A 57,671-nucleotide genomic window follows, 5' to 3' on the forward strand; every position below is an offset into this window, starting at 1 on the left:
CTCATCCGCATAGCGCATACCAACGGCATAGCGCGCAGATGACCGTCAGTCAGCTACACGAACAGGCCAATCACCCCGAAGCGCCGAAGTCAGTAGTGGTCGCCTCCGGAAGTCCTTCGGGGGTTGACTCCGGAGGCGGCGTCGGGTGGAGCTAGTCAGATGTCGGGGGCTGCGAGGTAGAGGGAGCAGACGCAGTCCAGGGCGTGCCGCCTCGGGGGCCTGGGGTCCTCAGACGGGGCGCTTGGCCATGACGACCACGCCCGGCCCGGTCTGCTCATCCGCAGGGAGCCGGAGTTCGGCGACCGGGTGTAGTCCGGCCTGCTCGATCAGGTCCACGAGCTGTTCCGGCCGCCACTTGTGCGTGGTCCAACGAACGGGCACTCCTCCGTAGGCCTCGGTGCGCACCACATCCTCGTCACCGACGTGTGTGGCGGCGATGAAGTGCCCGCCCGGCTTCAGGGCGTGCGCGAAATGGGCGAGGACCTGTGGAAGGACATCGCGGGGGAGGTTGAACAGTGACCACCACCCGAGCACGCCGCCGAGGGAGGCTTCACCGAGGTCGAGCTCGGTGGCGGAGGCGACGCTGAAGCGGCATTGCGGATGAAGACGGCGCGCGTTCTCGATCATGCGGGGAGAGAGGTCCACCCCGGATACGTCGAGCCCGCGTTCGGCGAGGTAACCGGTCACCGTGCCGGGGCCGCAACCGACGTCGAGGACGGGCCCGAGCTCGCCCACGCTGTCGGCGAAGGCGTCGATCGACGCCTTGAGCCAGGGATGGCGACGGATGTCACCCATGCCCGTCGTCACCACCATGTGGGCGTAGTTGTCGGCCACCTGGTCATAGGACTCACGGACGACGTCGAGATCGGCTGGGCGGTCAATATGGTGTGCGCGCATCAGTCAACAATAGGACGGTGGCCTTGTGGCATCCGGGGGCGTGGGTATGACGGTCATCCTGTCCGACGAGTCCCGGCACGGGCACGGCAGACTGCGGTCCCGGTGATCCACTTCTCCCGATCGGCCTGCTTGCCATGCCTGTTGCCCTCGCCCGTCCGATCGTCCTGACCAACGCTGAACGTGAGCGGTTGAAGAAGGCGGCCTACGGCCACAAGACCGCGTACCAGGTCCGGCAGCGGGCCGCGATCGTGCTGCACACAGCCCGCGGGCGCCCCAATGCGCACATCGCCCGCGAGACGGGCCTGCATCTGGACACCGTACGGACTTGGCGCAACCGCTTCGCCGACGGCCGGCTGCCAGCCCTGGCCGACCGCAGGCGCTCGGGGCGCCCGGCACGTTTCACCCCCGTGCAGGTCGCCGAGGCCAAGGCCCTGGCCTGCCAGCTCCCGGCCGAGACCGGGGTCCCGTTGTCGCGCTGGTCTTGCCCTGAGCTGGCCGCAGAGCTGACCGCGCACCAGATCACCGACAGCATCTCCGCGTCCACGGTGCGCCGCTGGTTGCGCCAGGACGCGCTCAAGCCCTGGCAGTACCGGTCCTGGATCTTCATCCGCGACCCGGACTTCGGCTCCGACCACGGCCGACTCACCCCGACACAAACAGTCACGCTCATCCGCGAAGCCATCCCACCCCTCAGCTCCTGGTACTGACCCCCGTCCACGGCGCTGTTTCGGCAGATGGACGGCGATCTACAAGGAGCACGGGACTGCCTGGAGGAGGCCGTCCGGCTGGAAGAGTAGCTGTGACCCACCGCCGCGCGCCACTGGCCTGCTGACACAGTGTGACGTCGTCAGGTGGCAGGCTGGGGGCATGTGCTTCCCTATCAAGTCAGCATGTTGGGCCGAGCTTGTCCCGAGCGGCTGGCCCAAACCGTGATCAGCAGGCATCTATGGAGCGGAGCCGCCCTCTGAACCTGCGGAGATGGTGCCCCAGTGTCGCCTTGCGACCGACCCGTACCTACTCGTCGGGCAGTTCGCCGGCGATAAGGGCTTGGCCCGACCATGCATGCGGGTGCCCTGGCCGACCCGGCCAGGGCACCCGGTTTCAGGGACCCGGGGCTCTGTCCTCGAACCCCTGAGCATCGGCCGTCAGCCGGCGTAAACGTCCTCGACGTACTTGCCCTGCCGGACCAGTTCTTGAAGCCACTTCCCAGCGGCAGCCTCGTCCGTGGCAGGCGTGTGGTCCAGGTAGAGTGCCTGGAAGGCACCGCGCACGCCGGGTGCCATCCGTGCGCCGTCCCCGCAGACGTACACCTCGGCCCCGGCCTGCAGCAGCTGCCACAGCTCCGCGCCCTCGGCCGCGATCCGGTGCTGCACGAAGCGCAGCCCGTTCACCGGGACCTCGCTGAACACCGGGCGCATCGAGACCGCCCCCGTCAGCTCGGCGGCGCGCAGCTCGTCCGCGTGCAGGTAGTCGGCGTCCGGGCGGTCGCAGCCGAAGTAGCACAGGGCGGGGGCCAGTTCCGCGCCGGAGGCGAGCAGTGCGCGGCGGTCCGCGATGGCGCCCCGGAACGGGGCCAGACCGGTGCCGGCGGCAATCATGATCACCGGGGTGCGGTGGTCGATCCGGGACGCCTCGCGGCACGGCTGGATCCGGGCGAAGACGGTGTCGCCGGGCCGGATCCGCCCGAGGTGGCCGGAGCCGGTACCCCGGTACGTGCCCCGGCCCGAGCGGGCGGGAGCCTCGAGCAGCGAGACCATCAGGTCGATCCGGCGCGGGGCGGTGGCCGGCGAGGATGACACCGAGTAGTGGCGCGGCCGGATCGGGGGCAGCAGTTCCAGAAGCACGGGCCAGGTCAGCGTCTCGCGCAGGGCGGGGTGGTCCTCGATGAGGTCGAGCAGTGTCCGGGGATCGTCGGCGGGGACGGCCCGCAGCGCGGCCCGCTCGGGCGGACAGGGGTTGAGCTCGGCCAGGGCGGCCAGCTGGTCGGCGGTCGGGCGGTCCTGCAGCTCGACGTGGTGGGTGAGCAACTCCCGTACGGTGAGCGGCCGGTCGACGGCCAGGCCGGTACTGCGGGGCGCGACGATGTTGAGCACGGTGCCCGGGTCGACGCCCAGCACCCGGGCGGCGCGTGCGACCAGAACGGGGTCGTTGGCGGGGAGCACGGTGAGGTGGTCGGCGGTGCGGTAGGTCTGGCCGTCCGGCAGCGCCAGCCGGACCAGGCGCTTGACCCTCGGGTAGGCCGGGTCGGTCAGGCTGTCGACCGAGCTGACGGTCATCGCGGTCATGCCGTGCCGGGCCGCCAGCGCGTCCAGCGGGCCGCCGGTGATCTCGGTGACCCGGTACCCTTCGGCCTCGGGTACGGCGGCGGTGCTGCCCGGCTCGCCGTGGCGCTCCAGCAGGACGGTGCGCAGCGCGGCGGTGAACGCCTTCACCGTGCCCGCCAGGTCGCCGGAGGCGTCCGCCTCGGCCCGCTCCAGCAGCCGGGTGCCGCCGAGGGCGGCCAACCGCTCGTCGATCAGGGTGGGGATGCGCTGGTAGGTGGCGGCCCAGTTGCGGTCGCCGACGCCGAGCACCGCGTAGCTCACCCCGTCCGTGGCGCCCTCGCTCGCGGTCTCCAGCCACCGGACGAAGTCCGCCGCGTCGTCGGTGGGCTGGCCGTTGTACGAGGCCGCGGTGATCACCACGGTCCGGTCGGTGGGCAGCGTGCCCGTGTGCGCGTCGAGCGGGGCGACGGCGGTGTCGCAGCCGAGTTCGGTGGCCGCGTCGGCGAGTTGCCGGGTGAACTCTCGGCAGGTGCCGTAGTTGGAGCCGTGCAGGAGCAGCAGTCCGGTGCCCTGGCGGACCCGGGCGGGCAGCGCGCCGTCGGTCGGTCCGGCCTGGGCGCTTGTGAGAGGGCGTACCACGGGCGTGCGTCGGGCCAGGGTGAGGGTGAAGTCGTCGGGCTTGATGGTGAGGGTCTGCTTGATGCTGAGCTGGTAGTCGGTGTGGTCGATCAGCCGGTAGCGGTGGGCCAGCATGGCGAGCAGCATGGTGGCCTCGTGCAGGGCGAACTGCCGTCCGATGCAGGCGCGTTCGCCGGTGCCGAAGGGCTTGAAGGCATGCAGGGAGCGGGCCGCTTCGACCTCCGGGTCGAACCGGGCGGGGTCGAACAGTTCCGGGTTGTCGCCCCAGACCGGGTCGCGGTGCAGCATCGGGGTCACCACCATCACGGGCTGTCCGGCGCGCAGCGGGATCCGGCCGCCGAGCAGGGTGTCTTCGTGGGCCCCCCGGTTGAACCCCGGAGCGGTCGGCCACAGGCGCAGCGACTCGAGGAGCACCTGGCGGGTGTAGCGCAGGCGGCCGATGTCCTCGTACGACGGTTCCGGATCGGCCTGGTCGCCCCACAGCCCGTCCACCTCCTGCTGGAGCAGCCGGAGCGCGGCCGGGTGCTTGGCCAGGTGGTACAGGGCGAAGGCGAGCATGCCGGAGGTGGTCTCATGGCCGGCGATCAGGAAGGTGATCACCTGCTTGCGGATGTTCTCCGCGTCCAGCGTGGTGTCGTCCACCGGGTGGGTGGCTTCGAGCATCAGACCAAGCAGGTCCTCGGCCCGGCCCCGCCCCTCCCCCTCGGCCCGGCCCCGCCCCTCCCCCTTGGTCCGGGCGGCGATCACCTCGTCGACCACCGAGGCGAGATAGTCGGCGTCGGCCCGGAACGCCTCGTCCCGCTCGGAGTAGTCGACGCCGGGGATCCGGACCATCCGGGTCATCGCCCATTCCAGGCAGCGCACCATGGCCTCGACGAACGGGTGCGGCTCGGCGCGCTCGAAGGAGCCGAAGTCGAAGCCGAACCCGGCCAGTCCGATGGTGTCCAGGGTCATTCGGGTCATGTCGCCGGACACGTCCACGGCCTCACCGGCGGCTGCCTGGCGGTCCCAGGACTCGATCAGGCGGCGGGCGACCCGCAGCATCACCGGGTGGTAGGTGCGCATCGAGCCGAGGGCGAAGGCCGGCATCAGGATGTCGTGGGCCTTGCGCCAGTTGGGCTCGTGGTTGTAGGCGGTGAACAGGCCGTCCCCGGTGAACTCCCGAACGTTCTGCTGGCCCAGCCCCACCGCCTTGGCGAACCGCTCCTCATCCGCCAGCTCGGTGACCAGGTCCAGGCTGCTGACCATCAGGACGTCGATCCCGTGCACGCGCAGGACGAAGGCCGGCCCGTACTGCCGGGCCAGCTCCATGGCGCGCAGCGTCGACATGGCGGCCGGGCCGGCCTCGGAGAGGTCCACCACGGGGATTGGGCCGTCGGTGCTGACGGCATGCGGGGGTAGCAGTGTCTCGGTCATGACGCGGGTTGCCTTCCGCAGTAGTGAATCGCCGGTGCCGCACGGACGGGTGGATCCGTCGGCGGCCGCTCTCCACTCTGGGCCTCCCAGGGCGGCTCTCCGACCCGCCGAACTATAAGATTGTCTAGTATCGGCAGCGGCTGCGATCTTGCCTTCACGACGTCAGATGTGGCATGCGCCACGGAGCGGAGTGCGTTGTGGATCACGATCTGACACCCAGGGCGGCGCTCCCGGACGACCCGCGCGAGCTCGCGATCCTCTGGCGCAACCGGTTCCTGCAGTTGTTCGACCACCTGCCGCTGCCGATCGCGGTGTGCGAGGCGGCCGGACACATCATGGTCGTCAATCGGGCAATGGGCACCGAACTGGGCGTACTGCCCGGGCAATTGAGCGGACGCAAGATCCTGGATCTGCTCCGGCCGCAGGGCAACAGGCCACTGCGCCCGGTGGTGGAGGCCGTCCGGCTGCACCGCCGCTCCCAGTACCCGATCGAGGTGCTGTGGACCGCCGCCGACGGCGCCGAACGCCAGGGCGAGCTGACCATCGAGCCGGTCAGCGACCTGCCGGACGAGGGACCGAAACTGCTGCTCTGGCTGCGCGTCCTGGAACGATCGACCGCCGCGCCGACCGCCCGTCCACCCGAGCGGGTCAGCCCGATCGAAGCACGCATCCTCGCCGCGGCGGCCCGGGGTGCCACCACGGCCCAGATCGCCGGGGAGGTCGGCCTGACCGCCGCCGGCGTCAACTACCACCTGACCAGCCTGACCCGCCGCTGGCACGTCCCCAACCGCACCGCCCTGGTGGCCTGCGCGTACATCACAGGTGTGCTCGCCCCGGACGTCTGGCCACCCAGCCCAAGTTCGGCCGACCTACCATCAGGATGACCGCGGACCCAAGGAACCCGGGCCGCACACGGCTGAGGTTCCGCTCCACCGGCAGCAGTGGCGCCTCGACTCGCCCGCACTGGTAGCTGTCGCCACGGCGGTAGCTGCGGAAGCGGAGCGGTGGCTTCGTCCACGGGATGCGACGGAACTTGAGCACGTCTTCGGGGCGCCTGAGAGGGCGTTAAGTCCGTTTCTGGTAGCGGCCTCGGCTGGGCTGGGTGAGGAAGCCTTGGCGGGTGAGGCGTCCCAGGCGGCTGCGGGTGACGTTCAGGGCCGGGGCGTCGGTGGGGGGCCAGGCCGTCGAAGCCTACGTCGAGCGCGCCGCCACCCACGCCGAACGCTGGAGCGACCACGCGCCCGTCACTGCGGCGTACGACCACGAGTCCTGACAGGACCTCCACTCGCGGAGCCCCCGGCGCACGCCGGGGGCCCTGCTCTCGGCGTCTCGGTGTCCATCCGCTTCCCGGGCTGCACTCGAAGCTCGGCAGCAATCGAACAGTTCATGGCGTCGGGCAGGGCGGGCCCCTGCCGAGTGGCAGGGGCCCGCGGTGTGAAGGGCTGCGGAGGGCCGGGACCTGTCCTCGACGGGCAGCATCCTGGCCGGCATCACCTACCGTCTGCTGACGGCCTGACGGCCCGGCCTCACTTCAGGTGCCGGTCGTAGAAGCGGCCCCCGTCCTCCAGCTCGAACCACGGGGTGCCGACGTGCCCGCCCATGTTGGCGTGCAGCGTCTTCTCCTTGCTGCCGAAGGCGTCGAACAGGTCCAGGGCTCGCTGCCGGGGGTTCCCTTCGTCGTCCCACTGCAGCAGGAACAGCAGCGGAATGGTGACCTGCCGGGCCTCCTCGCGCTGGGCACGGGGCACGTAACCCCCGGCGAAGAAGCCGGCGGCCGCGATGCGCGGCTCGACCACGGCCAGCCGAACGCCGACGGCGGTCCACCCCGAGTACCCCACCGGGCCGCCGATCTCGGGCAGCGAAAGGAGGGCGTCCAGGGTGGTCCGCCATTCCGGGACCGCCTTCTCGACCAGCGGGCCGATGAAGGACTCGAAGATCTCGTCGACCGGCTCGCCGGCCTGCATCGCCCGGCGGAGGTCCGCACGGGCCTGCTCGGCGGCGGCGGAACGGGGCCGGTCACCGCCCCCGGGGGCGTCGATGGCGGCCACCGCGTAGCCGTTCGCCGCGCAGTGCCGGGCCCGGGCGACCAGCCGGGGTTCCCCCTTGGGCAGGCCGTTGTTGTGGGCCATCAGGATCAGCGGAGCCGGTGCGGATCCAGGCGTCCACAGGGTGCCCGGGATCTCGCCGAGGGTGAATTCGCGTTCGAGAACGCCGTCATCGAGGCGCTGCTCGGAAGTGAACTGCATGGTCGTGCCTTTCGGGAGGGCTCTGGAACGGCGCTCCCGGACGACCTATCGCCCGACCGTGACCCCGGAGGGGAGCACCCATGTCGATACTGCGTTCACGGGTACCACCTCCTCGTTCTCTCGCACGGCCTCCGGAAACGTAGCAGTGGTCGCCGTGGTCCGCCAAACGGATTCCTGCGCGGGCTCCGTGGCCGGACGCCCCGGAGCCGGGAGCCGGAACACCACGCAGAGCCGCTCGGGGCAACCGACCGAACCACGCCGCCGGCGGTGCTGGATCCCGTACGGGCCGGGCACCGCTCGCCGAGACGGTCACGTTCGTCGAGGGTTGGCACTACAAGAGGGATAGCGCTGCAAGGCACATATTGGACACCAGTCGTCGAAAGAAGGTGCATGCCATGAAGGTCGCAGTCATCGGCGGAACCGGGCTGATCGGGTCACGGGTCGTGAAGAACCTGAACGCTGCCGGGCACCAGGCCGTACCGCACTCCCTGTCCACGGGCGTGGACATCATCACGGGCCGGGGGCTGGAGGCGGCCGTGGCGGGCGCCGACGTCGTCGTCAACCTGACGAATTCCCCGACCTTCGACGACGCCTCGCCCGCCTTCTTCCGGACCTCGATGGACAACCTGCTCGCCGCGAGCCGGAAGGGCGGGGTCGGGCACTTCGTCATCCTCTCGATCGTCGGCGTGGACCAGGTGCCCGATCTGGACTACTACCGGGCGAAGGTGCTTCAGGAGGAGATCCTCAAGGCCGGACCGATCCCGTACTCCATCGTCCGCGCCACGCAGTTCATGGAGTTCATGGACGCGACCCTGTCCATGACCGCCGACGGCGACACCATCCGCCTGCCGCGCACGCCGATCCAGCCGATCGCCGCCTCGGATGTGGCCGGCGCGGTCGCCGAAGTCGCCGCAGGCAGCCCGCTGAACGGCGTCGTCAACATCGCGGGTCCCGACGTCTACCCCCTCGACGAACTCGGCCGGCTCACCCTGACCGCCAAGGGCGACGGACGCCGGGTCGTCACCGATGACACCGCCGGCATGTTCGCCACCGCCCACGGCGACGTCCTCACCGCCCCGACCGATGCCCGCATCGCCCCCACCCACTACACCGACTGGCTCTCCTGAACCAGCCCCCTCCACCGCAGCCGCCGAGTCGGGGGTGGACCGGACGGACCAGGACCGACACCGCCGGGACGCCGTCAGAACTACGCCAACCAGGCAACGGCCGAACACGTGAACCTGCAACCCCGCCAACCCCATCCGGCCGGCCCCGGCGGCGCGCCGACGCTTCCCGCCCCGCCGCCGGTGCAAGGCCGACTCGCACCGGGCCTGCCACGGATCGGCCGACTCCTCCGTCAGAACGCCGAGATGTGCACGCGAGGCGCCCGTGAAGGCGGGACAGGGCCAGGCCGCACGGGCCCACTCCTCGGTCACACCCGAGGAACCCGTGCGGCCGCTGTTGCGTCACGCGATCACAGCGACAGTTTGAATCCGTCGTGGCTCGCGGTGAAGCCGAGCGAGCCGTAGAAACGGCGGGCCCGAGGGCCGGCCCCCGCCCCGGACCGCCGGACCCGATCAGGGGGAGGCCGACCAGCGGCGGACGGTGGCGATCAGCCGACGAGCGCGGCCGGCCCGGCCGGGCCGGCCGCTGGCGGGATGTCAGGGCTTGAAGGAGAGCGCGAAGAGGTGGATCGCCGGTGCGTTGGGCAGCGTGACGCTCTGCACGCTCTTGCCCGGGGTCAGCGGGACGGTGTTGGAGAACACCTTGTAGCTGATGCCGTAGTTGGCCGGTCCGCCCGGGGTGTTGCGGTGGTCGGTGGTGATCGCGGTCTGCGCGCCGTACGCGTTGTCGGGGGTGCAGCACCAGTTGGGGAAACCCAGGGTGTCCGTGGAGGTGGTTCCGTCGGTGTAGGTCACGGTGACGGGCCCGGAGGTCGCGCCGGTCTCCGCGCCGAGGAAGGCCAGTGCGCTGCCCTGGCCGGTGAGGGTGACGGCCTGACCCGAGGCGCTCACGTTGTCGGGGGTGCCGGGCGCCGAGGCGGGCCAGGTGAAGCTCAGGCCGTTGGCGGTGACGGTGGATCCGGGGCTCACCCCGACCTTGGCCAGCGCGTCGGCGGAGTAACTGTCACCGGTGGAGTCGAAGTCGCCCGGGGCGGGGTCGCTCTCCTTCGTCACGCCGACGTTGTTGAAGGCTGCCGCGAGGCCGGGGTAGGGGACGGTGGTGGTGAGCGTCAGCGGGCCGCTGACCGATCCGGCGCCGGCCGCGCCCGCGCGGTAGGTGGCGGTGGCGGTGATCGTGGAGACGGTGGTGCCGGGCGCGGCCTTGGGCGCGGTCACGGTGACGGTGGCCGAGGCACTGGCGCCGGGACGCACCCGCTTCAGGTCCGCGCTCGCGGGAGAGACCCGCCAGCCCTGGGGCGCCGTCACGGACAGCCGGGTGTCGGACAGGCCGGTGGAACCGAGGTCGGTGAGGCTGACCTGGTAGGTGCCGGGTGCAGCGGGAGTGCTGACGTCCTTCCAGGTGATCGCGGTGGCGGGCTGCACCTGGTCGGTGCCTCCGGCGCGGACCCGGTACAGCACCGTGGCGTGCGGCGGGACGTCGGCGGAGATGGTGCCGGTGCTCTGGGTGACGTTCTTGGTCACCAGGTCCTGGAGCCGGTACGAGGAGGCGTGGGCCAGGCCCGCGGCGGCGGCCGTGGTGGTGATCGTCTGCGCGGAGTCGGAGGAGTTGAACAGCGCCACGGCCCGGTCGCCGTTGGCCAGCGGCCGGGACAGGACGTGGTAGCCGCTGCCCTGCTGGACGATGCGGCCCTGGACGCCCAGCGCATCCTGGTCCACGGCGATCACGTCCGCGTTGCCGAGCACCGCCAGCGCGTCGGCGGACAGGTGGCTCAGGTCGGTGCTGGAGATCAGCGGCGCCGCCATCACCGACCACAGCGACATCTGGCTCTGGATCTCGTCACGGGTCAGGCCCGCGTCACCGGCGAGCAGGAAGTCGGGGTCGTTCCAGCGCCCGGGGCTCTGCAGGTCGGCCAGGCCGACGTTGTAGCCGTAGTTGTAGGTGATCGCGTTCCACTTCGCCGCGCCGCTCTCCTGGCCGAGCGCGGTGTCCGCGCCCTCGCGCCACAGGTTGCCGACCTGCGCCGACCAGCCGATGACGGTGCGCCAGTCGGCCCCGCCCTCGAAGTAGGCCGGGGCGGACACCGAGTAGACCATCGGGCGGCCGGTGTTCAGCATCGCCCGGCTCATCGCCGCGTAGGCGTCGTGGTAGGTCTGCTCGCTGGTCTGTCCCGCGATGTCGGGCACGTTGCAGCCGTCGAGTTTCACGTAGTCCACGCCCCAGGCGGCGAAGAGGTCGGCGTCCTGCTGCCAGTGGTTCAGGGAGCCGGGGTAGCCGCCGCAGGTGGCGGTGCCGGCGTCCTCGTAGATCCCGAACTTCAGCCCGAGCGCGTGGATCTGGGCGCCGACGTAGTCCATGCCGTGCGGGAACTTGACGGGGTCGGAGACCAGTGTGCCGGAGGCGTCGCGGCTGTGGGCCATCCAGCAGTCGTCGGTGGTGACGGTGTCGTAGCCCTTGGCGGCCAGACCGCTGCTGACCAGCGCGCGGGCGTTGTCGAGGATCACCTTCTCGTCGATGCCGCACTGGTAGTAGGACCAGTCGTTCCAGCCCATGGGCGGCGTCGGGGCGTAGTTCGGGTACTGGGCCGCCGCGCCGGCCGAGCCCGCGCTGGAGGCGACGGCTGGGGCAGGGGCGGCGGTGGCGGTGGGGGCCGTCACTAGCAGTCCTGCGGACGCGGTGGCGAGCGCGCAGGTGCCGGCGAGAGCAGCACGCAGTCGCCGGGCGATGGGGGGAGCCATGGGCAACCTCATAGTGTCGGTTGAGCCTCGGATGGAGCGGCCGGTCCGGACAGCCGAGAGCGTTTCTACGCTCTGCTGCTCACAGTTGACAATAGGTCAGTCAAAATAAGCAGAAATGAACATCCATGGACGGGCAAACACGCAGCCGAGCGCCGCGCGGTGACGCGGCTCGGGCTCAGCGACGGGCTCAGCGACGGGCGAGGGAGAGGGCGATGGCGCGGGCGATCGGCTGGCCCGTGCAGGACTCGAAGTAGCTGAAGGCCGGGCTGGGGTTGACCTCGAAGCAGTAGACCTCGCCGTCGTCGGCCAGCAACAGGTCGATGCCGGCGAGGGCCAGCCCGAGCCGTTCGGCCAGGAGCAGGCAGCGCTCGGCCAGGTCGTCGGGCAGCTGCCACGGGGAGAGGTCGGCCCGGCCGCCGTCGCGGTGGGCGTAGCGGTAGTCGACGCGGTCGGTCTCGATCCGGGTGGCGAACACCTCGCCGGGGACGGTGTGCACCCGGATGTCGGCGCCCTTGACGTACCGCTGGAACTGCACCGGGCAGGCGCGGATGAGCGGCAGCCGGTCGATCGCGGCGGCGTCGAGGGGCTGGACGATGGAGCGCAGGCAGCTGATCGACTCGTAGACCAGTTCGCCGTGGCGCGCCCGGAACTCGTGGACGAGCTCGGGGTCGTTGGTGACCAGGGTCTCCGGCACCCGGAATCCGGCCTCCCGGATGAGCTGCGCCTGATAGGGCTTGGACAGGTTCGACGCCATCGCCTCCGCCCGGTTCATCACGCACCCCGGGGCGAGGTCGATCCACATGCTCAGGGCCGCGTGCCAGGACCGGCAGTGCCGCTCGACGTCCCCGCCCGCGTCGCGCAGTTCGGGCAGGCGGCGCCAGTCCATCAGCCGGGAGTAGATGCCGGTCACCTCGGCGCAGTCGACGGATCGGCCGTTCAGGCCCAGCCGACCCCGGATCCCGGTGCCGCTGACCTCGATCTCGAACGGCAGGTCCGCGAAGCGTCGTTGGTGGAGGACGGTGTAGGGCAGTGCGAGGCCGTCGAGTTCGGCGGTGACCCGGGCGATCGGCGACTCGCTCGCGATGCCGCAGACGGTGATCACCGGAAGGCCGCCGGCAGCGCGGTGAGGCGGTCGAGCAGGCGGTCCAGGAACGCGTCACCGCCGAGGCGGAGGTCGGGCATCGGGTCCGCTCCCCCGAAGACCGTCCGGTGGCCGCCGTCGCGACGCAGGTCGATCCCCAGCAGGTCGGTCCCGGCGAGCCGCGCGAGCCGGACGCACGCCTGCGCGTACTCGTCCGGAACCCGCGCACCGAAGACCTGCTCGCCGAGCACCAGCACGCGGCCTTCGTCGGGCCCCGGCGGTGGCGGCTCCCGTTCCGAGCGGTTCGACAGTCGCACCGGCGCCGCCGGCAGCCCCGCCCGAGCCGCGAGCACGGTCCACTCCGCGGGCGGCCGCCACGCGCCCGAAAGTCCGGTCGCACAGGGGCGGTTGACCGCGACCGGGGCGAGGCACCCGAGCAGGCTGAGCAGGAGCGCGCCCAACTCCTCCCGCGCGTAGCCGGCGTCGGCCTCGGTGGCGAACGCGAGCGCCCCGACCCGGGCGTAGCCCGCCCGGTTGAGCACGCCGTCGACGTCGCGGCTGGCCAGGACGCGCCCGTCCGGCAGGTCGACCTCGAAGCTCGCGCCGGACTCGTCGACGCGGTGCACCGACCGTGCCGAGAAGAGCAGGTCCCCGGGGGAGAGCAGTTCCAGCGGGGCCAGTCCGCGCCGCCGCAGCCCCGCGTACGCCCACATCCCCGCGAGGTCGCCGGGGTCACAGAGCACGAGCCACATGGGGCGCCTACTCCCCGCTCGTCCGCTCGTCGGGGTCCTCGTCGCGCAGGGCGCTGTCCGACGGATCCCGGGTCCAGGACGCGCTCGCGACCTGCTGCCCGTTCTCGTCCGCGATGGCCGCCGTGGCCGGGCTCTGCGGGACGAGGGTGATCGGCCCCGTGCCCGCCCGGAGTTCGGCGGCCGGCGGGGCTACTTGCCGGCGGCCGCCATGGAGGCGACCGCTTCCGCCACGCTGGCCCGGTAGATGCCCATCTGGGGGTTCAGGACCCGCGCGTCGCCGTTGAGCGGGAAGTTCCGGGTGTTCGCGAGGGGCATGTTGGTGCCCTCGTCGTCGACCAGCACGTTGAGCTCGTTGATGCCGGGGGCGGTGCCGGTGGTGGCGCCGCTCGGGTCGAGGTCGATCACGGCGTAGGCGCTCTGGCCCGCCGGGACGGGGAACCGCAAGGTGCCGCTGGCGAGTATCGGCTTGATGTTGTTGCTCTGGTCGCGGGCGGTGGAGTTGCCCAGGTCGACCCCCGGGGTGGAGCTCAGACTGCAGGCGGTCGCACCGGTGTTGTGCACCTCGATCACCCGCTGGCTGGGTGCCCCGGCGCGTGCCGTCACGTGGATCGAGAGGTTGCCGATGTCGCACGGGTGGGCGCCGGCCGCGGCACTCCCGCCGTCGGGCCGGGCGCTGCTCGACGGGCTCGCGCCGGACGGCGTACGCGCCGCGTGCGGAGCGGTGGGCGATGCCGCTCCCGTGGCCGGCGCGCCCGCTGCGGAAGCACCGGCGGTCGGGCTGCCCGCCCGCGACGGCGCGGCGGCCACCGTGGCGGGCGAGGCGGCCGTCGTGCCGCCGGCCGAGTCGGCGTTGTCGGGCCCGCAGGCGGTCAATGCGAGCCCCGCCCCGGCCACGAGGACGGCGGAGACGAGCAGCGGGCGACGACGGCGGACGGACATGGTGGCTCCTCGGTGGCGGTGTGTGCTGACTGCGTGGACACACCAGAGGACGGTCGGCCGACGGCTTTCGGTGGCAGGCGTGGCGTCACAATCGTCAGGACAACATGAGGATCGGACTGTGACATTCAGTCAGGTGCTGCGGGGTTGACACGGCGCACTCCGGGCTCGCCACCCTGCCCACGCCCTAGGGGCCGTCCCGGACGGGCAGTTGCGCTCGACCGGGCTCTGCGGCGGGAGGGTTTCTGCGGGGAAGACGGGCGCCCCGTGGCGGCTCGGGCGAACCCGGAGCCGCCACGGGGCGGGCCCTGCCGATCGTCACCGGACCGGCGCGGTCCCCGGCCGGTGCGACCGGAGAGCGGTGCTCAGTTGAGGACCAGGACGTCGGTGCGCATCCGCAGCGGGCTGCTCCAGCCGATGTTGATCTTGAACGTCACCACGCCGTTGCCGGGGGCGATGCTCGACACCTGGAAGGGCGCCGCGCCGACGAACCGGTTCCCGTTGCCGTCGATCTCGGAGGCCGTGATGACGACCGTCGAGTCGATCCCGATGGCGTTCCAGGCGATCTGGAGGTTGAACGTCCCGTTCCCCGGGGTCCACGTCCACCAACCCCGCCACACGGCGCCGACGTTGCCGCCGATCGCCGCGAGGCTCTGGTCCCGTTCGGCGGCCTGCGAACTGTTCGCGATCCGCGGCACCTCGGTGCTGGAAGATTCGGCTGCAGTCATGACGACTCCCCTCGCCCCGGGAGAGCTCCCACGAACTCCCCGAATACGTTGAGTGTCCGACAATGTGCGCAGAGTAACAATCACTCGTTCGAGTGAACTCCGGCGCGTCGCCACGCCATCCACGCGACCACCGACCACGGTGCCCGAGCCGGCCATCGCCGCTGAAGGACCGGGCCGGTACCGCGTGGTCCCGCACCCCCTGCTTCGGCCCCTGTTGACGGCGCATCGGCTCCCACTGCCGGCACGCCCCGCGCGACCGCGCCCCGGTTTCCCCGTCAAGTGGCCTGCGCCACCGTACGGTTTATCGTCATGCGCAAAGAGGTAGCGTTCGTCCGTCTGGCAACGGTCGGCACGCGAAACGGGGGAGCGGTGCGCGGGACGGAGGAACGGTGAGCGGGATTCTCGTCCACCTGCCGGAGGGGAACGGCGAGGACGCGGTGACCTTGCGGCTCGGCCCGGGAGAGCGGGCGCGCTTCGGCCGCGGCTCCGCCGGCACGCCGGTGGAGCTCCGACTCGGCGACGAGACGGTCTCCCGGCTCGCCGGCGAGATCCACGCGACCGACGACCACTGGCAGTTGAGCAACCTCAGCAGCACCCACGCCTACCTGGTGGAGAACCCGGAGGGTGCCGGCGAGTACCTGCGGGTGCCGCCGCGGCGGATCGGCGCACCGATCCCGTTCGAGTTCTCCCGGGTGGTGCTGCCCTCGCGGCGTGAAACGCCGCTGTCCTTCCAGGTGTTCGCACCCGACCACGTCTACCTGGACCCGCACGCCCGCGGCGCCGGCTCCTGGGAGAGCCGCACCATGACGGCGTACTCGCTGGACGAGACCGCCACCTACTTCCTGGTCCTGGTCGCGCTCTGTGAACCGTGGCTGCGCGACCGCTCCCCCGCCGCCGTGCCCACCACCCCCCAGGTGGTCGCGCGGCTGCGTGGCCACCCCGCCTGCGCCCGGCTCACCGCCCGCGCGGTCAGCTCGCACCTCGACTACCTCGCCGACGAGAAACTCCGTATCGACATGCCCGGCGACGCGGGCCGCGCGGACCGCCGCAACGGCAAACGCGAGGCCGTCGTCGGAATCGCCCTGAAGTTCGGCATCGTCCGCGAGGAGCACCTCGCGCTCCTGCCGCGCCCCGAAGCCGCCGAGCCCGGACGATAGGGAGAGGCTCCGATGGTGCACGATCTGGCCTTCTGTGGGGACGGCGAGGAGCTGCTGCCGCCCGGCCACCGGGTCGGCGAGTGGACCGTCACCGGGCCCATCGGCGAGGGCGGTTGGGCGACCGTCTACGCCGCCCGCCGGGCCGAGGGCACTGCTGGTTCGGACGGCGCCGACGGGGTGGACGACACGATCGCCCTCAAGGTGCTGCCGACCGCCGGACTCGCCCCCCGCCAGGCCCGCCAGGTCGCCGAAGCCGCCCACCGTGAAGCCGAGTTGGCCCGCACCGCCCCGCACCCCCGGCTGGTCCGCCTGCTCGACACCCTCACCCTGGCCGCCCCCGACCGCCCCGCGCTCGACGGCTCGATCGTCCTGGTCATGGAGCGCGCCCGGTGCACCCTGCGCGACCTGCTCGCCACCGGCGTCGACGAGGCCCGGGGCGCCCGGATCATCGCCGGCATCTGCGAGGGCCTGGCCCACCTGCACCGCTCCGGCTGGGTCCACACCGACCTCAAACCCGAGAACGTCCTCATCGGCCGGGACGGCGAGGTCCGCCTCTCCGACTTCGGCCTCGCCATCGAACTCACCGGCACCCACGGCCACTGCGCGCCCATGGGCACCCCCGACTACCTCCCGCCGGAGCGCTGGAAGGCACCGCTCGGCGAACACGGCGTCAAGATCCGCACCACCGCCGACATCTGGGCGCTCGGCATCGTGATCCACGAGGTGTTCGCCGCCGGCGTCCCGCCCTTCCCCGGCGCCACCCCCACCGCCCGCAACGCCGCCGCCCAGCAGTACGCCGAAGGCCGCGCCGCCCTGCGCCTGGCCCCCGCCGTCCCCCCGTTCTGGCGCGCCCTCGCCGCCGACTGCCTCGCCCCCACCCACGCCGCCCGCGCCCCGCACACCGCCGAAAGCCTGCTCGCCCGGATCCGCGCCCACCAGTCCGGCCGCCGCCCACGCCGGCCACGGCCGCGCACCGCCCTGCTCGCCCTCGCCGCCTGCGCCACGGCCGCCGTCACCGCCACCGCCCTCTGGCCGCGCCCCGACCCGGCCGCACACCCCGCCCGCATCCGGGTCTTCAACGCCGAACGCGGCTGCCAGGACCGCACCGACCGCGATCCCCGGTGCAGCCTCGGTCTCGCCGTCGACCCCCTGCGTCCCTACACCGCCGAGAACGTCATCCCCACGCGCGTCTGGAACAACGACACCCTCGACGCCGACTGCCAACTCCCCACCGGCCTGCCCGTCATCAACGAGGAAGACCTCACCTCCACCGTCTGGTACCGCATCCACCTCCCCGGCCCCACCACCGCCTGGCTCCCCGCCGTCCGCACCAAGGACCGCCCCACCCTCCTCCGCTGCCCCTGACCGGCACGGGGAACTCCCGGGTGGACCGGAGTCAGTGGACCGTCCGGGGGCGAGGATCACAGCGTCGTACCGGGTGTTGCTCACAGGCGCGCGCCGGTCCATCGGGGACCGTCGCGCGTGCTACTCCGGATCGTTCCGGATTCCCTGCCCGGCGCTCCCCTCACTACCTTGTCGACGGCGTCCGCCAGACCGGCCGGCCCAGAGCACAGGGAGCAGCGATGCCGACGACCGCCACCACCAGCCGGCCGAGCGTCGCCGTGCTCGGGCATCAAGAGCGCAAGGTGCTCCACGCGGTCGGCTGCGGCCTGCGGGACGACGAGATCGCCGCCGCCCTTGCCGTCTCCGAGGACGCCGTGGCCGGACACCTCGCGCGAATCCTCGTGAAACTCGGGCTGCGCGACCGGGCCGCCGCCATCGTCCACGCCTTCGACTGCGGACTGGTCGCCCCCGGCTGCGGCCCCCGTACGCAGGTGGCGAGCCCGGTGCCGCGCAGCGCCGCCGACCGAGCGGCCGGACCGAAGGTGCAGATCTCCGTGCTCGGACCGCTGCGGGCATGGCAGGACGGGCGGTCCCTGGACCTGGGGCATCTGCGCCAGCAGGCCGTACTGGCGGTGCTGGCGCTGCGCGGGGGGCGCACCGTCAGCCAGCAGGAACTGCTCGACGGGGCATGGGGGTTGGAGCAGCCGGTCACGAACGTGGTGCCGGTCCACATCTACCGGCTGCGCAAGATCCTGCGCATCGGGGACAGCCCGGACTCGGTGATCGAGCACGACCGGTGTGGCTACCGGCTGGTCTCCGGCGCGGCCGAAGTGGACCTGGCGCGCATGGAGAACCTGGTCGCCGACGCCGGGACGGCCCATCGGGCGGGCGACCCGACCGAGGCGGTCCGCCTCTGTTCCCAGGCGCTGGACCTGTTTCGCGGGGAGCTCCTGGCCGGCCTGCCCGGCCCGCTCGCCGAGCTGGAGCGGCTGCGGCTCGCCGAGCGCAGGATCGCCGTCGCACAACGGAAGGTGGAATGGCAGCTGCGGCTGGGCCAGTACTCCGAGGCGATCGCCGAGTTGTTCGCCCTGTCCGCGGAGCACCCCCTGAACGAGCTGGTGGCCGCGCTGCTGATGCGTGCGCTGTACCGCAGCGGCCGACAGGCGGACGCCTTGGCCGTGTTCGACCGCGCCCGCCGCCGTCTGGCCGACGACCTGGGGGTTCCTCCGAGTCGGATGCTGCGGCGGACGCACCAGATGATTCTGCGCGGGGACGAAGCCGGCCTCGGCCTCACCGGAGCCACCCGGTGACCGGGCCGACAGCCGTCGGGGCACGCCGGAGACCATGGTCGGAGTTCCGGCGTGCCCGCACGTTGAACGCGGTCACATGAGGGAGGGCCGACGACACCCCGATGAAGAGACCGCGATCACACGTCATCCCGAGCGGCGCAAACAGATCACCACCTGTCGGTGGCCGGATGGTCCCGGCCACTGACAGGTGGTGAAGGGGTTCGGCCACGGACTCGGCCGACCGGCGTTCCGTGGTTACCAGGGGTACCAGGCGCCGTTGTACCACTGCTCGTTGGCACTGTCGTTGTGGTGATCCATGTTGAAGTCTTCGGGGTAGTTCTTGACGTGGTTGTTCGGGTAGGTCCAGATACCGGCGGACTCGTCGCAGACGTAGTCCCAGTGGCAGATCGTCTTGACGGGCACGTTGCCGAAGAACCTGTCGGCACCGGCGAGCGGAGCGCCGATGATGCCGCCGAACGGCACCGCTCCGCCATTGGCACCGGGAGGGCCCTGGCGCTTGGGGTCCGCGACGAGGATGGCGTTGACGTTGTCGAAGGTCTGCCAGTTCTCGGTGACCCAGACGTGCACCACCCCGGCCCCCAGGGAGTACCCGGCCATCTTGACGTGCTGGCCGGGGCACGCGGCGCGCTGGTCGCGGACCAGCCGGTTCAGCTCGTTGACGCCTGCCCGCGTGCTCGCACCGTTGGGAATCTGGGTGGGATAGCCGACGTGCTGCTGGATGTTGCCGTAGAAGCCGTCGTTGTTCCACGAGCTGCCGGTGCCCCCGACAACGATCGTGTAGGTGCCCTCGCACGGAGCAGCCACGCGTGTGGTGGCCCCCTGTGCCGTGGCCCCCTGTGCCGCTGTCAGCCCGACCGTCAGCAGAAGTCCGGCTGACGCGGCCGCGATCCTTCGTGCTCGCATTCGATCCTCCCCACGCAGTTGGCCCACGCGTCCGCGCTCCGATGCGGTACGCGGTCGGCCAAGGTCACAGGACGACAGTGACAGCGACCGATGACAACCCGATGAAGTCCACCGTCCAGGCCGGCCGGCTGCACGACGCCGTCGCCTGGCGCGGCGACGGCATCATCCCGGGGATGTAAACCCCTGGGCCAATGCGCGCGACCGGGAGATCAATCGGTGGGCCGATGTGTCCGACTGACGGTGCGTGACACCGTTCCGGGCATGGACACCACCACGTTCACCACCCCGTCCGCCGGACTGAGCCGTCGTCACATGCTGGGCTCCGCACTGGCCTTGGGCGTCGCCACCCCGCTCGGCCTGGCCACCACCGCCCGGGCGGCGGCGCCGACCGCACCCTCCGCCGGGGACGGAGGCACCGCTCCCGCCCCCGGGCGGCTCACCCTGCCCGAACCCACCGGTCCGCACCCGGTCGGCACCGTCGCCCTGCACCTGCGCGACACCTCCCGCCCGGACCCGATCGCCGGCGCCGGCCACTACCGCGAGCTGATGGCGAGCGTCTGGTACCCCGCCCGGAACGCCGATGACCGCCCGCTCGCCCCCTGGATGGCCGACGGCGCCCTGCGCGCCTTCCTGGACGACGCCGGCTTCCCGCTCCCGCTCTCCCTCGCCCCGCTCACCTCGGGCCACCTGAGCGCGCCCGTCCACCGCTTCGGCCACCGCCTGCCCGTCGTCGTCTACTCGCACGGTGCGGGCAGCCACCGGGGCGACCACACGATCGTCGTCCAGGAACTCGCCAGCCGCGGCTACGTCGTGGTCACCGTCGACCACACCTACGACGGCGTCACCCAGTTCCCCGACGGCCGCGTCGTCACCCGGGCCGACGTGGACCGCGACCACATCCTCTCCCCGCACGACTACGCCGCCGACCTGCTCTTCATACTCGACCGCGTCCAGGACCTCGCTGCCGGGCGCAACCCCGACGTCGACGGCCAGGCCCTCCCCGACGGCCTGCTCGGCGCCCTGGACCCGCTCGACATCGGCATGTTCGGCTGGTCGAAGGGCGGCACCGCCACCGCCCTCGCCATGGTCGCCGACCCCCGGGTCCGCGCCGGACTGAGCCTCGACGGCCCGATGCAGTGCCGGCCGGCCATCACCACCGACCTGGACCGGCCGTTCCTGATGATGACCGCCGCCTTCACCCGGGCCCAGGACCCGGCGGCCGCCGAGTTCTGGACCCACCTGCGCGGCTGGCGGCGCACCATCCAGGCCGACGGCGCCGTTCACTCCTCGTACGGCGACAACATGACGCTGATCCCGCAGGCGGCGAAGCTGCTCGGGATCAGCGACCAGCAGGTCCAGCAGATGGTCGGCACCCTCGACCCGGCCCGCGGCGTGCTCATCCAGCAGGCCTACCCGGCAGCCTTCTTCGACCTCCACCTGCGCCACCGCCGCGGGAACCTCCTCGACGGGCCGTCACCCCGGTTCCCCGAGGTCGCGTTCCTGCCGTGAGCCCGCCGGGCGGCCGCCACGGGGGTGCGGCCGCCCACCCGGCGCTCAGAGCTGCGGCGTGCGGTGAAGGGAGATCAGCAGCCGCCAGACCTGGTGGGCGATCCGCTCCGGGCCCGCCTCGATCCGGCCGTGCAGTCAGTCCCCGAGCCCGCCGGTGAAGGCGCCGGCCACGGCGGCGGCCACCAGATCCGGTTCCGGGGCCCCCGCGAGAGCCCGCTCGGTACGGCTGCGCTCGCGCAGGTCGCGGGTGAGCACCAGGCCCAGCGGGCCTCCGCCGCCCGGGGCCAGCAGGGCACGGTAGAGCGGGGCGTGCGGGGCCAGTTCGGCGAAGAACCCGGTGAACACGGGCGGCGGGACGGCCGGGTCGGGCACGCCGCGCCAGGCGTGCAGGGCGTCCACGGCCGCGCGGACGACGTCGGCGCAGGCGTCCACCGCGAGCGCCTCCGGGTCTGCGTAGTGCACGTAGAAGGTGGCCCGGGTGCGTTCGGCCCTCGGGTCCTGGGCAGCCCTGGGCTCCCGGGCGGCGCTCATCCGGCGAGCAGGACGGCGCCGAGCGCGAGCGCCCCGGGCAGCGCCTGGGCCACCAGGATGCGGCAGTTCGCGGTCGCGCCGCCGTACAGGCCGGCCACGACCACGCAGACCAGGAAGAAGAGCTGCGCCTGGTGGCCGGTCGAGCCGCCGGCGACCGGTAAGGTGCACGCCCGGGGGCCGAGAACGGATCAGACCACAGGAGCGCCGTGCGGATTCTGCTGCTGGGACCGTTGGAGCTGCGGACCCCCGGGGGCACCACCGTCCACATCGGAGGCGCCCGGCGCCGCGCCGTTCTGACGGCGCTCGCCCTGGACGCCAACCGCGTCGTCCCGGTCGAGCGGCTGCTCGACCTGGCCTGGGACCACGCCCCACCGCCCACCGCGCGCGCCGCGCTGCAGGGCCACATCGCCAAGCTGCGCACCCTGCTCGACGACGGCCTGCTCCTGGAGACCCGTGCCCCGGGCTACGTGCTGCGCGCCGATCCGGACCTGATCGACGCCCACCGGCTGAGCCGCCTGCTCGACCGCGCCCGCACCGAGCCCGTCGACGGGACGGCCGTACCGCTGCTGCGCGAGGCCGTCGCGCTCCGACGGGGCCCCGCACTCGACGACTGCGGGTCCACCGCGCTGCGCGACGGCGCCGCGGCCCGGCTGGAGACCCTGCGGGTCGAGGCCCTGGAGCAGCTCGCCGAACGGCTGCTGCGCACCGGGCAGGGCGGAACGGTGACCGCCGCCCTCACCGAGGCGGTGGCCGAGCATCCGCTGCGCGAGTCGCTGGTCCGGCTCGCCATGCTCTGCCTGCACCAGGAGGGCCGGCCCGCCGAGGCCGTCGCCGTGTTCGAGGCGACCCGCCGGAGGCTGGCCGAGGAGACCGGGATCGACCCCGGCACCGGCCTCCGGGAGGCGCTCGACCGGATCCGGTCCGACGCCGCGGCCCGGCCCCCGGCCGCCCCGGCCCGGCTGCCGCGCGAGCCCGGCCGATTCGTCGGACGGGAGGTCGAACTCGCCTGGCTGGGCGAGCAGAGCGGCACGCGGGGCAACCTGGGCGCCGCTGCCGGCGGCGATCGGCGGCTGCTCCTGGTGACCGGCCCGGCCGGGGTCGGCAAGACGGCGCTCGTGCTGCGCTGGGCGCACCGGAACGCCGCTGCGTTCCCGGACGGACGGATCGGCGTCAACCTCCGGGGCTTCGACGAGACCGAGCCGCTGAGTCCGGAGCAGGCGCTCGCCGAACTGCTGCGGGCGCTCGGCACCGAGGACGCCGCCCTCCCGGCCCGCTGGGAGGAGCTGACCGAGGCGTACCGGACGCTGTTGGCCGGCCGCCGGGTGCTGCTCGTGCTGGAGAACGCGCGGGACACCGAACAGGTGCTCCCGCTGCTGCCGACCGAGCCGGGCTGCGTCGTCGTGGTGACCAGCCGACACCGGCTCACCGGGTTGCTGGAGGTCGGGGGTGCACGGGCGCTGTCCCTGGAGTCGCTCGACGCGCAGGAGGCCTTCGGTGTGCTGGCCGGGGTCACCGGCCGACCGCGCCTGGAGGCCGAACGGGAGGCGGCGGAGCGGGTGGTCGAGCTGTGCGAGGGGCTGCCGCTCGCGCTGCGGATCGCCGGCTCGCGACTGGCGACCCGGCCGCACTGGCGGGTCGCCACCCTGGCCGGCGAGCTCTCCGACGAGCGCTCCCGACTGGCTGCGCTGGCCACCCAGGGCGCACTGAGCGTCGCGGCGGCCCTGGAACTGACGGTCCGCACGCTGCCGGAGCCGGCCGTCGAGCTGTTCCGGTTGCTCGGCGTCCACCCGGGCCAACAGGTCGACACCGCCGCGGCGGCCTCGCTGGCCGGGACCGACCGACGGGCGGCCGCCGCCTGGCTGGAGCTGCTGCACCTGGCGCACCTGATCGAGGAGAGCGCACCGGGCCGCTTCGAACGCCATAACCTGATCCGGCTGCACGCCCGGCACGCCGCCGAGGAACTCCCGGCCGCCACCCGGGCGGCAGCCCTGACCAGGCTCGTCGACCACTACCTCGCCGCGACCGCCGCCGGGCTCGTCCTCGCCCGGCCGGAGGCCCGCCACCACCGGCCCGCCCACCGGCCGACCGGGGGCGCGCCCGGGTTCGGGACCTCCGCGGACGCGCTGGCCTGGTTCCGGACCGAGGAGCCGACCGTCCGCGCCCTGATCTCGCTGGCCCACCGGTGGGGAGCCCACGAACACGGCTGCCGAATGGTCGAGAACGCCGGCTACCTCTACCTCGACGCCGGCCTGTTCCACGCCTGGGAGGAGGCGGCGCGGCAGGCGCTCACCGCCGCCGAGGCCGCCGGCACCGCCTCGAACTGGCCGCACCTGTACTCCAACCACAGCCTGTCGCTGGGCTGGCTGGGCCGACGGTCGGAGGCCCTGGAACAGTCCGAGCGCGCCGTCGCCGCCGCCGACCCGGAGAGCCTCCCGGTCCTGAGACACCGCTACCTCAGCATGCGGACGAGCTTCGCGGACGACTACGACGAGCCCGGGAGGGCCCTGGAGGGAGTCACCGAGGCGGTGGCCCACGCTCGGGCCCACGGCGACCCCCGGCTGCTGTCCCAGGCACTCAACAACCTGGCGCACACCCTGTTCAGGGCGGACCGGGCCGCAGAGGCGCTGGATCCGATCGAGGAGTCGCTGGCCCTGCTGGCCGGGCGCGAGTCGGATCCGTACCTGGTGATCTCGACCAAGACCCACGCCCAGGTCCTGCGCGCGCTGGGGCGGTCGGACGAGGCCGTGGCGCAGATCCACCGGGTGCTGGAACTCGGCCGGGCCCAGGGCAACCAGGCCCACGCGGAGTTCGACTTCGCCGACTTCATCGGGCAGGTGATGTACGACCGGGGGCTCCGGGCCGAGGCACGCCGGCACTGGGAGCGGGCCCTGGAACTGGCCGCCGAGCAGGGCCGGATGACCCGCCAGGTGGAACGGGTGCAGACCCGGCTGGCGCGCTGCTTCCCCTAGCGGCTCCACGAGGTGGTCGCACGGCTCGCGCCTCCCGTGCCGGTGACCCGGCCGCCCGGGGCGGCGGGCCGCAGGAAGTCGGACTCGGAGCCCGAGGTGCTCGTCCGCACGCCCGGGGTCGTGGCACCGCTCGCCGGTCCGGCCGTCGTACGCGGCGCGGCCGGGCCGGCCGACCTCGCCGGCGTCTGGTGCGCGGCGGTGGTCCGGCGCGCGGTGGGGGCGGCGGTCGAGGCCGAGGGCTTGTCACCGTCCGGCGCGACCCGCTCGATCCGCAGCTCCAGGTTGCGGCCCTGGCGGTCGCCGGCCCGGTCGCGGTTGCGGCTGTGCACGACCTGCGTCGACACGCCCCTGATCTCCTGCCACCGGCCCTGGACGGCACGGATGTTGGGGCACCACTCACCCTGGAGGTGGTGCTCCAGTTCGAGCTGCCAGCTCTGCGCGTCGACGAGGTGGACGGCGCCGACCTCGCCGGGGATCTCCACCGGAGCGGCGCCCCGGACGGTCACCACCGCCCGCTGCGGATACTGCCCCTCCACCGCCGTCACCGTGATCCGGCTCGGCCCCTGGTACCAGGCCATCGCTGTCCTCCCGCGTCCGTCCTCGTGCCGGCTGCCGACCGGCCTCAGCCAGTAGCACGGACGGCGCACGCTCCGGGGTTCGACCTGCCCCGATCCGTTCTGAACCCGTGACGCACGGCATCCGTACAACGGGGCGAATCCCGGCCCGCACACACCGTTGCGGCCGTCCGCGTCCGGCCCGAACCGGCATCAGCTCCTGGGAGAGACGATCGTGACCAGCACGGCGACACGGCGGCGGACCACCCTGCGCTGCGCCGCGGCGACCCTCGGCCTCGTCACGGCCGGGGCCCTCGCGGTGCGCGTCCCACCGCCCACGCGCGACCCGGTGCGGGCGCACCAGTCGCACCAGGCGGAGCCGGCGCGGCCGGCGGTGGCGTACGACCCCGACCTGCGGCCGTCGGACACCTCGCGCAGCGGGGTCCGGCTGTTCCTGCCCGGGGCCGGTGCCCCGGCCGACCTCACGCTCCTGGCCGACGGGCAGGGCCTCCGGTGACCGAGCGGCAGGGCGGCTCGCCCGACACTCCCCCGCCGTCCCTCCCTGGCCCGGGCCTCCAACTGCCCTGGATGAGCGCCGAACCGGTCGTGCCCTCGGGTCCGAGCGCCGCCGAGCGGCTGCGGGCCGCCCTGCGGCAGGCGCGCCGGCGCGCCGCCGTACTCGGCGCGGCCGCCGCAGGCGCGGCCTCCCGACGGGTCGCCGCCCGGCCGGCGTTCCCGCGCGGCCGCGTCCGGCTCCCGGCCCTCCGCCGGCTCGGGCCGGGCCCCCGCCGGCCCTGGGACGCCCGGCGGATCACCATGGTGGCGGCGATGGGCTGTGGCGCGGTCCTGTTGCTGCTCGCGCCGTTCCTGCGGCAGGACGCCCCCTCCGGTGGCCCAGCCGCCGCGGCGGCACCCGACGACCGTTCGCCCCTGGGGACGCACGGCCGGCACCGTCCCTCCGCCACGGACTCGCCCACCGACCAGCCGTCCCCGGCGAGCCCCACGCCGTCGGAGTCCTCCAGCGCCACGGCTGCGGCCACCGGGTCGACGACGCCCTCCCCTGCGGCCGAGCACGTCACGACCACGCCCACGGCCGCCCGTTCCACCGCCGCCGCACCGGCCGCCCCGGCCCCGGCGGCGCCTGCGACCGCGCCGCCCGCCGTACCGGCCCCGCCGCCCGTCGCACCGCCCGCCGCACCGGCGCAGCCGGCGCCCGTTCCGCCGGCCGCGCAGCCCGTCTTCCAGGCGGTGGCCGGGTTCGGTTGTTCGGGCCCGGGCGGCCACTTCCAGGAGGTCGGGGCGTTCCGCCAGGGCACGGACGGCTGGGTGACCGTCAACAGCGGCGGCCTCGCCGGCGACTCCTGCGACGGGCGCTACGAGGCGGTGCCGATGTCCGGCGACAAGAACAAGGACGACAACAGCACCTACGCCCTGTGGACCTTCGACGTCGGCGCGGGCTCGGCGAGTTGCGACGTCTCGGTGTACGTGCCGTCCTCCGGCTCGGTCCAGCAGGTCGGCGGCGCACCCGCGTACTACACGGTGGCCGGGGCGTCCGGCGCCGATCTGGGCCCGTTCACCGTCGACCAGGTGGGCCACCGCGGCGGCTGGGTCGACGCCGGCACCTTCCGCCCGACGGGCGGCTCGCTGGTCGTCCGCCTCCACAACCGCGGCCAGGACTGGACCGGCTCCGGCCAGCCCACCCACGCCCACATCGCGGCCGCCCCCATCCGCCTCACCTGCAAGCCCTGACCCTCCCTCCCCCGCCCCGGCCGGCCCGTCACCTCTCCCCACGGGCCGGCCGGGGCCCTTCTCCTTGCTCGGACGGTGCCGAGCCCACCGGCTCGGACCGCAGGGACGAACGGGGCCCGGGCCTCGGCCGGGAGGTTCGGGGCCGGAGCCCTGGGATCCTTCGCGTCATGCCCGAGGGGGCCCGGTGACCGGCCCTCGGCGCACACCGACGTACGCCGCGGCCCCGCCCTGCGACGCGCAGGACGGGGCCGCGTTCCTGGTGCCCGGACGACGGCCAGGAGTTACTGCGTCTCCTCCGTACCGCGACGGCGGCGGGTGCCGACCATCCCGAAGGCGCCACCGATCAGCAGCAGCGCGCCGGCCCCGGCGACGACCACGCTGGTGGCGCCACCGCCCCCGGTGGAGGCGAGGGGCTGGCCGTGGGCCTCGCCGGGCGGCGTGGTCGCGGGCGCGGCGGCGGCCACGGGGGCGGTCGGTGTCACGGTGGGGCTCGCCGTCGGCGCCGGGGTGGCGGACGCGGTCGCCGTGGGCGTCGTGGTGGGGGTGACCACCGGGGCCGGGGCCTGCGTGGTGGGCCCCGGGGCCGGGGGGCGGGGCGGGGTGGGCTGCTCGGTGGGGCGCGTCGTGGTCGGCCGGCCGGTCGGCTGACTGCTGGGCTGACCGGTCGGCGCCGAGGTGGCCGTGGTGCTCGGGGTCGCGGCCGGGGTGGTCGGGGTGGTGGTCGGGGTGACCACCGGGTCGGCCGTCGGGGAACAGTCCGCGGTGGGGGCCTGGGTGCCGGTGGCGGGCGCGCCGGTCGTGGTCGCCGTCGGCGAGGCCGGCGGGGTCGTGGGCTTGGGGGTCTTCTTCTTCGGCTTGGCCGGCGCCGGGCTCTCGGAGGGGTCGGCGGGCTGGGCGGTGGTGACCTTCGGGTCTGGGGTGTCGTCGCCGGAGTCATCGGAGTCGTCCGTCTGCGGCGTGCCCTTCACGCGCTTGGCCTCCGTCGCCGCCAGGCGCCGGCTCTGCGAGGCGCTGGCCTGCGGGGAGTAGGGCGTGCCCGAGATCGGCGTGCGCGTCTCGGCGTCGTGCCGCGGGGTGGCCGACGGCGAGGCGGTGTCCTCGGCGTCGTCCGTGGGCTTGGTGGTCGGGCCGGTCCGGGTGGCGGTGACCTCCGGCGACGGGCTGCCGACCGGGCCGGGGCAGTGCGCGGCGCCGTCCGACGGCTTGGAGTCGACGTGGTAGCCGGCCACGATCTTGGTGAACTCGTACGGGCTCTGCTGGATCCCGCCGCACTTCGACGCGGTGTCCTTGGAGAACGTCCCGGCGCAGGAGCGGTCCCGGTTGACGGCCCAGAAGGTGAAGCGGGCGAGGTGGTGGGCGGCGGCGAAGTCCCGCATGGCCTGGAAATCGGCCGGGGAGACCACTTCGTCCGGGGAGTCGCTGTGCCCGTTGATGGAGGACAGGCCGGCGTGGCGCCAGGCGGTGTCCTGGTCGTATCCGTAGGCCTTGACGAGGGCCTGCTGGAGCCCGGAGAGGGCGGACTTGGTGGCGTCCACCATGGAGCCGCTGTGGCGGTCGAAGTCGAACGGCATGACCACCCAGCCGTCCACCTCCAGGCCCGCCTTGGCCGCCTTGGCGATGAGGTCGGTGCCGTCGGCGTCGGGACCGTTCTCCTCGGTGCTGAAGGTGACGTAGACCCGCAGGCCGGGGTTCTTCGCCTTGACCGCCTTGAGCGCGTCGACCACCCGCTGGCGGGATTCGGCGCCGGTCAGCTCGGTGCTCTCGATGTCGATGTCGATCGCCTTCAGCTGGTAGGCGTCGATCACCTTCTGGTAGGCGGCGGCGAGTTGGGTCGCGTCGGTGCACTTCTCCCCGAGCTTGGCGCCGTCCCAGCCGCCGAAGGAGGCCACGACGTCGCCGCCGGCGGCGCGGATCGCCTTGATCTTCGCCTCCTCGTCGCTGCCGGTCAGCGCGCGCTCGCCGTCCCAGGCCGGCTCGCAGCCCTGGCCGGCGAGCAGGAAGGCCAGGGTGAACTGCCGGATGCCGGTCGCCTTCATCACCTCGACCGGGTCCTGGGCGGCACCCGACTCGCCCCAGCCCAGGTACTCGTAGACGGCGTTGAGGCCGACCGGATCGGTGGCGGCGGCCGGCGCGTCGTTCTGCGCGACGATCAGGACGCCGCCGGCCGCGAGCGCGGTGGCGGCAGCGGCGATCCGCCGACGGCGGCTGAGCCGGTGTTTGGACATGGCAGAGGATCTCCTGGGCTGGGAAGTGGACGGGGTCGCCCCTGCCGCCGCGGCGCCCGGTCGCCCTGGTGCGGGCGGACTCGGGGCACCGGCCCCGGTCCCACCGGGGCCGCGGGAACGGGGCCGGTTCGAGGTGCCACCGGGTACGGCGACGGGCTCACGGCCCTCGGGCTCACCGCCGCACGGAGGGGGTCCTCAGCGAGGGACACGGAACGACACCCGTGCCCGGTTCACCGCCGACGCGACCCGCCTGGCCGGCCGTCAACTGCCGGGTGCCCGACCGGCCCCGGCCCGGTCATCCGGTCGCCGTCGACCGCAGCCCGGACGGCGCGCCGGGCCCGGTGGGCGACGGAGCGGCGGGTGGTGGGACGACGGACAGCGGAACAGCGGGCGGCGGAACAGCGGGCGGCGGAACAGCGCGGGCGTCCGCGGCGACCCTGCGGCGGGTTCCGTCCGGCCGCCCCGGTGGCAGCTCCACGGGTGCGCCGCGCACCAGTTCGTCCAGCAGCCGGTCCAGGGGGTCCGGCGCGGCGCCGTCGATCGCCGTGTCCGCCGGGAGCGCGGGTCCGGGAGCGGGCCGCTCCCCCACCCCGTGCTCCGGCACCGCACGGTCGGAAACCTCCGTACCGTCGCCCGGGCTCGCGCCCGCGGTCTCGCCGCGGACGCCTTCGAGCGTCCGGCTCAGCCGGTCCACCAGCCGGGCCCGCCCGGAGTCCGCAGCCCGCTCCGGAACGGTCGGCTCGGGCACCTGACGGACCAGCTCGCCGACGAGCCGGCGGGCCAGCTCCAGTGCCTGCGCGGCGGTCTCCAGCGCGCGGGCGGAGACGCCGTGCGCCGGGACGGGACCCGTCACGCTCTCCAGCGCGGCGCCCGCCGCCCGCACCGCGTGGTCGAGCAGCCGCCGGGTGGCGGCCACCCGTTCCGGGCACGGCAGTTCGGCGGCCAGCTCCACGGCGTAGAGGCGGGCCAGGCGGTCGACCTGGAACAGCCCGGGCAGGGCCTCCAGCACGAGGTGCGCCGCGTCCAGCTCCGCGAGCAGTTCGCGGGCCCGGGCCGGCGAGGCGCCCGTCAGTGCCGCGGCGTCCCCGCTGTCGAGGGTCTCGCCGGGGTGCAGCCCGGACAGCGCGAACAGGCGTCGCGCCTCCTCGGGCAGCACCCGGACGCTCCGGCCGAGCGCCGTCGCCATGCCGAGTGCGCCACCGGTGGCGAGTGCGGCCAGGCCGGTGCGCTGATCGGACATCTCCTCCGCGAGGTCGCTCAGCGACCAGGCGGGCCTGGAGGCGAGTCGGGCGCCGGTCACCCGGAGGGCCAGCGGCAGCCGGTCGCACAGCTCCACCAGCCGCCGGGCCGCACCCGGCTCGGCCGCTGTCCGCTCCGGTCCTGCCACCCGGGCGAGGAGTTCGACGGCTTCCGCTTCCGGCAGGCCGGCGACGGGCAGCGGGATGGCGGCCTCGCGCACCACCAGGTCGGTCAGTCGGGAGCGGCTGGTGACGACGACCACCGGCTCGGGCGCGGCGGGCAGCAGCGGTTCGACCTGCTCGGCGCTGCGCGCGCCGTCCAGGACGAGCAGCAGCCGACGGCCTTCGGTGCGGGCGCGGAAGAGTTCGACGGCCCGGGCGAGGTCGGCGGGTACCTCACCGGCCGGGACGCCGAGCCATCCGAGCACCGCGGCGAGTGCCTCCGCGGGAGTGAGCGGTTCCTCCTCGCCGAAGCCCCGCAGGTTCAGGTGGATCCGGCCGTCGGGGAAGCGGTCGGCGTGGGCGTGCGCCCAGTGCAGGACCAGGCTGCTCTTGCCGGCCCCGGCGACCCCGGTGACCAGCACCGGCCGGCCCTCGGCGCGCAGCGTCGCGTCGTCCAACAGTTGCAGTTCGGCCGCGCGGCCGACCAGGTCCACGCCCATCCGCGGCAGCGCGCCGCGGCCGGCCGGAGCGGTCGCGGCGCTCGCCTCGGCGGGGTTCAGGGCTTCGCCGGCCTCGCACAGCAGCCGCCCCGGGGTCCGGCCGTGGGCGGCGAGCCGCGCCAGGGCCCGCTCATGGGCGAGCCTGGCGTCGGCGGTCCGCCCGGCCTGGTGGAGGCCGCGGGTCAGCAGGGCCGCCGCGGACTCCCGCAGCGGGTCCGCGGTGACGGCCGTCTGCAGGTCGCCGATGGCCTCGGCGCCGCGTCCCACCGCCAGCAGTCGCTCGGCGAGTTGTTCGGCGGCCAGGCTCCGCGCGGTGTCCAGGCTCCGGCCCGTGGTCCCGGTGAGGGTCCGTGAGCCGCAGTCCGTCAGGGCCGGTCCGTCCCACAGGTCGAGGGCCTCGCGCAGCAGGGCGACGGCGTGCTCGGTGCCGGCGGCCTCCTCGGCGGCGGCCGTCAGCCGTTCGAAGCGCTTGGCGTCGACCAGGTCCGGGTCTCCGACCAGGACGTAGCCCTCGGGGCGGGTCAGCAGGGTCAGGCCGTCGCCCAGTCCGCGCCGGACGGCGGAGACGTGGCCCTGGAGGGCCGCCCGTGCGGTCGGGGGCGGGGCCCCGTCCCAGACCGTGTCGAGCAGTCGCTCGACCGGGACGGGACGGTTCAACTCGCTTGCGAGCAGGGCGAGCACCGCCCGGCGACGGGCTCCGGCCACGACGACGGGGCGCCCTTGGTCACCGCGGACTTCGACTCGGCCCAGCAGCCGGACGCGCACACTCTCTCCTGCTTGTCTGAGGACGGGACGGGACGGGCTGAGGATATGAAGGTGTTCGATCTTCGTCCAAGCCCCCGCCGGGAATGGTAAGGAAACCCAACTGGCCGGTGTCACTTGCGGGTTGGAACCGTCAGCCGCCAATTTTCTACACTCAAGCTTCGTACGGAGTTCACCATCCGGCCATCATGGACACGACGCCTCCGCCATCCCGAAGGCAGGCGGCCACCTCGAAGTGACGCGCGTAGACTCACCGGCCGTAAGGGATGATTGAATACGTGCCCGGTACCTTCGCCGGAGCCGAACCCCTGGGGAGTACATGCGCATCCGGCTGCTCGGGCCGACCGAGCTCAGGGCCGCCGATGGCCGGAGCATTCCGGTGCCGGGGGCCAAACGCCGGGGCGTACTGGCCCTGCTGGCCCTGGAGTTCGGCCGCTGCGTGCGGGTCGATCGCTTCTACGACCTGCTGTGGGACGAGGCGCCGCCGGCCCAGGCCAAGGCCGTCCTCCAAGGTCACGTCGCCGCGCTGCGCAAGCACCTGAACGGGACCGCCCTCACCCTGGCGACCCACTCCTCGGGCTACCTCCTCAACGGCGATGCCGAGTCGGTCGACGTCCACCGCTTCGGTGCGCTCACCGCCCGCGCCGGCGAGGAGCCGGACAGCGAGGCGGCCGCCGCCCTGTTCGGCGAAGCCCTCCGCCTCTGGGAGGGCGCCCCGCTCGCCGACCTGCCCGACACCGAGCAGCGCCGCGACCTGGCGGACCGGCTGGACCGCGCCCACGAGCAGGCCGTGCACGACTGGACCGAACGGCTGCTGCACATCGGTCAGGGGGGCACGGCCCTCCCGGTGCTCGAACGGCACCTGCACACCGAATGGCTCCAGGAGCCGACCGCCGCCCTGCTGGTGCGCTGCCTGCACCAGGCCGGGCGCCCGGCCGAGGCCCTGCGGCTCTACCACCGCGCGCGCAGCGGGCTCGCCGCCGAGCTCGGCGTGCGCCCGGGCCCGGCGCTGCAGGCCGCCCTGGCGGCGGTGCTCGCCGACGATCGCGCCCCGGCCGACCCCGGTGGTGCCCCGGGCCGGCCGGAACCCGTCGACGTACGGGCCCGGCCGTCGGTCCTCCCCCACCCGGCCGTCGGCGCGGCCCGGCCCGCCACCGGCTCCCTGCCCCGCCGCACGCCCGGCTTCGTCGGCCGGGCCGCCGAGTTGGGCTGGCTCGACCAGGCCTGCGGCGCCGATCGCCCCGACCACGCGCTGGCCGTCGTGGTGGGCGCGGCCGGCGCCGGCAAGACCGCGACCGTGGTGCGCTGGGCCCACACCGCCGCCGGCGGCTTCCGCGACGGCCACCTCCACCACGACCTACGGGGCTTCGACCCGGCCCGGCCCAGCGACCCGGCGGAGGTGCTGGGACGCTTCCTGCGGGCGCTCGGGCTCGCCGAGGCCGAGATCCCCGAGGACCGCGCCCGCCTCGGCGCGCTCTACCGGACGCTCACCGCCGAGCGCGAGCTGCTGGTGCTGCTCGACAACGTGCGCAGCGCCGCCGACGTCGCCGAGTTGCTGCCCGCCGGGCCGCGCAGCGCGACCGTGGTCACCAGTCGCAACACGCTGGAGGACCTGGTCGTCTCCGAGGGGGCGGCACTGCTCCGCCTGGAGGCGCTGCCCGAGGCCGACGCGCTCGGCCTGCTCGCCCAGATCCTCGGCGGGGAACGGCTCGCCGCCGAACCGGCCGCCGCCCGCCGGCTGGCCGAGCTGTGCGACCACCTCCCGCTCGCCCTGCGGATCGCCGCGGCCCGGCTCGCCGCCCAACCGGCCTGGACCGTCGGCCACCTGGTCGCCGAGGTCGAGGACGAGCGCACCCGGCTGCCCGCCCTCGACGCCCACGGTGGCGTGAGCGTGCGCTCGGCGCTCAACCTGACGCTGCGCCGCCTGCCGTCGACCGCGGTACGGCTGGTCGCCCTGCTGGCGGTGCCCCCCGGGCCGGAGGTCGACGTGCCGACCGCGGCCGCGCTGCTCGAAGCACCACCGGGCGAGGCCCGGCGGGCACTCGGTGCGCTGACGGCCCACCACCTGCTGACCGAGACGACCCCGGGCCGCTACGGCCGCCACGACCTGATCCGGCTCTACGGCCGGGAGTTGCTCGACGCCGATCCGCCCGCGCGGCGGCACCTGGCACTGGTCCGGCTGCTCGACTACTACCTCGCCGCCGCCATGGCGGGCGCCGGCCTGCTCCAGCCGCACCTCACCGAGTTCGAGCGGCCGGTGGAGTTCCCGCCGCCCGTGCTGCCCGACCTGCCGGACGTGCGCTCCGCGCTGGAGTGGTTCCGCGCCGAGGAGCCCGCCGTCCGTGCCCTGGTGGCCGCCGGCACCGAGGCCGGCGAGCACGACCGGTCCTGGCAGCTGGCCTTCCTGGCCAACTGCCTCTACTTCGGGGCCGGGCGGCTCACCGACCGGCTCGACTGCCTCCGGTACGGCCTCTCCGCGGCCACCCGGACCGGGGATCCGGTGGCGACGGCCCTGCTGGAGGCCGCCACCGCGCGGGCGCTCAGCGGCAAGCGGCGCCCGGCGGAGGCGCTGGTCCTCGCCCGCCGGGCCGACGACCGCACGCGCGACCACGACGGCCCCGCGCAGATCTACACCATGGCCGTGCTGGCGGTGGCGCTCGCCGACCACGGCGACCTGGCCGAGGCCCGACGGCTCTCCGACGCGACCGTGCGCCGGCTGGACGAGCTCGGCCTGCACCAGGCCGGCGCGACGGTGCTGAGCAACGCGGCGACCCTGGCGAACCTGAGCGGCGACGGGCCGACGGCACTGCGCCATGCCCGCGAGGCCCGCCGGCTGCTGGCCCCGCACCCCCACGCCACCTTCCACCTCCTCGCCCTGGCCGACGAGGCCCACGCACGGCAACTCCTCGGCCAGGTCGAGGAGTCGGAGCGCACCTGGGAGGAGACGGTGGCACGCTGCCGGGCCAGCGCGGCGCGCCACCTCGAAGCGGCCGTCCAGCAGCGCTACGCCGACTTCCTGCTGGGCACCGACCGGCCGACCGCGGCCTCGGCGCGGCTGCGCACGGCGCTCCGGCTCCACGAGGAGCTCGGCGACACCGGCAGCGTCGCCGAGCTCGGAGCACGGATCGCCACGATCGACGGGGAGCTCGCGGTTCAGACCGCTCGGAGCACGCAGGGCGCTCAGACCGCGACCGGTATCCCCCGGGCCGCCAGGATCGGGCGCAGCGCCCGCACCGCATAGAAGTTGCGGGACTTCACCGTCCCCACCGGTACGCCGAGCGTCGACGCGGCCTCCGCCGTCGAGCGGCCCTTCAGGTGCAGTTCCACCAGCACGTCGCGGTGGTGCGGCTGGAGTTCCGCCATGGCCGTCGCCAGGTCGCGGGCGGTGAGCACCTCGTCGTAGGGGTCGTAGGTCCCGGCGTAGTACTCGTGCGCGTCGTCGGCGACCTCCCGGGCCCGGGAGGAGGCGGTCCGGAAGTGGTCGATGGCTATCCGGCGGGCCACCGTGAACAGCCAGGGGCGGCTCTCCTCGATGCCGCGCTCGATGGCGGCCGGGTTCTGCCAGGCCCGCAGGAAGGTCTCCTGCAGGATGTCCTCGGCCTTGCCCCGGTCACCGCTGGTGACCCGGAGCATGGCGCGCAACAGGCCCGGACCGTGCACGCGGTACAGCTCCGCCAGGGTGTCCTGGTCCAGGGTCGCGCGGCCCCGGGCGGAGTGTTCGGCGCGCTGCTGGGCGCCATCGGGTGAAGCGGCGGCTTCCTCGGCCACGGCTCTGTCCTTCGCTCTGGTACAACGGCATCGGCGGGCAGCCGCGGGGGGTCTTCGTGGTGAGCCCCGGTGCCTCGCCCTGACGGAAAGACCGTCCCAGCCGCCGCCAATGTCCGCCCAACGGTCCGGTCGGCCTCCGCGTTGGCCGCCGTTGGAGCGCGTTGGGGCCCGTTGGGGTCCGCGGGGGCGCCCCGCCGGACGGCCCCGGACCACCCGCCGGACAGGCCGGTGCGGTGCCACCGGCGGGCCGCTCAGAGCCGGGCCGGACGAGCCCTCAGCGCCGGGCCACGAGCGCGGCGGTGAGCCGCTGGACGCCGTCCTCTCCGAAGCGCCGCACGAGGAGGGCGATCCATGCGGCCAGGTCGGCGCGTTCGCGCTCGGTCCAGCTCGGGGCCGAGGGGTGCTCGTCGACCACCAGGACCCGGGCCAGCCGCAGCCGGTCGGGGCCGGGCGCCGGCCAGGCACGCCCTGCCAGCCCCTGGAGGGCCATCCTCCGGGCCGTGCTGACGACCTCCCGGGCGGCGGCCGGGGGCACGCTCCAACCGGCCGGGAGCGCCTTGGCGGGCCTCGCCGGGCCGGTGGACGGGGTGGCCGGCGGTTCGGCGTCACCGGTCAGCCAGTCGGCGATCAGCCGACGCGCCGTCGCCTCGTCTCCCGGCCCGTTCCCGTCCCGAGCGTCCGTCAAGACCGCCGGTCTGTCGCCGTCGCGGTACACCTCCGTGGTCGCCATCGGAGTCCACCTCACCCATCTGCCCAGCCCTGGACGCGGGCCGCTCGCCTGTTGTGCCTCGGCACCGTTATGTAGTTGAACGGAAAACGTGGTGGGTTGTGTTCACCGTGGCGTCGGTGCATCGGTCGTCGGTACGGCGCGGTGCGCGCGGCCTGCCCCGCGTCGGGCCGTCAGTCGGCGGCGCGTCCCGCCCGGCGGCGGCCGAGCCGTGCGGTCAGGCCGCCGAAGCCCACCAGCAGGATCACGCCGGCGCTGCCGCCCGCCACCGCGAGGGCCCGCCAGGCCTTCGAGCGGTCCGGCCCCGGGTCGACCCGGACCGGGGCGCCGGGGGCCGCCGCCGGGGCCGCGGCGGGCCAGGAGGCGGTGACGGCGGCGACCGGGTCGAGGACGCCGAACCCCACCGCGGCGTCCGGCAGCCGGGTGCCGGGGTGGTACGCGGTCGTCTCCAGGCGCCGGGTCAGCTGCTCCGGTGTCAGCTCGGGCCGCAGCGCGAGCACCAGGGCCGCCGCACCGGCCGCGTAGGCCGTCGCGCAGCCCGGTCCGGAGGCGGTGAACAGGCCGCCGCCGGGCCCGGTGCCGGTCACGCCCTCGCCGGGGGCGGCCAGGTCCACCCGTCCTTCGAGGCCGGCTCCGGCCGGACCGTTCGGCCCGGTGGAGGCCACCGCGAGCACTCCCGGATAGGAGGCGGGGAACACCGGCGAGCTGCTGCTGCGGCCGTCCGGGGCCGCCGGGGCGAGGATCAGGGCGCCGTGCGCCGCCGCGTACTTCACCGCGTCACTGAGGGCGTCGCTCGGCCCGGGGACGGGCACCACGACCGCGATCACCCGGGCGCCCCTGTCGACGGCCGCGCGGATCCCGCTGCCCAGCAGGTCGGGGGTGGTGGCCCCGGCGTCGTCGGTGACCGCGACCGCCAGGACGCGGGCCTCGGGGGCGAGGCCGGCGGGGCCGCCGTCGCCGGTGCGGCGGCCGGCCACCAGGGCGGCCGTGAAGGTGCCGTACCCGACGCAGTCCCGGCCCGCGTCGCCCGTGCCGTAGACCCGCGGCCCGAGTTGCAGCCGCCCCGCCAGGGATGGCAGCGCCGCGTCCACCCCGGAGCCGACCACCGCGACCGAGACGCCGGCGCCCCGGCTCAGCGGCCAGGCGTCCTCGGGGCGCAGCGCGGCCTGGGCCCAACCCGCCGTGTCGGCCGGGCGCTCGGAAGGCTTCAGGCAGCCGTTCTTCTGCACGTCCTGCCGGGTCTGCGCGAGCGACGGCGGGGGCTCCGCAGTGGCCGAGGCGGCCGGCGCCGACGGCACCGCTGCGGCGGCCGGGGCGGCCGGGACCACCGGAGCTGCCGGGGCGGCCGGAGCAACCGGAGCAGCGACGGCCGCTGGGGCCAGCAGCGCGCCGGCGAGCGCGACGCCCACCCAACGCCCCCCGGTCATACCGGGCTGCCCGACCGCTGCGGGGTGATGTCCTGCGGCAGCAGCAGGCTGAGCTCGGCCAGGTCGGAGACGTCGAGTCGGCTCAGGCGGCCCGCCTGACGGGTGATCATGCCCTCCAGGGTCTGCCGGGCGGTGCGGCCGTTGCCGAAGGTGCGGTCGCGGGGCATCGTGGCGAAGGCCCCGCCGAGCGCCTCGACGGTCTCCGGGGTCAGGACGTAGCCGGCCTTCTCGGCGTGCAGGCCGACGATGGTGACCAGTTCCTCGTCCGTGTAGTGCCCGAACTCGATCTGCCGGGAGAAGCGCGAGGCCAGGCCCGGGTTGGAGGCGAGGAAGCCGCGCATCTCGTCCTCGTAGCCGGCCACGATCACCACGACCTCGTCGCGGTGGTCCTCCATCAGCTTCATCAGGGTGTCGACGGCCTCCTGGCCGAAGTCGTTGCCGGCCCCGCCGCGCGGCGTGAGGGTGTAGGCCTCGTCGATGAAGAGCACCCCGCCCCGGGCCCGGTCGAAGGCCTCCTTGGTGAGCTGCGCGGTGTGGCCGACGTAGCGGCCGACCAGGTCGGCCCGGGCGGTCTCGACCAGCTGCCCGCCGGGCAGCACGCCCAGCTCGGCCAGCAGCCGCCCGTACAGCCGGGCGACGGTGGTCTTGCCGGTGCCGGGCGGACCGGCGAAGACCAGGTGGTGGCTGATGGCGGCGGTCGGCAGCCCGGCCTCCTCGCGGCGGCGCACCTGGCGGATCAGGTTGACCAGGTCCTCGACCTGCTCCTTGGCGGCCGGCAGGCCGACCATCGCGCGCAGTTCCTCCAGGATGGCGGTGCTGTCCGTGGCCTGGCGCGGCCCGGCGGCCTCCTGCCCGGTGTCCTCGGCGACCAGCACCGCGAGGTCGGCGTCGGTGATCTCCGGCAGCCGGGCCAGTCTGGTGGCCTGACGGTCCACCATCTCCTCGAAGACCTTGCGGGCGGCGCGGCCGTTGCCGAAGTCGGCACCCTTGGGCATCCGGTCGAACAGCGCGGTCAGCGCCTCCGGGGTGCCGTCGGCGAGCTCGTAGCCGTGGCCGACGGCCGCCCGCTCGACGATGGTGACCAGCTCGTCCACCGCGTAGTTGGCGAACTCCACCGTCCGGCTGAACCGCGAGGCCAGGCCGGGGTTGCTGGCCAGGAAGTCGGTCATCTCGCCGGAGTAGCCGGCCACGATCACCACGATGTCGTCGCGGTGGTCCTCCATCAGCTTGACCAGGGTGTCGATCGCCTCCCGGCCGAAGTCCGGGCCGTTGCCCCCGGAGCCGGCGGACAGGGTGTAGGCCTCGTCGATGAAGAGCACCCCGCCGAGCGCCGACTGGAACACCTCGGTGGTCTTGATGGCGGTGCCGCCGATGATCGAGGCGACCAGGTCGGCCCGGGCCACCTCGGTCAGGTGGCCGCTGCGCAGCACACCCAGCTCGGCCAGGATGCTGCCGTAGAGCCGGGCGACGGTGGTCTTGCCGGTGCCGGGCGGACCGGCGAAGATCAGGTGCCGGCTCATCGGCAGGGCGGGCATGCCGGCCAGTTCGCGGCGCCGGGCCAGCTTGTTGAGGTTGACCAGGGTGGCGACCTGCTCCTTGACGGCGGCAAGGCCGACCAGCAATTCCAGCACCTCCAGCGGCCCCTGCGCCGCGGACTCGACCGGCGCGGCGGGGTCGGCGGCCTCGCCCGGCTGCGGTGCGACGGCCCCCGCCGCCCGGGGTGCGGCGTCGGCGCTCGCCGAGCCGTGCGCGTCGGGGTTGCGATTCTCCCGGCTCTGCAGGTTCTCCACCGAGAGCCGGGTACTGGGGACGGTCTGGCGCAGGCCGGAGCCCTGGTTTCCGGTGACGGTGCACCCGGTGACCCGGACCGCCTCGGACGAGTCGACACGGATCCCGTCACCGGTGTTGTCCAGCGCCTCCAGCCGGGTCAGGGCGGCGCGTGCGCCGGCCCCGATCCGGGCCCCGTGCCGGCGGTTGCCGCGCGTCCGCACACCGGTGCAGGTCAGGTCGCCGCCGTCGTCGACGGCCAGGCCGTCCGAGGCCGAGTCGACCACCTCGCAGTCCCGCAGCACGGCCACCCCGCTCTGACCGACGTGGACGCCCGGGCCCCGGGCGTCCCGCACGGTGGTGCCCCCGACGAAGGTGTTGGCGCCGTCCGCGATCAGGACGCCGGCCAGGCCCGCGGCCAGGACCTCGGAGTTCTCCAGCCGCCCGCGGCCGTCCCGGACGGCCTCCACGCCGTTGCCCCGCGCGTCGGTGACGGTGGCCCGGCGCAGCAGCGGGTTGGCGCCCTCGCTGATCCGCACCCCGGCGCCGCCGACGTCGCGGACCTCCAGCCGGTCCAGCTCGGCGGTGGTCTCCCCGGTGAGCTCGACCCCGGTGTCACCGCAGTCGCGTACGACCAGCCTGGTCATGACCGGACCGGCGAAGTCGGCCACGTGCACGCCGACCGTCTCCGCGCCGCTGACCTCGCACTCCTCGAAGGTGCCGCGTGAGCGTGCGATGACGTGGATGCCGTGGCCGCGGGTGCGCACGGTACGGCAGCGGCGCAGCAGCGGGTCGGTGCCGCCGCCCAGCACGATGCCGTGGCCGGCGGTGGCGGTGAACGTGCAGTCCTCCAGCAGCACCCGGGAGGCGGAGCTGACGTAGACCCCGACGGGCGCGTCACGGACGGTGGTGCGCAGCACCCGGGTGGTGCTGTGTTCCTCCAGGGCGATCGCGGGCTTGTCGGTGGTGGAGATCTCACAGCCCTCGATGGTGCCCCGGGCCTCGCCGTTGGCGCACACCCCGTTGCCCCGGGCGTCGCGCATGACGCAGTTGCGGACGACGGGGTTGGCGCTCTCGCCGATCACCAGCGCGGAGGTGCCGAGGTGCTCGATGACGCAGTCCTCGATGACGCTGGCCCCGGTGGACGTCTCCACGATGCCCGCGCCCGCGGAGTTGACGACGCGGCAGCCGCGCATCGCCAGCGCCCCCTGCTGCCGGGTCAGCACGGCCGTCCAGGAGTTGCCGACCACCTCGCAGTCCTGGAGGGCGGCCTGGCCGCGGGGGACGTCCACGGCGGGCAGTTCGTCGTCCTGGCCGTGCAGGACCAGGCCGGTGAGCTGGACGGCCTCGGCGACCACCTGGACCACGCAGCCGCGCCGCGGGGTGATCTGTACGGTGCCACGGGCGTCCTCGGCGGCGATGGTCACCATCTTGGTGATCACCAGGTTCTCCTCGTACCGCCCGGGGCGGACGGAGATCACCGCCCCGCTGCGGGCCGCCTCCAGGGCCTCGCCGATGGTGCGGTAGGTGCCGCCGGCCTTCTCTTCCTGGCACACCGTCAGCACGTGGCGCGACATGGCTCGTGTTCCCTTCGTTCTGCTTGCGTGTCACTCGGTCCCGGTCCGCCGCGGGGGGCGGGTCATCCGGTGCAGTCGGCCTTCACGGTCGAGGCGGCCAGGTGGGCACCGGCGGTGCCGCCCCAGTCGATGCCGCGGGTGTGGAGCACGACCGCGATCCGGCTGCCGCTCACGGGGTAGGTGCCGGCGCTCACCCACTGCCCGAGGTTCTGCGGCTGGTTGATCGAGAACGAGCCGAGGGTGCCACCGCCGTCGTTCTGCACGGTGTAGTAGGCGGGGGCGCCGCCGACCGCCTTGAGGTCGCCGTTGTTCGGGATGTAGACGGACAGCCGGCAGCTGCCCGAGGAGACCTGGCCGGTGGTGAAGGTCCACACCACCGAGTTCTCGTCGTCCTTGCTCCGGTCCCCGGACATCGGCACCGAGGTGAACCGGCCGCCGCAGCCCCCGCCGCCGTCGGAGCGGGTGACCCAGTCCTTCGAACCGGAGGACCGGCCCTTCTCGGAGTAGCCGGTGCCGGCCGCGTCACAGCCCGGTCCGGCGTACCCGGCGTAGGAGGGCTTGGCCGGCGGCGGGACCACCGCGGGCGGCTGAGGAGCCGGTGGCTGGGGAGCCGGCGGCTGGTCCGGGGCGGGCGCGGCGGGCGGGGCGGCGGGGGCGGCGGGCTGGGCTGCGGGGGCGGGGGCGGCGGGCTGGGCCGGGGCCTGCGGCGCGCGGCCGGCTGCGGAGCGGGCTGCCGTCCCCGCCCCGGCGGGGACGACGGGCGCCGGGCCGGCGGGCCGGCTGAGCGGCGCCCCGCCGACCGGGGCGGGGGCGGCGGGCTGCTGGCCCGGCGTGCCGGGGGCCGCAGCCTGGTCGGTCGGGGTCCCGGTGGCGGCCGGGTCGGTCGGAGTCCCGGTGGGGGCGGCGGTCGGGGCGGCATCGGCCGACGGAGTCCCGGCGGGGGTTTCGGCGGGCGTACCGGACACCTCGGGCTCCGGAGCCGGCGCGTCGGCGCGACTCATCCCGGTGGCGCCGGTCGCCTCGACCGGATCGGCCCCGCCCTCGCCCCGGCCGAGGACCAGTGGCAGGCCCATCAGCACCACGCCCACGGCGGCGGCCGCGACCGCCGGACGGGGCAGGCGGCGCAGTCGGCCGCTCCGCTCCTCCGCGGCGGGCTCGGCGGCACCGGGCCCGTCCGCGTCGGGACCGTCGGCCGCGGGACCGGGGGCGGCGGCACCGATGGGGGTGACCGAGGCGAGGGAGCGCGCCGCGCGGCCGGGAGCCCGGACGAAGGCCTGCCGCAGCGCGTTCAGCCGGGCGGCACCGAGGGCACCGGTCCGACCGGCCGCGGGCTCGGCCTCAGGGGTGCCGGGCTCGGAGGCCGACCCGGCACCGGCCGACCCGGCACCGGGCGGCACCGCACCGGGCTGCGCGGTGATCGGCTGCACGGCACCGGCACCGGTGCCAGCCGCCGCCGGGTTGCCGGGCGCAGCGGCCGGCGCCGGGCCGAGCCCGGTCGCGCCGAACCCGGCCGTCCCTCCGGCCGCGGCGGGCTCGGACGCGGCGGGCTCGGGCTTCGCCCGCTGAGCCCTCGCGGCCTCGGCGGCGACGGGCTGGGCGACGACGGGCTCCGCCACGGCGCCGACCGGAGCGGACGGGAACCGGGTACGCCGCGCGGGCGCCACCGGGCCCGGCTCGGGACCGACGGCGGCCTCCGCCGCGCCGGCCTCGTCCCCCTCCTCCATCAACCAGGCGACCGCCGGCAGCTGATACCCGGTCGATTCGCCGCCGTTCACGTTCTGGCCCGTGCCCACCACAGCTCCTGGGTCCCTTGATTGTCCGCTTCCACGGGCGCCCGACGGCATACCGCCGGATCCGCCCGCACCCTGTACGGACGGGCACCGGCGCAGGGTTCACCGTTCCGGCCGAAATCCTCGGACGGGTGCGCCCCGGCCACCGCGCCGTGCTGCACCGTCGACGATGAACCACCGGAGCGGATCGGGGCGTACTCACTGTCGAGCCTTTTCAGGTCCCGACCGAGGAGAGTCCATGTCCCACCCCCGCGCCGGTCGGCGCAGCGCCCTGCGAGCCGCCGTCGCCGTGTCGGCACTGGCCGGACTCGGCGCCGTCTGGGCAGCGCCGACGGCCCTCGCCGCCGACCCGCAGTCGAACCCCGGCAAGACCGCCCCCGACGCGACGGACTGGCTGAAGTTCGCCAACGGGCGCCTGGTGTACGGCCAGGACGCCCAGGGCAACCGGATCCCCGACTTCAGCTACGCCGGCTACCGCAACGGCGCCCAGCCGCTGCCGACCGCCAAGGTCGCCGTCACCCTGGACCCGGCCGCGAACGGCGATGACAGCGACCGCGTCCAGCAGGCGCTCGACAAGGTCGCCGCCCTGCCGCAGGGGTCGGACGGCCTGCGCGGGGCCGTGCTGCTGACCGCCGGCACGTACCGGCTCGGCAAGCCGCTGCGGATCAAGGCCTCCGGGGTGGTGCTGCGGGGCGCGGGCAGCGGCGCCAACGGCACCAGGCTGGTGGCGTCGGGCGAGCCCCGCCCGCTGGTCGAGATCGCCGGCGAGGGCGGGCCGCAGAAGAGCGGTGCCGAGCACGCCGTCACCGACGCCTACGTCCCGGTGGGCGCGACCACGCTGACCCTCGACTCGGCCGCCGGGCTGAAGGTCGGCCAGAACGTCGTCGTCCAGCGGCCCCAGGAGGACGCCTGGATCAAGGCCATCGGCATGGACCACATCCCCGACCGCGACAGCGGCACGGCCTCGAAGCCCTGGACCCCCAACGACGGCCTGCAGTTCCAGCGCACCGTCACGGCGATCGACGGCAACAAGGTCACCCTGGACATCCCGCTGACCAACGCCCTGGAGAAGGAGTACACCCACGCCAAGGTGTGGGCGTACGACTTCCCGGGCCGGATCAGCCAGGTCGGCGTCGAGGGCTTCAGCGCCGACGGCTCGGCCTTCACCTCGGCCGCCGGGTACGAGGAGCACGGCTACTTCGCCAGCCGCTTCGTGGACTTCGCCGCCGTCCAGGACGCCTGGGCCCGCGACATCGCCGCCGACCGGTTCGGCGCGGGCGTCGGCTCGATCGGCGGCACCGCCTCCCGGGTCACCGTCACCGGCACCTCCGCCACCGGCATGGAGAAGGCCATCCCGCAGCGTGCGCCGTTCGCCCAGCCCGGCGCGTACAGCATCGACGGTCAGCAGAGCCTGGTCGTCAACTGCAAGGTGTCCGGCAGCAACGTGCACGCCTGGCTGACCGGACCGCGGGTGCCCGGGCCGAACGTCTTCTCGCACTGCACGTCGGACAACGTCGGCGGCTTCCGGCTGGACGCCGGCCCGCACCAGCGGTGGGCCACCGGCACCCTGTACGACGACATCACCATGCTCCACTCGCGGGGCCCCAACGACGACCTCGCGCTGACCAACCGCTCGAACGCCGGCTCCGGGCAGGGCTGGGCCGGCGCCAACCAGGTCATGTGGAACGCCAACGTCGGCTACTACGGCGTGGAGAATCCGCCCACCGCGCACAACTGGGCGTTCGGCACCGTCGGCAAGCCCGTCGAGGGCAAGCAGAGCGGCGTGCAGGTCTCGACCGGCACCCCGGTGCAGCCCGAGAGCCTGTACGCCCAGCAGCTCGCCGAGCGCGGCGGCGCCGCCCCGGCCCCCAGGCCGACGACCACCCCGACCACCCCGACCACCGCGCCGGCCACGACTCCGGCGACGACCCCGGCCGGCAGCCCGACGGCCAAGCCGACCGCGAGCGCCTCGGCGCCCACGACCGCGCCCACCACCGCCCCGGGCACCGGGTCGGCCACGGCCACGCCGTCCGCGACCCACCGCAGCGCGGCCGCCGTCGCGGCCACCGGGACGGAGCCGCCCGGTACCAGCCTGGCCTCGACCGGCGCCGGCGACCTTTCCACCGCGCTGACGGTGGCCGGCGGCACGATGGTCGTCGGCGGTCTGGCCCTCGGGCTGGCCCGCGAGCGCCGCCGCGGCCGGCACGCGGGCTGACGCCCACCCGGGCCCGACGACGGCCCCGGCCGGTGGAGCTCCCACCGGCCGGGGGCCGTCCGCCGATGTGGCCGCAGTGGCCTCAGAGGCCTTCCTCGACCTCCCAGACCGTCTCCTGCCCCGCCGCCGGCGGGGCCAGCAGGAACGCCACGGCCCGCTCCTGCACGTCCGGGGCCGGCGGCTCGGGCGCGGCGCCCGCCGCCGTCCGCTCGCGCAGGTGCGCGAGCAGGCCCGGCTCCGGGGCCAGGCCGTACCGGTCGAGGTAGTAGGTCACGGTGTCGGTCCAGATCCACCGGCCGTCGCAGCGGTAGTTCATCGGCACACCGCCCGGCCGCTCCGGGTCCAGGACGTCGTCCATCAGGCTCGGGGTCATCAGCACGGTGGTGGCCGAGGCCAGGTACTCGACCAGCGCCTCCCGCTCGTCGCCGTCCTCGATCACGGGGTGGTCCTCGTGGAAGTCCGGCCCGGTCAGCGGGTCGACCAGGTCGAAGACGGCGGCAAGGGTGAACTCCGCGGTCACTTGATCAGCTCCTGGAAAATCTGCTCCGCCAGCGCGTCCGGCTGGTCGGTGTCGAACGGGATGGCGCCCCTGATCGGCGCCTCGTACTGGTCGTCGTGGTCGACGCGGAGGTAGTTCTCGGGCCGGGGCTGCGAGTCGCCGCCGGGCGGGAGGTGGGCACCGAGCTTCTCGACGACCGGGACGAGCGTACCGTCGGTCGGGCGGTCGAAGCGGTACCAGTTCCCGCCGGCGGAGATGCCGGGCCGACCGGTCTTCGTCATGCCCACCCGGTGCGCCACCACCAGGTCCCCGCGCCTGCCGAGGTCCGGCACGCCGTTCTCGTCGACCTTCGGGACGAACCAGACCGGCCCGTCGCCGGCGTAGGCCGACCCCGTGATCGTGGGATCGAGCGCCCACAGCTTGGTCATCACCTGCGCCACGTAGCTCGTCTCGATCCCGGAACCCAGGTTGCAGGCCACGAACTGCAGCGGCTTCTCGCCGTCCCAGGTCTTGTCCGTGAACGCCTGGTGCAGCCCCGTCGCCACCTGGTCGGGCGAGAGGAGCTGGTTCACGTGGACCGGGTATCCGGAGTCGGTGTGCATCGCCACCGTGAAGAAGCGGTCGTCGAGCGGGAACCTCTGCATCGCCGCCTGCTTCTGGACGTGCGTCTCCAGGTTCGGTGCCGCGCCGATGACCGTGACGGGCTGCCGCCGCGGGTCCCCGGGCGGGTTGTGTCCGCCGGGCTGGGCGGCCTGGTGCCCGGTCGGCGTCTGCGGGGTGTCGGGCGTGTTCGGGGTGTTCGGCGTGGCCGGCGTCAGGTGGCCGCCGCCCGGGGTGCGGGGAGTTCGGGGGGTGCCGGGTGTCTGGAGGGCCGTCCAGTTCTTCTCGACCTCGGACGCGGAGACGTGCGCCCCCTGCTTCTTGAGCGAGTTGACCACCTTCAGCAGCCGGTGGCGGTCCAGCGGCACGACCGGCAGTGAGGCGTCCCCGACCTTGTTCAGACGCTTCAGGTAGGTGTCCACTTCCTCCTTGGTCACGGGGTTCTCGTGGGACAGTTTGAGCCCTTCCCGCACCACGTCCGTCATCCGGCGCACGCTCCGCAGCCGGTCGATGTCGACGTGGTTCGGACCGCCGTGGAGCTCCGCCGCGAGATTGCCGATGTACCAGGTCTTCAGCCCCATGGCCTCCTTGGTCTTGACGTTGGGGAAGGCGTGCGCCGCGGACCAGGCGCCGAGACCGTCCGCGTTCGTGACGCCGATCTCCTTGCCCAGGGCCCAGAGGTCCCCGTGCTCCTTGATCCCCCGGACGCCGGACATCCCGGCCAGGTGGGACTGCAGTTCCTCCTTGGCCTGGCGGACAGTCGCCGAAGCCGGCGTTCCCGGCGTACCCAGCGGGGGGAAGGAGGAGCGCGAGTTGGCCTCCTTCACGTCGATGAAGAGCTTGCCGCCCGCCTTCCGCCGCTCCTGCACCGTGTAGGTGCTCCCCGGCTTGCCCAGCACCTCGTGCTCCTGCATCTCCACCGAGAAGGCGGAGATGTCCTTGGCCGCCCCGCCACCGGTCAGCTCCATGGTGACCAGCAGCGGCTCGGTGCCGAAGACGGTCCTGCGGGTGTCCCGGAACCTGATCGCGACGGACTCCCGGCGGCTGGTGCTGGTGAAGTCACCGTGCTTGACGTGCGAGCCGCCGTAGGCCGGGGACAGCCCCGTGAAGCCCTTGAACGAGATGGCGGCGGCGCCACGGTAGACCTTGCCCTCGGCCGGCGGCAGCTGTTCCAGCGCCGACTCCAGCATCCGCGTGTGTTCGCGCAGCTCCGCCTTGAGCCCCGGCAGGACGTCCGTCCTCACGAGCTCCATGATCTTCTTGCGGTTCGCGTTCTCCACGGACTCGATGGCGGAATGCTGCCGGAGCAGGTCCTTGATGGCGGGGTGGGAGGCCAGCGAGAGGGGTGTCGGGCCCGAACCCCAGAGCAGGTGCTTGATCTGGACCAGCATGGCCCGGTCGAGCGAGTCGCCGAACCTCATCATCACGTTGATCAGCGGGAAGACCGGTCCGGTGTAGGCCGCCAGGGCGTAGAAGTGGGCCTTGGTGAGCTTGCTCAGGACCTCCTGAGGCGTCATGTGGTTGGTGTTCAGCCAGTTCCTGACGCCCTCGACCACCTCTTCGGGCGCGTTGATGTCGTCGTCGGGCTTGCCCGCGGCCATCTCCTCGAAGATCTCGAACCGCTTCTCGACCACGTTCCGGTGCGGGCCGCCCGGTTCCCCGAAGCCGCCGTCCTGCTGCGTGATCTTCGAGACGTAGACCTGCTCGTGCGGCAGCATGTGGTCCGTGCCCGCGTGCCCGCGCACCTGGTCGAGCGAGATGCCCGGCAGGTTGCGGTACATGTTCTCGGCGGACGTCAGCGTGTCCTCGCCCAGCGGCTTCGTCACGCCGGTCAGCTCGACCCCCTTGAGGATCTCGTAGACCGAGTGGTCGCTGGTGGGCAGCATCCAGCCGAACAGCGCCTTGACCATGTGGTCGGGGTCGACCCCGGCGACGTCGAGCAGCTTGAACGCCGTCATCAGCTTGGCCGAGGTGGCCGAGATGCCGGCGACCAGCCGCATGCCCATCCCGCCGTTGGCCTCCTTGTACCAGGGGGAGTCCGGGCTGAGCTTGTGGACGGACGCCCCGGTGCGCCAGCTGAGCGGCGTGTCGGGGCCGATCTCACCGGGGCCGAGATCGACGTCGGCGCGATGCTCGACCAGCTTGTACAGGACCTGGCCGCCGTGGGCCCCCCGCTCGACGATCACGTCGTGGACGCCGGGCTGTGCCTTGAGCGCGTCGAGGTCGTACGAACCGTCCGCCTTCAGCGGGACGTTCTCCCACAGCACCTCCTCCAGACGGAGCCCGACCACGTCCCAGGCCAGCGGGTTGACCTTGAGGAAGGCCACCTCGCGCTCGCTCAACTTGACGCCGGTGACGTCCAGTTGCAAGGCCGAGGGCCCCGGCACCTCGTTCGCCGGCCGCGGGCGGCGGGCGGTCAGGCTGGCCAGGTAGCTCTTGCCGTCGGAGAACCAGGTCTCCGACTGGGCCAGCACGTTGCCGGTGCCGAACACGTCGTGTTCGAACATGGTCGCGTGCTTGGGGCTGACCTTGCTCAGGCTCTCGTACAGGCCCTTGCGGACCGGGCCCTCCAGGAACACGTGGTGCTCCTTCAGCGCCGCCACGTTCAGACCGAGCTGCTCGGCCCGGGTCCAGTCCTGCTTCTCGATGATGGTGTTGAGCAGCTTCTTGAGGCTGAACTCGGAGTCGTTGAAGTAGGCCCCGTTGAAGAACGCCGTCATCAGCTCGCGGGTGTTGCCCGTCTTGGCACCGGGCTTGAGGAACTCGCCGATCTGCTCCGGGGTGAGCTGGGTGCCGATCTGCCCCGCGGACGTGGGGTCATCCTTGAAGATCGTCTGCATGCGCTCCGCCGCCGGCGCCTCGGGGAAGGCCTGCCGGAGCACGTTCAGCAGCTTGACCACCGTCCTGCGTGCGGCGTCCTCCGCCTCCGGCAGGTTGTGGCAGTACGCCCCGAGCTTGGTCTCGAAGTCCCGGGTCGCCGTGGCGTACTCGGGCGCGTCGTAGACCGCGCGCTTCCCGAAGGGGGTCGCACCCGGCATCTCGTGCGCGACCGTCGGGGAGTCCGACCAATGGAGGCCCTCCGGGAGACCGGTGTGCGGGGCCGGCACGGAGAGGTCCGGTGGCAGGTGCGGGCCGAGCTCCTCGACCTGCGGCTCGGCCGGGTGCTGCGGGTGCTCCGAGTGCTCCAGGTCTTCCGGCTGGGCCGCGTGCTCGGGCCGGCCCGCGTGCTCGGCGGCGTTCTCCGGTACCGAGACCTTCAGCCACTGGCCGCCCGGCACCACGACCGGCAGGCCGTTGGAGTCGAAGCCGACGGTCTTGGCCACGACGAGGTGGCCCGGGCCGTCCGACTCGACGGTGAAGGCGGCCCCGGTGGGCTTCGGCACGAACCAGAGCTTGCCCTCCGGGACGTACGCCTCCAGCGGGCCGCTCACCTTGCCCCGCAGGGCGGTCAGCACCTCACTCGCGTACGAGGAGGCCTTGCCCGTGCCGAACTCGCAGGCGGGGAACTGCAGCGGCCTGCCCTCCGCCCAGATCCCCCGGGCCCGCAGCTCCGCCAGGACGTTCGCCAGCTCCTCCGGGCCGACCCGCTCGCCGTGCCAGGTCGGGGCGCCGTCGGCGTGCTCCGAGTGGAAGGCGACGGAGAAGAACCGCGGGTCCTTGGGGAAGCGGGCGACGGCCGTGCCGGTCTCGTGCAGCTGGGCGGCCGGGCTGTCGGGGTCGGCGAGCCAGCGCACGTCCGAGCCCTCGTGGGCGTGGACGAGGGCGTCCACGATCTCGTGCACCCGCTCGGGACGCGGAGCGTGCTCGGCGGTGCCCGGGTGCTCGGGCTGCACGTGCTGGGGCTGCGGGTTCGACGGCGGCTCCGCGACCGGGTGCTCCGGCTGCGGGTGCTCCGGCTGCGGGTGCTGCCCGGGCGTGGCGCCGCCGGCCGGGTGGTCGACCTGGAGGGTCGTGTGCTCGTAGGGGAAGCCCTCGTGGTTGAAGCGGGTCAGACGCACCCCACCGTCCGGCTCGGCCAGCAGCAGGTCGACCGGCGCCATGAAGGTGTCCGCCACCCGCCGCGCCGCCGCGTTCGGATCCGTCAGCAGCCCGTCCTCCACTCGCAGCACGATCCGGAACGACCCCATGTCCTTCGACAGCAGCCGGGGCATCAGAGCCTCCTCCAGCCCCGCCGGGTCCAGCGGGCCGTCGCCGGACAGCTCGCGGACGTCGAACGGGGTCGGGTCCAGCCCGTCCTGCGGGGACTCGTAGGGCACGGAGTCCCAGGAGAGCTTCACCGCGGCAGGGCCGGTGGGGGCCGGGGCGGTCTGCGGCTCGTCGGCGAGCCCGTGCCACAGCTTCCGGTCCGCGTCGGTCAGCCCCTCGGCCTCGATGCCGGGCAGGTGGGCACGGATGTCGGCCTCGGTGAGCGGCAGGCCCGCCCCGGTCGTCCGCTCGATCGCGTCGGCGGTGCCACGCAGGTGCTCCCAGCTCACGCCGTCCTCGCCGGGCTCGTAGAGGTGGTCCGCATAGCTCGCCACGGCCGTCTCCGTCGGATGGCCCGGGAACATCGCGTGGGCGAGGTCCGACAGGTCCCGGGCCGTCTTGAGGTGTGCCACGCCGGACGCGTCGAGGGAGGGCACACCGGTGCCGTAGAGCGAACGCCCGAGCCGGACCAGGTCGAGCACCTGGTGGTGGTGGACCGCCGCGTCGCCCGGTCCGGTGCCGGCGTGCAGGCCGATCGCATCGCCGATCTGGGTGATCAGGGTGTGGTCGGCGGGGCCGGCGGCCGTGTTGAACTGGTCGCCGAGCGAACCGGCGACGTACTGGTCGAAACGGTCCATGCCCTCGACCAGGTGGTCGGCGATCTCGTGCGTGGTGTAGCCGCCGAGGAAGAGCTCGAAGGAGTTGGTCAGCACGGAGGGCCGGAAACCCTGCTCCAGCAGGAACTTCTGCATCAGCACGCTGACGTTCACGCGACTGTTGGCGTCGGAGAACGGCTGGATGATCTGCAGGGCCCGGGTCACCTTGGCGATCGCGAGCAACTTCGCATGGTCGTCGGTGGCCGCGGCGACCTCGGTGTAGTAGCGGTCCAGGACCGCTTGGACGTGGCCGGGCGCCTCACCGTGGGCGTAGCTGATCGAGATCATGCCCTCGCCCTTCTGCCCACGGGAGAAGGCCACCAGCGGCAGCCCGAGACCCTTCGTGGAGCCGGGCTTGGCCGTGATGTCCCCGAGCAGCTGACGACCGTTGACGAGGTCGTCGGCGAGGTCGGACGCCGCGGTGGTCCGGCCGGTGCCGCGCATGGTGGTGTGCAGGCGGTCGCCCTTGGTGCCGGACCACTCCGTGGCGACGTTCCGGCCGGAGCCCTCGACCAGGTGCTGGGTGGCGAGCTTGTGCAGCTCCTCGTAGGCGTGGACGTCGATCCGCGACCAGTCACGGCCGGACCCGGACGTCCCGTCCAGCACCTCACGGAACAGCTCGGTCATGCTCTGCCGGAAACCCGGGTACTTCGTCCGGTCCAGGTGGTTCGCGGCGTCGGACGGCGAGTTGATGAGCGCGTCCTGGTGGACGTTGGCGTCGATGAACAGCCGCCACCACGAGGACTCGGGGATGAGGTCCGCGAGCCTCGGGCCGCTGTGCGCGGGCGGTGCCGGGTCGGGGTGCGGGCCGGGCTCGGGCTCGGGGTTCCCGACCGGGTCGGGTACCGGCGGGGCCTCCGTCCGCTCGTCGGCCGTCGGCTTCGGGTGGCCGGCCGGGGGCGTCACCGGATCGGGCGCGGTCGCGGGGTCCGGCTTCGGCTGCGGGTGCTTCGGCGTCGCGAGACCGTCCGGGTTGTTCTCGCTGAAGGTCAGGTAGTGGTCGCTCATCACCTTGGCGTCGACCGTCTCCCGCTCCGGGATGTCGACCGTGATCGGGATGACGCCCTTCTCGACCAGCTTCTCCTTGCCCTTGAAGAAGACGACCTCGACCTCCGCGAAGCCGTCGTACCGCGCCATCGGCGTGTTGAACTTCGCGTGCGAGACGACCTGACCCGCGTTGCCGACCGACAGGCCCTCGCGCGTTCGGTGCGACCCACCGACGATGGCCTGGAAGGTGCCCTCGGCCACGCCGACGTCCGTCTTGACGCCGCCCTGGATCTGGCCGCCCCAGAGCGACCAGTCGAGCCTGGTCTTGGTGGAACTGGTCGAGGTCGCGTTGGAGGGGCTGAGTTCGACCTTGCCGTCGGTGCGGTCGTACTCCAGCTGCAGGACCTTCAGGTTCACCTGCACGCCACCGTCCGTCACCAGCAGCCGCCGCCCGGGCGAGGGCGTGCTCAGCGGCTCGCCCCGGGTGGACGCGCCGAAGTTGCTGGCGAGCTGGGTGTGGTCGGCGGTGTTGCGCGCGAGGCCCTCCAGCCGGTCCCAGGTGCGGCTGCCGAAGAACGTGCGGCCCTTCACCCGCAGCAGGTCCTGCACACCGCCGGAGTCGCCGAGCCAGCGCATGACGTCGATGTCGCGCAGGCCCTCGGTCCAGACCCGGGCGGGCGGCGCCTTGACGACCGTCTCGACCGGCGGCTCGGCGGGCGCCGGCGGCCGGGCGGGCGCGGTGCGGTGCTCCGGAGCCTCGAACGGCGTGGGCTTGGGACCCTTCGACGGGCGCCCCTCCCCCGCCTCGACCGCCGCCTCGAAACCGACCTTCGCGGTGTCGATGCTGTGCACGACCCTGCCGAGCTGCCGCATTCCCCGCCAGGCCTGCCCGGCGGCCGACTTGACGTGCTCGAAGGCCGTCCCGGGGGCGGTCGTGGAGGAGTCCGGCCGGACCAGCCGGTCCGGGCCGCCGAGCGGGACCAGCGGCCGGCGTTCCATCCGGAAGTACAGGGTCGCCTCGCCGGTGTAGACGCTGCCGGCGAGCTTGGTCTTGGTGGCGGCGCCCGCGGTGGTGCGCTGCGCCTGGACGTCGAGCTGATCGTGCCCCCAGGAGTGGGTGACGGACCCACCGGCGGTGACGGCCGGTCCGACCGGCAGCGGGCTGCTGGTGCCCTGGGCGGAGACGGTCACGGTGTTGCCGCGCCCGGCGCCGTAGCTGGTGACGCCGTCCGAACTGGCGAAGGACTTCTGCACCTGGGTACCGGTGTTGAACTCGGTCTGCGCGGTCTCCCCGGTGTGCTCCAGGCGGGAGACGCCGGCCGTGATCCGGACGGTGCTGCGGCCGTGCTTCACCACGATCTCGTGGCCGGACATCATCGACTTCAGCTGCGGCTGGAGCTTGGTGACGTCGAGTTCGGCGAGGATCTTCTCCTTCATGCCGGCCCAGTCCGAGCCGAGCACCTTGGTGGCGCGGCGGTCGATGCCGTCCACGGCGGTCTCGCCGACCGACCGGTGGTCCTCCCCACCCGCCGGGTGCGGGCCGCCTCCGCCGCGGGGGCGCAGCGGGTAGACGTCGGTGACGACGTCGGAGGAGCCGAGCCGGTGGGTCCGCTCGACGCGGGCGGGCGGGTCGAGTGGCTTCTTCAGCGGCGCGGTCTCGGTGGAGCCGTGCGGCGGCGCGTCGCGCAGCGGGACGGCGACGGTGGTGTGGACCGGCACGGTGAGGTCGGGCGCGGTGACCTTCTCGCCGAGCTTCCTCGCCTCGATGTGGACGGTGAAGTCGGCGGTGCCGCTGAACAGGCCGGCCGGTTCGACCGTCTTGCCCTTGGAGACGGTGGCGCCGGTGGTGTCCACGGTGGAGCCGTGCACGAAGTCGCTGCGGCGGGAGAGGTTGAGGCCGAGGTCGACGTGCGGCAGCTTGAAGCGGAACGGGGCCGAGAAGACGTCGCGGACGCGCCGGTCCTTGCTGACGCCCGTGGACACCCGAGTCTGGGTGCCCAGTTCGAACTCGAACTTCTCGACCGTGTCCGTGTGCTGGAAGTCCTTGGTGAGGCCTGCCTTGACGGTGACGGTGGTGTCCCAGCCGTGGATGGAGACGTGCTCGGTGAGCTTGCCGCCGCGGGACAGCTTGGACAGCTGCGGCTTGAGGGCGAAGGGGTCGAACCGGTTCTTGAGCTTCACCAGGACGTCGTCGGGGACGGAACCGAACTGCTTCCGCAGGGTCTTCTCGACACCGTCGATGACGGCGGTGTCGCCGTTGCCGAGGCTGTGCACGACGTCGGAGGCGCTCAGCGCGCCGCGTTCGGTGATCCGGTGCGGGGGGTCGTGCGGCTCGGCGGGCCCCTCGTGGGTGACCGGGGTACCGGTGCCGGGGCCGGTGAACAGCGCGCGCCCGTCCGCGCCGACGGTGTAGCGGCCGGTCTCCTTGGCGTCGAGGCTGACCTCGGCCCGGATCGGGACGGTGACGGTGTGCTCCTTGCCGTCGACCGTCAGCTTGACCTCGACGCCGATCCCGGCGTCGTAGATCTCCTGCGGGCGGGCGTACTTGCCGTTGGCGTAGACCTTCTGGGAGCTGCCGTCCCGCCAGCCGTCGCGGTCGCGGACCTGGCGGGAGTAGCCGCCGCTGGTCTCCATCGCGTTCTTGTCGGGCAGCGGGACGGTGCCACCGGCGGCGCCCTGGCCGGACTTGGTGTCCGACAGGAGGCGGCGGCCGGACTTGAAGGAGGTGGTCTCGTCGACCGGGTTGAGCTCGGCCTTGGCGTTGGGCCGCTGGTACGCCAGCTCGGAGATGTGGGCGGTGGCGGAGACCTTGACGCCGTGCTTGAGCAGGTTGGCGGCCGTCCGCTCGGGTGCCTCCAGCGGGGTCTGCCGGGTCATCGACGTCAGGTGGGAGGCGACCATCGGGTGGCTGAAGAGCTGCTGGACCTCGTTCTTGACGTCCTTCCAGGCGCCGCCGAGGACCTCCTTGCCGAGCCGGTCGAGCTCGTCGTGCAGGGGTTTGACGGTGGGCAGGTCACGGACGGTGCTGGTGTCCCCGAAGCCGCCCCCGGTGCCATCCGGGCGCCGCCAGACGTCGTCGGGCGGGCTGGGGACGGTGCTCCCGGGCTCGAAGGTCTTCGGCTGGTGGGGCTGCGGCGACTCGGTCGCGACGAAGAGGGTGGGGTCTCCGGCGCCGGTGTCCTTGACGCCTCGGGCCTCGCTCTGCTCGATCAGGGCCCGGAAGTCGACGGTGGTCTTCGCGGTGTCGACGGTCGTCCCGAGCGGGGTCTTCCGCTCGAAGGTCAGGATCAGCTCGCTGCGGCCGTCGTAGACCACGCCGGCGCCCTTGGTCTTCGTGGTGAGCAGGACCTCCTGGCTGCTGCCGGAGATCCGCACCGTGTCCTTGATGAGCTGGAGGCCGCCGCCGGCGGAGCCGAACGACTTGTCGGTCCCGCTGCCGGAGAGGACGCCGGGCAGCGGCAGTTGGAGTCCGTCGCCGGTGCTGTCCAGGACCGAGCGGACGCGCTGGACGCCGGTGCCGACGTTGAACTCGGTCTGCGGGGTCGATCCGCTCTGCCACATCGCCTTGACGGCGGCGGTGATCTCCACCGATCCGGTCACCAGGCCGGTTGCGTCGACCACCTCGATCCGGGTCGGCTCGCCGGACATCATGCTCTTGAGGTCCTGCTGGAGCCGGGAGAGGTCGAGCTCGGCGGACATCTTCTCGCGCAGCTGCGGCCACAGGCCGCCGAGTACCTCCTTGGCGGTCTCCTCGACGCCGTCGAGCACCTCCTGGATCGGGTGGTCGGAGTCCGGACGGCCGTGCCGGTGGGTGGAGACGTCGAGCACGATGTCGGAACCGCCGAGGCGGTGGCCCTCGACCACGCGCTGGGGCGGGGCGAAGAGCTTGTCCTTGGGCAGCGGCACCGGGGCGCCGTGGGCGTCCAGGGTGTCGCGGACCGGGATACCGACGGTGGCGCCGATGTCCAGCCGCTGCACCCGGTCACCGGGTTCGGCGATCACGGGCTTGCCGTGGTGGGTGAGTTCGGTGAAGTCGATGGCCAGGTGGAGCTTGCCCGCGAACAGGGCGCCGGGTTCGACGGTCTTGCCGCGGGCGATGGAGCGGCCGACCTCCACCGAGGTGTCGCCCTTCAGCGAGTCGTGCTGGTAGCCGAGGGTCTCGGTGATGTCGGCCCGGCCGAGCTTGAACTTGGCCTGCAGGCCGGCGTTGAACCGGTTCAGGGTGTCGCTCTGGAGGCCGATCGAGGCGTGCCGGTCGGAGCCGTTCTCGAACTCGACGCTCGGGGCGGTGTCCTGGTGCACCAGGCTGTCGACGTCCACCCGGACGGAGATCCTGCCCGACCAGCCGTTGGTCTCGAACGGCGCCTCCCAGACGTCGCCGCGGGAGAGCGCGGTCAGCTTGGGGCGCAGCGTCGCGGGGTCGAAGAAGTCCTTGGCGAGCGTGTTCGCGGCGGCCAGGTCCTTCGGGAAGCCGGCCTCGAAGAGCTTCACGATCTGCCGGTGGACGGCCGTGTCGCCGCCGTGCAGGCCGACCACGAGGTCGGAGGCCGACAGGCGCCGGTGGTTGGTGACCCGGGCCGGCGGCAGGCGCAGCTCGTCCGGGCCGAGCGGCTTCCTGGGTGCGAAGGCGGGGTCGTCGTGGTGGTCCTGGCTGCCGCCGGACTCCGTCGAGAAGACGGACATGGCGAGCACCGAGACCGGCGGGGAGGGTGGCGCGGGGTGGACGAGCGGGTCGTGCTCCGCCTCGGTGATGACGATGCTCGGTGTGTCCGTACGGTGGGGCGCGCGCTCGTGCGCCTTGGGGTCGGTGGCGGGCTCGGGCTTCGGGGTGGGGTCGGGCTTCGGGGCGGGCTCGGGCGCCTTGGGGTCGGGGGCGGGCTCGGGCTTCGGGGCGGGCTCGGGGCTCGGGTCCGCCTTCGGGGCGGCCTCGCCCGTGGTGCCGGTCGTCGTCGTGGGCGCCGGGTCCGGCTCGTGCTTCGGCGCCGGGGAGGGTCCGGTCTCGGTCTTCGGCCGGCCCCCGGGCACCGGCACGGTGAGCGTGGACGACGGGTCCGCCACCGGCTTCGGGGCAGTCTTCGGGGCCGCCGTCACCGGGTCGGGCCGGTCCGTGCTGCCGACGGTCGGCACACTGTGCGGCACGGGCGGCAGCACCGGGCCGTCGTGCGCGTCCGGGTGCTTCGGCGCGGGGGTGCTGACCGGGGGCGCCGGGACGGGCGGACGGCTGGCGTCGTAGTGGTCGGTGCCGTTGTAGTAGACCGTCACCTGGTGGCCGTCCGGGCGGCCGTAGCGCGCGTACTCGCTGAAGCCGCCGTGGCCGTCCGGGCCGAGGATGCGCAGCCGCAGGCCGAGGGCGTCGGCCAGCAGCGGCGGGAAGGTCTCGCCGAACCCCTTCCACCAGGAGCTCTCCCAGAACTCCACCGCGTGCCTCAGGCCGGCGAACTCCTTCGGCGAGAGCGGGAAGTCGGAGGCGGTCAGGTGCCAGATCTGGAGGTCGGCGAGCTGGGCGTCGGTGAGGTCGTGCAGTCCGATCTGCTCGGGCTTGCCGACCAGGTGCTCGAACTGCTGCCGGGGACTGGTGGCGCCGTCGGCGAGGTTCCAGCCGACCTCCGCCTCGACGGTCGGCCGGTCCTCGCCCCGGGCGACCCGCTCGTCGATGTACTGCTGGCGCAGCGCGTGTGGGTCCGCGGCGGGCTCCTGGCCCAGCCCGCGCAGGTAGTCCTCGGCCTTCGCCTGCTCGGCCG

General features: G+C 73.7%; 31 protein-coding genes and 3 pseudogenes (1 of these 34 running past the window's edge). 13 read left to right on the forward strand and 21 right to left on the reverse strand.

Annotated features, from left to right (window positions below; all coding sequences use genetic code 11):
• Positions 1-228: 228 nt before the first annotated feature.
• Entirely contained in the window at positions 229-897 is a 669-nt protein-coding gene (locus tag P3T27_RS27150) for a class I SAM-dependent methyltransferase (RefSeq protein ID WP_280683031.1), read from the reverse strand.
• Positions 898-1,031: 134 nt separating this feature from the next.
• Between P3T27_RS27150 and P3T27_RS27155 the strand changes: the two genes are divergently transcribed.
• Positions 1,032-1,604 carry a helix-turn-helix domain-containing protein gene (locus tag P3T27_RS27155; protein WP_280683033.1) on the forward strand — a complete coding sequence of 191 codons (573 nt, stop codon included), beginning with the start codon at positions 1,032-1,034 and terminating at the stop codon, positions 1,602-1,604.
• Positions 1,605-2,042: 438 nt separating this feature from the next.
• Here the strand turns inward: P3T27_RS27155 and P3T27_RS27160 are convergent, their stop codons facing one another.
• On the reverse strand, positions 2,043-5,216 hold the full coding sequence (locus P3T27_RS27160) for a cytochrome P450 (protein WP_280683035.1): 3,174 nt from the start codon (positions 5,214-5,216) through the stop codon (positions 2,043-2,045).
• A gap of 197 nt (positions 5,217-5,413) precedes the next feature.
• On the opposite strand from P3T27_RS27160, the gene P3T27_RS27165 reads away from it, so the two are divergent.
• Positions 5,414-6,100 (forward strand): PAS domain-containing protein, encoded by a 687-nt coding sequence (locus tag P3T27_RS27165; RefSeq protein ID WP_280683037.1) that lies wholly within the window; start codon positions 5,414-5,416, stop codon positions 6,098-6,100.
• Between the two features lie 284 nt (positions 6,101-6,384).
• Positions 6,385-6,489 (forward strand): annotated as a pseudogene (locus tag P3T27_RS27170) (exodeoxyribonuclease III); the annotation flags it as partial.
• Positions 6,490-6,742: 253 nt separating this feature from the next.
• On the opposite strand, the gene P3T27_RS27175 reads toward P3T27_RS27170, so the two are convergent.
• The gene (locus P3T27_RS27175; protein ID WP_280683039.1) at positions 6,743-7,462 is read right to left on the reverse strand and encodes an alpha/beta hydrolase; all 720 of its coding nucleotides are present in this window, start codon (positions 7,460-7,462) and stop codon (positions 6,743-6,745) included.
• Between the two features lie 395 nt (positions 7,463-7,857).
• Here P3T27_RS27175 and P3T27_RS27180 point away from each other — a divergent pair, with 395 nt between their 5' ends.
• Positions 7,858-8,589, forward strand: coding sequence for an SDR family oxidoreductase (locus P3T27_RS27180; RefSeq protein WP_280683041.1), 732 nt, complete (start codon positions 7,858-7,860; stop codon positions 8,587-8,589).
• Between the two features lie 534 nt (positions 8,590-9,123).
• On the opposite strand, the gene P3T27_RS27185 is transcribed toward P3T27_RS27180, so the two are convergent.
• The 5 genes from P3T27_RS27185 to P3T27_RS27205 all read right to left on the reverse strand — a co-directional run bounded on the left by P3T27_RS27185 (position 9,124) and on the right by P3T27_RS27205 (position 14,819).
• The gene (locus tag P3T27_RS27185; RefSeq protein ID WP_280683043.1) at positions 9,124-11,322 is read right to left on the reverse strand and encodes an NEW3 domain-containing protein; all 2,199 of its coding nucleotides are present in this window, start codon (positions 11,320-11,322) and stop codon (positions 9,124-9,126) included.
• Between the two features lie 187 nt (positions 11,323-11,509).
• Positions 11,510-12,424, reverse strand: coding sequence for a glutathione synthase (locus P3T27_RS27190; protein ID WP_280683045.1), 915 nt, complete (start codon positions 12,422-12,424; stop codon positions 11,510-11,512).
• Complete coding sequence (locus P3T27_RS27195; RefSeq protein WP_280683048.1) at positions 12,421-13,155, reverse strand: hypothetical protein; 735 nt, start codon at positions 13,153-13,155, stop codon at positions 12,421-12,423. Before P3T27_RS27195 ends, P3T27_RS27190 begins: the two co-directional genes overlap by 4 nt.
• Before the next feature lie 189 nt (positions 13,156-13,344).
• A complete protein-coding gene (locus P3T27_RS27200) occupies positions 13,345-14,094 on the reverse strand; it encodes a DUF4232 domain-containing protein (protein WP_280683050.1) in 750 nt (249 codons plus the stop codon).
• Positions 14,095-14,456: 362 nt separating this feature from the next.
• Positions 14,457-14,819 carry a hypothetical protein gene (locus P3T27_RS27205; protein ID WP_280683051.1) on the reverse strand — a complete coding sequence of 121 codons (363 nt, stop codon included), beginning with the start codon at positions 14,817-14,819 and terminating at the stop codon, positions 14,457-14,459.
• A gap of 389 nt (positions 14,820-15,208) precedes the next feature.
• On the opposite strand from P3T27_RS27205, the gene P3T27_RS27210 reads away from it, so the two are divergent.
• The 3 genes from P3T27_RS27210 to P3T27_RS27220 all read left to right on the forward strand — a co-directional run bounded on the left by P3T27_RS27210 (position 15,209) and on the right by P3T27_RS27220 (position 18,630).
• Positions 15,209-15,976, forward strand: a complete 768-nt coding sequence (locus P3T27_RS27210) for a serine/threonine protein kinase (protein ID WP_280683052.1) — start codon at positions 15,209-15,211, stop codon at positions 15,974-15,976.
• Between the two features lie 12 nt (positions 15,977-15,988).
• Positions 15,989-17,341, forward strand: a complete 1,353-nt coding sequence (locus P3T27_RS27215; RefSeq protein WP_280683054.1) for a serine/threonine-protein kinase — start codon at positions 15,989-15,991, stop codon at positions 17,339-17,341.
• Positions 17,342-17,559: 218 nt separating this feature from the next.
• Complete coding sequence (locus P3T27_RS27220; protein WP_280683056.1) at positions 17,560-18,630, forward strand: BTAD domain-containing putative transcriptional regulator; 1,071 nt, start codon at positions 17,560-17,562, stop codon at positions 18,628-18,630.
• Between the two features lie 234 nt (positions 18,631-18,864).
• On the opposite strand, the gene P3T27_RS27225 is transcribed toward P3T27_RS27220, so the two are convergent.
• Positions 18,865-19,533 carry a cutinase family protein gene (locus P3T27_RS27225; protein ID WP_280683057.1) on the reverse strand — a complete coding sequence of 223 codons (669 nt, stop codon included), beginning with the start codon at positions 19,531-19,533 and terminating at the stop codon, positions 18,865-18,867.
• 261 nt (positions 19,534-19,794) lie between these two features.
• On the opposite strand from P3T27_RS27225, the gene P3T27_RS27230 reads away from it, so the two are divergent.
• A complete protein-coding gene (locus P3T27_RS27230; RefSeq protein ID WP_280683058.1) occupies positions 19,795-21,042 on the forward strand; it encodes an acetylhydrolase in 1,248 nt (415 codons plus the stop codon).
• 45 nt (positions 21,043-21,087) lie between these two features.
• On the opposite strand, the pseudogene P3T27_RS27235 reads toward P3T27_RS27230, so the two are convergent.
• A pseudogene (locus P3T27_RS27235) lies at positions 21,088-21,573 on the reverse strand (TetR/AcrR family transcriptional regulator).
• Positions 21,570-21,728: pseudogene (locus tag P3T27_RS27240) on the reverse strand (DUF1304 family protein); the annotation flags it as partial. The pseudogenes P3T27_RS27240 and P3T27_RS27235, both read right to left, overlap by 4 nt.
• 51 nt (positions 21,729-21,779) lie before the next feature.
• Here P3T27_RS27240 and P3T27_RS27245 point away from each other — a divergent pair.
• Positions 21,780-24,542, forward strand: coding sequence for a BTAD domain-containing putative transcriptional regulator (locus P3T27_RS27245; protein ID WP_280683060.1), 2,763 nt, complete (start codon positions 21,780-21,782; stop codon positions 24,540-24,542).
• Here the strand turns inward: P3T27_RS27245 and P3T27_RS27250 are convergent.
• Positions 24,539-25,120 (reverse strand): hypothetical protein, encoded by a 582-nt coding sequence (locus P3T27_RS27250; RefSeq protein ID WP_280683063.1) that lies wholly within the window; start codon positions 25,118-25,120, stop codon positions 24,539-24,541. The two genes, P3T27_RS27245 and P3T27_RS27250, sit on opposite strands and share 4 nt — an antisense overlap.
• A gap of 211 nt (positions 25,121-25,331) precedes the next feature.
• On the opposite strand from P3T27_RS27250, the gene P3T27_RS27255 reads away from it, so the two are divergent.
• Both P3T27_RS27255 and P3T27_RS27260 read left to right on the forward strand, forming a co-directional pair.
• Positions 25,332-25,613, forward strand: a complete 282-nt coding sequence (locus P3T27_RS27255; RefSeq protein ID WP_280683065.1) for a hypothetical protein — start codon at positions 25,332-25,334, stop codon at positions 25,611-25,613.
• Between the two features lie 71 nt (positions 25,614-25,684).
• Complete coding sequence (locus P3T27_RS27260; RefSeq protein ID WP_280683067.1) at positions 25,685-26,845, forward strand: hypothetical protein; 1,161 nt, start codon at positions 25,685-25,687, stop codon at positions 26,843-26,845.
• Between the two features lie 281 nt (positions 26,846-27,126).
• Here the strand turns inward: P3T27_RS27260 and P3T27_RS27265 are convergent, their stop codons facing one another.
• Positions 27,127-29,070 carry a chitinase gene (locus tag P3T27_RS27265; protein WP_280683068.1) on the reverse strand — a complete coding sequence of 648 codons (1,944 nt, stop codon included), beginning with the start codon at positions 29,068-29,070 and terminating at the stop codon, positions 27,127-27,129.
• Positions 29,071-29,365: 295 nt separating this feature from the next.
• Complete coding sequence (locus P3T27_RS27270) at positions 29,366-31,675, reverse strand: BTAD domain-containing putative transcriptional regulator (protein ID WP_280683070.1); 2,310 nt, start codon at positions 31,673-31,675, stop codon at positions 29,366-29,368.
• A 376-nt stretch (positions 31,676-32,051) separates the two neighbouring features.
• Here P3T27_RS27270 and P3T27_RS27275 point away from each other — a divergent pair, with 376 nt between their 5' ends.
• Complete coding sequence (locus tag P3T27_RS27275) at positions 32,052-34,973, forward strand: BTAD domain-containing putative transcriptional regulator (protein ID WP_280683072.1); 2,922 nt, start codon at positions 32,052-32,054, stop codon at positions 34,971-34,973.
• Here P3T27_RS27275 and P3T27_RS27280 read toward each other — a convergent pair.
• From P3T27_RS27280 to P3T27_RS27300, 5 genes are all read right to left on the reverse strand, one after another.
• The gene (locus P3T27_RS27280; protein WP_280683074.1) at positions 34,913-35,500 is read right to left on the reverse strand and encodes a sigma-70 family RNA polymerase sigma factor; all 588 of its coding nucleotides are present in this window, start codon (positions 35,498-35,500) and stop codon (positions 34,913-34,915) included. The two genes, P3T27_RS27275 and P3T27_RS27280, sit on opposite strands and share 61 nt — an antisense overlap.
• Positions 35,501-35,774: 274 nt before the next feature.
• Positions 35,775-36,230 carry a hypothetical protein gene (locus P3T27_RS27285; RefSeq protein WP_280683076.1) on the reverse strand — a complete coding sequence of 152 codons (456 nt, stop codon included), beginning with the start codon at positions 36,228-36,230 and terminating at the stop codon, positions 35,775-35,777.
• Between the two features lie 170 nt (positions 36,231-36,400).
• Positions 36,401-37,654, reverse strand: coding sequence for a S8 family serine peptidase (locus P3T27_RS27290; protein ID WP_280683078.1), 1,254 nt, complete (start codon positions 37,652-37,654; stop codon positions 36,401-36,403).
• Complete coding sequence (locus tag P3T27_RS27295; protein WP_280683080.1) at positions 37,651-40,998, reverse strand: right-handed parallel beta-helix repeat-containing protein; 3,348 nt, start codon at positions 40,996-40,998, stop codon at positions 37,651-37,653. Before P3T27_RS27295 ends, P3T27_RS27290 begins: the two co-directional genes overlap by 4 nt.
• 62 nt (positions 40,999-41,060) lie before the next feature.
• A complete protein-coding gene (locus tag P3T27_RS27300; protein WP_280683082.1) occupies positions 41,061-42,791 on the reverse strand; it encodes a hypothetical protein in 1,731 nt (576 codons plus the stop codon).
• Positions 42,792-43,026: 235 nt separating this feature from the next.
• On the opposite strand from P3T27_RS27300, the gene P3T27_RS27305 reads away from it, so the two are divergent.
• On the forward strand, positions 43,027-45,003 hold the full coding sequence (locus P3T27_RS27305; RefSeq protein ID WP_280683084.1) for a hypothetical protein: 1,977 nt from the start codon (positions 43,027-43,029) through the stop codon (positions 45,001-45,003).
• Between the two features lie 82 nt (positions 45,004-45,085).
• Here P3T27_RS27305 and P3T27_RS27310 read toward each other — a convergent pair whose 3' ends face one another.
• Positions 45,086-45,523: a hypothetical protein gene (locus P3T27_RS27310; protein ID WP_280683085.1), complete on the reverse strand. Its 438-nt coding sequence runs from the start codon at positions 45,521-45,523 to the stop codon at positions 45,086-45,088.
• Positions 45,520-57,671: the 3' portion of a toxin glutamine deamidase domain-containing protein gene (locus tag P3T27_RS27315; RefSeq protein ID WP_280683087.1), read on the reverse strand. It continues 4,084 nt past the right edge of the window; the window shows 12,152 of its 16,236 coding nt (coding positions 4,085-16,236); its start codon lies off the right edge, out of view; its stop codon occupies positions 45,520-45,522. Before P3T27_RS27315 ends, P3T27_RS27310 begins: the two co-directional genes overlap by 4 nt.

The organism is Kitasatospora sp. MAA19, from assembly GCF_029894125.1.
Taxonomy (GTDB): domain Bacteria; phylum Actinomycetota; class Actinomycetes; order Streptomycetales; family Streptomycetaceae; genus Kitasatospora.

Coding starts and splice junctions, on each gene's coding strand:
- P3T27_RS27305 (WP_280683084.1), top strand. CDS start 43,027: ATGTCCCACCCCCGCGCCGGTCGGCGCAGCGCCCTGCGAGCCGCCGTC.
- P3T27_RS27195 (WP_280683048.1), bottom strand. CDS start 13,155: ATGTGGCTCGTGCTCTGTGACCCCGGCGACCTCGCGGGGATGTGGGCG.
- P3T27_RS27260 (WP_280683067.1), top strand. CDS start 25,685: ATGAGCGCCGAACCGGTCGTGCCCTCGGGTCCGAGCGCCGCCGAGCGG.
- P3T27_RS27180 (WP_280683041.1), top strand. CDS start 7,858: ATGAAGGTCGCAGTCATCGGCGGAACCGGGCTGATCGGGTCACGGGTC.
- P3T27_RS27285 (WP_280683076.1), bottom strand. CDS start 36,230: ATGGCGACCACGGAGGTGTACCGCGACGGCGACAGACCGGCGGTCTTG.
- P3T27_RS27150 (WP_280683031.1), bottom strand. CDS start 897: ATGCGCGCACACCATATTGACCGCCCAGCCGATCTCGACGTCGTCCGT.
- P3T27_RS27230 (WP_280683058.1), top strand. CDS start 19,795: ATGGACACCACCACGTTCACCACCCCGTCCGCCGGACTGAGCCGTCGT.
- P3T27_RS27290 (WP_280683078.1), bottom strand. CDS start 37,654: ATGACCGGGGGGCGTTGGGTGGGCGTCGCGCTCGCCGGCGCGCTGCTG.
- P3T27_RS27160 (WP_280683035.1), bottom strand. CDS start 5,216: ATGACCGAGACACTGCTACCCCCGCATGCCGTCAGCACCGACGGCCCA.
- P3T27_RS27225 (WP_280683057.1), bottom strand. CDS start 19,533: ATGCGAGCACGAAGGATCGCGGCCGCGTCAGCCGGACTTCTGCTGACG.
- P3T27_RS27250 (WP_280683063.1), bottom strand. CDS start 25,120: ATGGCCTGGTACCAGGGGCCGAGCCGGATCACGGTGACGGCGGTGGAG.
- P3T27_RS27275 (WP_280683072.1), top strand. CDS start 32,052: ATGCGCATCCGGCTGCTCGGGCCGACCGAGCTCAGGGCCGCCGATGGC.
- P3T27_RS27175 (WP_280683039.1), bottom strand. CDS start 7,462: ATGCAGTTCACTTCCGAGCAGCGCCTCGATGACGGCGTTCTCGAACGC.
- P3T27_RS27265 (WP_280683068.1), bottom strand. CDS start 29,070: ATGTCCAAACACCGGCTCAGCCGCCGTCGGCGGATCGCCGCTGCCGCC.
- P3T27_RS27295 (WP_280683080.1), bottom strand. CDS start 40,998: ATGTCGCGCCACGTGCTGACGGTGTGCCAGGAAGAGAAGGCCGGCGGC.
- P3T27_RS27205 (WP_280683051.1), bottom strand. CDS start 14,819: ATGACTGCAGCCGAATCTTCCAGCACCGAGGTGCCGCGGATCGCGAAC.
- P3T27_RS27185 (WP_280683043.1), bottom strand. CDS start 11,322: ATGGCTCCCCCCATCGCCCGGCGACTGCGTGCTGCTCTCGCCGGCACC.
- P3T27_RS27200 (WP_280683050.1), bottom strand. CDS start 14,094: ATGTCCGTCCGCCGTCGTCGCCCGCTGCTCGTCTCCGCCGTCCTCGTG.
- P3T27_RS27220 (WP_280683056.1), top strand. CDS start 17,560: ATGCCGACGACCGCCACCACCAGCCGGCCGAGCGTCGCCGTGCTCGGG.
- P3T27_RS27155 (WP_280683033.1), top strand. CDS start 1,032: ATGCCTGTTGCCCTCGCCCGTCCGATCGTCCTGACCAACGCTGAACGT.
- P3T27_RS27215 (WP_280683054.1), top strand. CDS start 15,989: ATGGTGCACGATCTGGCCTTCTGTGGGGACGGCGAGGAGCTGCTGCCG.